Below are 57,671 nucleotides of genomic sequence, written 5' to 3'. Positions count from 1 at the left end.
CCTTCATCAAATCAATACAATGAATCGTGTATAGTGTTCACTCGCGGATTAAATCAAACCACCGGAGAGACTGTCTATAGCCTGCGATTTTTCACACACCATAAAAGAAGTTAACTATTTAATTTCCAATGTCTTTTGCATACATTTGTTTTACTTAATTTGTTCTTAATTAAAATTAAATCAATACAATTGCATCATGAAAAAATAAAATTCATTTTACCCAGAAATAAAAACACCCGCTAATAGCGGGTGTTTAGGTATAATTTATTACTGAATTAATTACTACCAAACATCTCTTTAATCCAACCGGCTACTCCATCGCCGTCCTTCTTCTCCTGCTGCGGCGGTTGCTGCTGTTGAGGCTGCTGTTGCTGCGGCTGCTGAGAAGATTGATCGAACGGATTACCCGACTGCTGCAGCATCTCACCTTGCTGACACAATGAATCCGGATCGGTGGTCCATACAGGAAGCGTGCGCATCCCGCCGCTACAAACGAAGTTACCGTCGTAGTCTACGCCCATATCCACCACATCCTCCGGCGGCGTCAACACCAGCGGTGTTGGCGTCTGGTTGGCCAGATAACGCTGATAAATCGACATCGCGCCGCTGGCACCGTACAGCTTGGTTGGCTGGTTATTATCGCGGCCCACCCAAGTGATGGTCACCTGGCTGCCGTCGATCCCAGCAAACCAGGTATCCACGTTGTTGTTGGTGGTCCCGGTTTTCCCTGCCAGATGCAGACCCGGATACTTCGCGCCAAGCTGGCGACCTGTACCACGCTGAACCACCTGCTGCATAGTCCACAGCGTCATATACGCTGCTTGCGCCGGAACGGCACGCTCGGCCTGTGGGAAACTCTGGTACAGTACGGTTCCATCTTCGGCAATAACCGAACGCAGCGCCGACAGCGGCGCGCGGTTCCCGCCGCTGGCGATAGTCTGGAATGCCTGCGCCACTTCAATTGGCGTCAGGTTCAACGCCCCCAGCAGCATGGCGGGAACCGGGTTAAGCTGATCTTTCGGCGCCCCCAGCTTCAACCAGGTATCGGTTACAGCAGGCAGGCCCAGCGCCATCCCCAGATTTACCGTTGGCACGTTCATTGAACGCGTTAACGCATCCACCAGCATCACTCTACCGCTTTCGCTATAGCGACGGTCATCGTTCTGCGGTGACCACACCTGGCCGTTCGGCTGACGCAGTGCAATCGGCGCGTCGGCAATCCAGGTATTCAGGCGGTACAGTTTCGGCTGGCTGAGCGCGGTCAGATAGGTCGCAGGCTTGGCCAGAGAACCAATCGAACGACGCGCCTGCATCGCACGGTTATAGCCCGCAAACTGCGGTTCTGCTCCGCCGACCATGGCGCGAACTTCGCCGCTAAAGCGGTCAACAACCACAATCGCGGTTTCCAGATCGCTCAGCTTACGCTGTTTCTTCAGTACCGGAATGCCTTCCACCGCCGCTTTTTCTGCGGCGTCCTGCGCCACGGAATCAAAGGTGGTGAAAATCTTCACGCCGGAGAGATCTTTAACTTTATCGCCCAGCTTCGCCTGGAGCTCCTGACGCACCATCTGCATAAAGGCAGGCTGCGGGGAGATCACCCCACCACGCGGCTGTACGCCTAACGGACGCGCACTCAGCATGTCATACAGATCCTGGTCGATAATCTGCTGCTGTTGCAGAAGACGCAGAACCAGGTTACGACGCTCCAGCGCCAGTTTCGGGTTACGCCACGGGTTGTAGATCGACGCCCCTTTAACCATCCCCACCAGCAGCGCCTGCTGGTCGAGGCTCAGCTCTTCTACCGGACGACCGAAATAATAGAGGCTCGCCAGCGGGAAGCCGCGAATCTCGTTATCACCGCTTTGGCCGAGATAGACTTCGTTCATGTACAGCTCAAGAATGCGGTCTTTGCTGTAACGCGCATCCATGATCAGCGCCATATAGGCTTCGTTGGCCTTACGCCAGTAGGAACGTTCGCTGGACAGGAACAGGTTTTTCACCAGCTGCTGAGTCAGCGTACTGGCCCCCTGTACCGTACGACCCGCCGTCAGGTTCGCCAGCACCGCACGGCCAATGGAATAAAGGCTGATACCGTCATGCTCATAGAAGTGACGGTCTTCGGTCGCCAGCAGTGTGTCCACCAGCAGATCCGGGAAGCCGCTACGCGGAACAAACAGGCGCTGCTCACCGTTAGGTGAAGAGAGCATGGTGATCAGACGCGGATCGAGACGGAAGAAACCGAACTGGCGGTTGTTATCCATATTCTCGATGGTGTCCAGATGATCGCCGTCAAAGGTCAGACGCGCACGCACCTGCCCTTCTTTACTGTCCGGGAAGTCAAATGGACGACGAATCATCTCGATGCTCTTCGCCTGCACGGTAAATTCGCCCGGACGCGTCATCTTCGTCACCTGACGATACTGCGTGGCCTCCAGCAGCTTCACCATCTCGTTTTTGCCGATAGGCATTTCTGGCTCAAGGTTAACCATACGGCCATAAACTGCCGCAGGAAGCTGCCAGACTTTACCATCAATACGGCTACGGATTTTTTGGTCCAGATAAACGCCGTAAATGGCGATCAGCACCAAAAAGACAATCGACAGTTTTACCAGCAGCCAGAACCAGCCGCGCTTACCACGAGGCTTACGCCCTTTGCCTTTACCCTTACGCGGCATCGGTTCTTCATCCTCATAGTCATCATCATCATAATCGTCGTCATACTCTTCATCTCTGAGTTGACGACGGCTCACCTTTTGTTTCACCGGACGCGAGGGTTTCCCTTTACGTCCAATTGGCTCGCGGTCATTCCCCGCCATGCTTTTTCTCCGCAACATTCAGGCGCAAGGGCCCGATTCTCTGTTCTTCCGTCCTGCGACAGAAGAAGAAATCTCTCAATTATTACCGCTCTTTCGCCGGATGCGGCATAACGCCTTATCCGGCCTACAGTTACATTACGAATACTTTTTGGTGCGCCGCGTTGGCGCGGTATTCGCCGGATCGTCCGGCCAGACATGTTTGGGATAACGCCCTTTCATCTCTTTTTGCACCTCACGGTACGATCCCTGCCAGAACGCGCTCAGATCGCTCGTCACCTGTAGCGGTCTTTGGGCCGGAGACAGCAGCTCCAGCACCAGCGGCACGCGCCCCTGGGCAATGGTTGGAGTCTTTGCTTCACCAAACATTTCCTGCATCCGAACCGCCAATACTGGAGGATTATCCTCATGATAGCGAATGGCAATCCGGCTTCCCGTCGGCACAGTGTAATGCGCAGGCAGCTCACTATCCAGACGTTGCAACATTGACCAGTCCAGTAAACCGCGCAACGCCTGTCCCACATTGAGTGCTTTTAATGCGCGTAACGAGTGCACACCGCTCATGTGCGGCAGCAGCCAGGTCTCCAGCGACGCCAACAGAGAATCCTCATCTACCGCGGGCCAGTCGTATTCTGGCAACCAGTTTGCCGCACATTGCAGACGCAGTCGAAACTGCTCGGCTTCCGGCGTCCAGTTGAGCACACTTAGCCCTTTATCGCGAATGCCATTCAACATCGCCTGATGCAACTCCTCTTCCGAGGGTTTGGCCAATGGCTGTACTTTTACCGTGAGCTGACCAATGCGCGACCGACGCAATGCCTTTAACGTTCCCTGGGTTTCATCCCATTCGATGGTGTCGGACTGTTGCAGCAGCTCAGGACATGCCTGCATCAGCGACTCGATATCCAGCAGCAGAGCCAGCAAAATACGCGCGTCTGGCGAAGCGCTGCCCTGCAACAAAAGTGGCGCTATCAGCCATTCATGGCGTCCTGAAGCATCATCGGCATCCAGCATAGCGCCCATGCCATTCGCCAGTTGATAGCGCCCTTCCTGCCCGCGTCGACGCGCTATCCGATCGGCAAACGCCCGCGCCAGCAATGAGGGGAGCAGCGTGCTGTCGGGCTGCCCGCTGCTAACGTTAAGCCGTTTCAGCAACTGTTGACTGCGCTGCTGCCAGGCGGGCTGATTTCGTGCAAACGCCACGGTCAGATCGGTACTTCCACCGCGCGGCGGCTCTTCCAGAATCGCGGCCAGTTTTGCCGCCGTAGCCGCTTCGGTATTATTTTTGGCACCGACCAGCATCGCCGCTAAACGAGGATCGTTACCCAATGCCGCCATTTTCTGCCCGCGGGCACTGAGCCTGTCGCCCTCAAGCGCGCCCAGCATCTGCAACAGCCGTTTTGCCGCCTGCAGGTTGATGGCGGGCGGCATATCCAGCCAGTTCAGTTGTTCAGGTTCGGTACATCCCCATTGCAGCAACTCCATCAGTAGCCCGGACAGATCGCTCTGCAATATCTCCGCTTCCCCCTGCGCTGCCGCTCTTTCTGCCTGCTCTTTGGCAAGCAGATGCAGGCAAATACCGGGCTCCAGACGACCCGCACGTCCCGCGCGCTGAGTCATCGAAGCCTGGCTGATGCGCTGGGTAATCAGTCGCGTCAGACCGGTACGCACGTCATAGCGCGCCACGCGTTCTTGGGCGCAGTCCACCACCAGTCGGATGCCTTCGATCGTCAAGCTGGTTTCAGCAATATTGGTGGCCAGCACCACTTTGCGTTTGCCTTGCGGCGCGGGCACAATCGCCTGACGCTGCTCGGAAAGCGTTAACGCGCCGTACAGTGGACACAGCACAACATCGCTGCCTACACGCGTAGCCAGCTGCTCCTGTACACGCAGGATTTCGCCCACACCCGGTAAAAATAGCAGCAGTGACCCGCTTTCATGGCGCAATAGCTCCGCCGTCGCTATCGCCACCGCTTCATCAAAACGCAAATGCGCCGCCAACGGCTGATACCGCCGCTCAACGGGAAATGCGCGGCCTTCAGAAACGATCGTCGGCACATCGGGCAACATCTGCTGCAAACGCCCGTTATCCAGAGTGGCGGACATAATCAACAGTTTCAGATCGTCCCGCAGCCCTTGCTGCACATCCAGCAATAGCGCCAGCGCCAGATCAGCCTGTAAACTCCGTTCGTGAAATTCGTCGAGGATCACCAGCCCGACGCCTGTCAGTTCAGGATCGCGTTGGATCATCCGCGTCAGGACGCCCTCTGTTACCACTTCCAGCCGGGTCTGCGGCCCTACGCAACTTTGTGCGCGCATGCGATAGCCCACAGTTTCACCAGGCTTTTCGTTCAGCAATTCCGCTAATCGTTGCGCCACATTGCGCGCTGCCAGGCGGCGCGGCTCCAGCAAAATAATCCGCCCCGTGATACCGCGATGCTCAAGAAGTCGCAACGGCAGCCAGGTCGATTTCCCGGCACCGGTCGGCGCCGTCAGCAGAACCTGCGGCGAGGCATCAAGGGCGGTAAGCAGTTCAGGCACTACGGCAGCAACGGGCAACAACGTCACAAATGGCTCCAGAGGGTTAACATTCTTCGCGCTGCATTGTAGCATCGCGTTAATTCATAACCGAGTATCCATCATGTCTGAGCCAAAAAGGCTGTTCTTTGCGATTGAATTGCCAGCCGGGGTTCGGGAGCAGCTAATCCACTGGCGGGCCGCGCAGTTCCCCCCTGAAGCGGGTCGCCCCGTCGCGGCTGATAATCTGCATCTGACGCTGGCCTTTTTAGGCGACGTCAGCGCTGAGAAGCAACAGGCGCTGTCGCAGCTCGCGGGGCGTATTCGCCAGCCAGGTTTCACGCTCAAATTCGATGATGCCGGGCAATGGCTGCGCTCCAGGGTCGTGTGGCTGGGTATGCGTCAGCCGCCGCGCGGGTTGCTGCAACTGGCGAATATGCTACGGGCGCAGGCAGCGCGTAGCGGGTGCTATCAAAGCCCGCAGCCGTTTCACCCGCATATCACGCTGCTGCGCGATGCCGGTCACGCGGTTCCAATCCCTCCACCGGGCTTTGGCTGGTCATTTCCGGTAACGGAGTTCGCACTTTACTCCTCCTCATTTTCACGAGGACGCACGCGTTATACGCCGCTGCAACGCTGGACGCTGACTGAATAATTAAAGGGACTGCTTATGCAATTTTCTCCACCTTTACAACCTGCAACGCTCATTCAGCGCTATAAACGCTTTTTAGCGGATGTGATCACACCCGATGGCACAGCGTTAACGCTACACTGCCCAAATACCGGTGCGATGACCGGATGCGCAATGCCAGGTGACACCGTTTGGTATTCGACATCAGAAAATACTAAACGCAAATATCCACATACCTGGGAATTAACGCAAACCCAATCCGGTGAATTTATTTGTGTTAACACGCTGTGGGCCAACAGATTAACGAAAGAGGCGATTCAGCAGGCGTTAATTTCGGAAGTTTCAGGCTACAGTACTTTGAAAAGTGAAGTAAAATACGGCGCCGAAGGGAGCCGCATCGACTTTTTGTTACAGGCAGATTCCCGACCTGACTGCTATATTGAAGTGAAATCAGTCACGTTGGCGGAAAAAGAGCAGGGTTATTTTCCCGATGCCATCACTGAACGAGGTCAGAAGCATCTTCGGGAATTGATGAGCGTAGCGGCTGAAGGCAAGCGGGCAGTGATATTTTTCGCCGTGCTACATTCAGCCATTACACGGTTTTCACCCGCGCGCCATATCGATGCAAAATATGCGCAATTATTAGTTGAAGCACAGCTTAAGGGGGTTGAAATTCTGGTTTATAAAGCGGAACTTTCTGCCCACGGTATGACTCTTAAAGAGCCGTTGCCCATTACCTTGTAATGGTGTAAATATCTGGTCAATTAGTATTCTGGGCGCGTGGGCAAATACGCTTTTCCTCACAGGGTTGTCAAGTGTTACGTTTAGATAATTGCTATCCGGAAAAGCATCTGCTATTTATAGCGACCTGATTTTTCCCCCGAACATGGGGATCGATAGTGCGTGTTAAGGAGAAGCAACATGCAAGAAGGGCAAAACCGTAAAACATCGTCCCTGAGTATTCTCGCCATCGCTGGGGTGGAGCCGTACCAGGAGAAACCGGGCGAAGAGTATATGAACGAAGCCCAGCTGTCGCACTTCAGGCGTATTCTTGAGGCATGGCGCAATCAACTTAGGGATGAAGTCGATCGCACCGTAACTCATATGCAAGACGAAGCGGCTAACTTCCCTGATCCGGTGGACCGCGCCGCACAGGAAGAAGAATTCAGCCTTGAGCTGCGTAACCGTGACCGTGAGCGCAAACTGATCAAAAAGATCGAGAAGACGCTGAAGAAAGTAGAAGACGAAGATTTCGGCTACTGCGAATCATGCGGCGTAGAAATTGGTATTCGCCGTCTGGAAGCGCGTCCGACAGCCGATCTGTGCATCGACTGTAAAACGCTGGCAGAAATCCGCGAAAAACAAATGGCAGGTTAATTCCGGTCATTTTTACCACGTTTACTACAGGCGGGAGCTTCTCCCGCCTTATTATTTGTTAGTCCGCAAAATGAGCGATTCACACTATATAGGCCGCTTCGCCCCTTCCCCTTCTGGCGAACTGCATTTCGGTTCACTAATTGCCGCCCTCGGGAGTTACCTGCAGGCCCGCGCACAGCGCGGAATCTGGCGAGTGCGCATTGAAGATATTGACCCCCCTCGTGAAGTTCCCGGTGCTGCAGATACGATTCTGCGTCAGCTGGAACATTACGGACTGCACTGGGATGGCGATATTTTATGGCAATCCCAACGTCATGATGCCTACCGCGAGGCGCTCGCCTGGTTACATCAACAGGATCTGAGCTATTACTGCACCTGTACGCGGGCGCGTATTCAAAGCGTCGGCGGTATTTATGACGGCCACTGCCGTGAGTTACGCCTCGGACCAGAGCAGGCGGCAGTCCGCATAAAGCAACGTCACCCGGTGATGCAGTTTACTGACCAACTGCGCGGTGAAATTCAGGCAGATCCACAGCTTGCAGGCGAAGATTTTATCATTCACCGTCGCGACGGGCTCTTTGCCTATAACCTCGCCGTGGTGGTTGATGACCACTTTCAGGGCGTAACAGAGATTGTACGCGGTGCCGATCTTATCGAACCCACGGTGCGGCAAATCTCTTTGTATCAGCAGTTTGGCTGGCAAGCGCCTGACTATATTCATCTTCCGCTGGCGCTCAACGAACAAGGCGCTAAACTTTCAAAACAAAATCATGCACCTGCGCTGCCGCAAGGCGATCCGCGTCCGGTGATTATTGCCGCGCTGCGCTTTCTCGGCCAGCGTGCCGATATCCCGTGGCAGGATATGCAGGTTGATCAGATCCTGGAGTTTGCCGTTGAGAATTGGCGTCTGACAGCGGTGCCTGAATCGGCGATCTTAAATCCGGCATTCTCAAATGCATCATGCTGAGCTATGATTAGCCGCTATTTTTACACAGCAACACTTGTTCTGATTGAAGTTTGACACTACCGAGGTGCACTATTTTTACCCGAGTCGCTAATTTTTGCCGCAAGGTGCTAAGCCGCGAGGAGCGCGAGGCTGAGCTCGCCGTCGCCCGTCCACATATGACGGTAATTCCGCGTGAGCAGCACTCTATCTCCCGCAAAGATATCAGTGAAAATGCCCTGAAGGTAATGTACAGGCTCAATAAGGCCGGATACGAGGCATGGCTGGTTGGCGGTGGTGTACGCGATCTTTTGCTGGGCAAAAAACCGAAAGATTTTGATGTCACCACTAACGCAACGCCGGATCAGGTGCGCAAACTGTTTCGTAACTGTCGCCTGGTCGGTCGCCGTTTCCGTCTGGCCCATGTCATGTTCGGCCCTGAAATTATCGAAGTGGCGACGTTCCGCGGCCATCATGAAGGCAGCGAATCCGATCGCACAACATCGCAGCGCGGGCAAAACGGTATGCTGCTGCGTGACAACATCTTCGGCTCCATCGAAGAAGATGCACAGCGTCGCGATTTCACGATTAACAGCCTGTATTACAGCGTGGCCGATTTCACCGTACGTGATTACGTTGGGGGAATGCAGGATCTCGAAGAGGGCATCATTCGCCTGATCGGTAATCCGGAAACGCGCTATCGCGAAGATCCTGTGCGCATGCTGCGCGCCGTACGCTTTGCCGCCAAGCTCGACATGCGTATCAGCCCGGAAACCGCAGAGCCGATCCCACGTCTGGCTACCTTGCTTAACGATATTCCTCCTGCACGCCTGTTTGAAGAAGCGCTCAAGCTGTTACAGGCGGGCTATGGGTACGAAACCTATAAAAAACTGCGTGAGTACAGCCTGTTCCAACCGCTGTTCCCAACCATTACGCGCTACTTCACCGAAGACGGTGACAGCCCGATGGAACGCATCATTGCCCAGGTACTGAAGAATACCGATAACCGCATTCACAATGATATGCGCGTTAACCCGGCGTTCTTGTTTGCTGCCATGTTCTGGTATCCGTTACTGGAAGCCGCACAGAAAATTGCGCAAGAAAGCGGTCTGGCCTATTACGACGCTTTCGCGCTGGCAATGAACGACGTGCTGGACGAAGCCTGCCGCTCGCTGGCGATCCCGAAACGTTTGACCTCACTGACCCGCGATATCTGGCAGTTGCAGTTACGTATGTCCCGTCGCCAGGGCAAACGCGCCTGGAAGCTGATGGAGCATCCAAAGTTCCGCGCAGCTTACGACCTGTTAGCGCTGCGTGCTGAAGTCGAACACAACGCGGAATTGCAGCGACTGGCGAAATGGTGGGGTGAATTCCAGGTTTCTGCGCCGCCAGAACAAAAAGGCATGCTGAACGAGCTGGATGAAGAGCCAGACACACGTCGTCGCCATCGTCGCCCGCGTAAACGCGCGCCACGCCGTGAAGGCTCCGCATGACCTATCACGTATACCCAACAAATTTCGAGTCGTATCAAGGTGGTGACACAGATGCAGCTTGAAAAACGACGGGTATATATCGCCCTCGGCAGTAATTTAGCCTCCCCTCTGGAGCAGGTTAATGCTGCCGTGAAAGCGATCGGGGAAATCCCTGACAGCCGAATCGTGGCTGTCTCCTCATTTTACCGTACGCCACCATTAGGCCCACAGGATCAACCCGATTACCTGAACGCCGCCGTCGCACTGGAAACCACCCTTGCGCCGGAAGAATTACTCAATCACACCCAACGCATTGAGTTACAGCAGGGCCGGGTGCGCAAAGCCGAACGCTGGGGACCACGAACGCTGGACCTCGACATTATGCTGTTTGGCGATGAAGTGATTAACACCGAACGTCTGACCGTACCGCACTACGACATGAAAAACCGTGGTTTTATGCTGTGGCCGCTCGCTGAAATCGCGCCGGATCTTATCTTTCCAGACGATAAACAACCACTTGCGTTTTTCATCCAGCAAACCACTCCTCGTCCGGCGCAATGGTAACCGCGTTATATAATAAATTAATTATGAAAAGTCTCACTCAAATTAATTAAACTACATTTTCCTTTCAGTAAATCTAATTAACACATACTACTCAGACATCATCCATGCAAAACAATTATTATTAAAGACCAGTAGTTGTTTGTTCCTTGCGCTTTATCACACAAACCTATATCCCATAAAAATATATTTCAAAAAACAAAGAAAGCCCTCCTACAATAATTTTAAAATAAAATGATTTTATAAAAACCATAGACCCAAGTTATTTTACAAAACATTACTAACCGCTAGAATATGCCCCTGCTATTTAATATAGCAAAGTAGTAATTATCTAATATTTCAAATCCTGTAAGGATACAGTAATGAAAAAAGCAATTTTGGCAGTAGCTATGGTTATGGCAATGGGCTCAACTTCGGCAATGGCAGCGGATGCAGAAGGCGGTCAGCTTAATTTTCACGGTTTAGTCAGTGCTACAACCTGTACTAAAGTCGTTTCCACAAGCCGTGGTGATGAATCTACCGATGGCAACATCTATCTGGAAACCGCAACCCCGACGGATATCACCACTGAAGTCGCTGATGCTACCTACGGCGCAAAAGCAGAACCTTTCTCCATCGTTCTGAACTGTAAAGATGCATCCGAAGTGACCACCGGAACTAAGGCCAGTCTGTCAATGGTCTCTTCTTTTGGTAACACCAAAGGCACGCTGGATAACGACACCAACCTGACTGCCGCCGGTATGGCTGCTGCGAAGAACGTAAACATCGCGATTCACGATGCAGACACCAAAACGCTGATGAAAGTTGACGGTGCAGACGTTCACGAAGCCACCTTCGATGCCAGCCAGGTCGCCACCTATCACTTTGTGGCTTCCTACGTTAAAGCAAACGGCATTGATACAGTAACCCCAGGTCACGTTACCACTAACGCAATGTATACCTTTACTTATCAGTAAGCATTAACGCTTTACTGATGAAATAAGTATACAAAAAAGCGCGTTAATAGCATTAACCGGAATTATTACACCGTTTGTCATTAACACAGCTTGTAATAACGAGGTGAGAATTACGATTACTATCGCACCTCGTTTCTTAAATTAAGAACACCAAATCATCCACTGGCAAGGAATGCTCATGTTGAATTTTAAGAAAACGCTTACCACATTGGTACTAGCAGGAAGCTTATTGAGTAATACCAGTCATGCCGATATTATCATTTCCGGCACGCGCATCATTTATGATGAAAATAAAAAAGATGTCAGTATCCGCCTGGAAAATAAAGGTACCCGACCGCTGCTGGTGCAAAACTGGATTGATCTCGGGAATGATAATGCCGATCCAGGCAGTATTAAGGCCCCATTCGTCTCCACTCCTCCCGTTTCACGTATAGAACCAAAGCACGGTCAATCCGTGAAAGTAATGTTTACCCAAACCACAGCATTGCCAAAAGACCGTGAAAGCGTGTTCTGGTTTAACGTGCTGGAAGTACCGCCAAAAGCAGACGCCAACAAAGAAGAAAACAAAAGTTTGCTGCAGTTAGCTTTCCGCACTCGTATCAAACTGTTTTACCGCCCTGCCGGTTTACAGGGTTCGCCTGCAGAAGCTACCAAACAGTTGAAGTGGCAGATGGGGAATGAACAAGGTCATACGACGCTAAAGGTTAATAACCCAACACCTTACTACGTTTCATTTAATGATGCTGTCGTTACGGTTGGCGGGAAGCGCTATACCGTTGATGCCACCATGGTTGCGCCTTTGAGCAATGCCTCTTTTAACGTCAAAGGTCTACAAAATACCGTATCAGGCAAACTGGACTACCACGCCATTAACGATTACGGCGGCATGATCGAAGGCTCTGTTTCACTGTAATCGATTAATCAAAACGCAGGATGCAAAAGACGGTGCAAAACTTTCCTTATACCGAATCGATGCCGAAAAAAACGCTACTGGCGATGTGCTGTGCACTGCTTTACAGCCAGCCCGGTTTTGCCGCAGAAAGCGTCGAGTACGACAGCTCATTTTTAATGGGAAGTAGCGCGGCTAGTATCGATATCAGTAAATATTCCGACGGCAACCCTACGCCAGCGGGAACCTACAGTGTGAAAGTTTTCGTCAACGAGAAATCAGTAGCAAGCCTGACCCTACCCTTTGTTGATGTCGGTAAAAATAGCGCACAAGCCTGCCTGACATCGAAGAATCTGGCACAGCTGCACATTAAGCAGCCTGAGATCGGCAACGAACACGCTATTCTGAAAAAAGGCGATGAAGATGGGGATGACTGCTTAAACCTACCTGCACTTATCGAGCAGTCAAACGTAAGCTTTGATATGGGTGAGCAGCGCCTGGATATCTCCGTTCCTCAGGCGTGGCTCATTAAAGGTTATTCTGGATATGTCGAACCCTCCTTGTGGGAAAGCGGCATCCCGGCAGCCCTGTTTTCCTATACCCTTAACGGCTACCACAGCACCAACCACGATACTGACAGCGATAGCTTGTATGCTGCATTTAATACGGGCATCAATCTCGGTGCATGGCGTCTTCGTGCCAGTGGTAACTACAACTGGGCGAAGGACGGCGGCAGCAATTTCGAATACCAGAACCGTTATCTGCAACGCGACCTCCCGGCACTACGCTCACAGCTGATTGTCGGCGAAGCCTATACCACTGGCGAAACCTTTGACTCGGTGAACATCCGCGGGGCACGTCTGTATAGCGACACGCGTATGCTGCCTTCACAGTTGGCTAACTATGCGCCTATTATCCGCGGCGTCGCCAACACTAACGCCAAAGTGACCGTGACTCAGGGCAGTTATAAGATTTATGAAGCGACCGTTCCGCCGGGACCTTTCGAGATCAACGATATCAGCCCTTCCGGCTACGGTAGCGACCTGATCGTCACCATCGAAGAAGCTGATGGCAGTAAACGTACTTTCTCCCAGCCGTTTTCTTCGGTCATGCAGATGCAGCGCCCGGGCGTCGGACGCTGGGACGTGAGCGTCGGGGAAGTCAATAACGACGAACTTCATGACAAACCAAACCTGGCGCAGGGCTCATACTACTACGGTCTGAACAACTTTCTGACGGCCTACACCGGTATTCAGGCAACGGACAACGACTATTTCGCTGGACTCCTCGGTCTGGGTCTGAATACGCCCTTTGGCGCACTGGCGGTTGACGTTACCCATTCACGCGCAGATATCCCTGACGACAATACCTATCAAGGCCAAAGCTATCGCTTGACCTGGAACAAACTGATTGAGGCGACCGATACGTCGTTCAACGTCGCGGCCTATCGCTACTCGACGCGAGACTACCTGGGCCTGAATGACGCGCTAGAGCTAATCGACGATGCCAAATTCAAAGGTACTGACGCTGAACGCAATACCATGAATAACTTCTCGCGTATGAAGAATCAGGTCACCGTCAGCATGAACCAACCTTTGCAGTCCGCTGAGGTTGATTACGGTTCATTTTATCTGTCAGCCACCTGGACCGACTACTGGGCAAGCAACGAGAGCCGCAGCGATTACAGCCTGGGTTATGGCAAAGGATTTTCCTGGGGCAGCATGAGTATCAACCTGCAGCGCACCTGGGATGAAGAAGGCGATAAGGATGATTCGCTTTATATCAACTTCAATATTCCGCTGGAGAACCTGCTGGGTGGTGAACGTCGCCGCTCAGGATTCAGCAACTTGAGCACCCAGATGCGTACCGATTTTAACGGTGGGCACCAGCTCAGCATGAACAGTAGCGGCAGCAGCGAAGACAATAAGCTGAACTACAGCGTGAATACAGGCTACACCATGCAAAAAGAGGGGAAAAACATCTCCGATATTGGTGGATATACCAGCTATCAGTCCCCATGGGGAGATCTTTCAGCATCCGCCTCGGCGAATAACGACAGTAATCGTCAGTATTCGCTCTCCACTGACGGCGGTTTTGTGTTGCACAGCGGTGGTTTAACGTTTACCAACGACAACTTTGGCAACAGCGATGCCATTGTGCTGGTGAAAGCGCCTGGCGCTAAAGGCGCTCGGATTAACGGTGGAAGCAGCACAATTGATCGCTGGGGTTATGGCGCAACGAACTCATTGACGGCCTACCGGGAAAACCAGGTCAATCTCGACATCGACACGATGGATAACGACGTCGAGCTGAAGAGCACCAGCACCACACTGGTACCACGCGATGGTGCGGTCGTTTTCGCCAGTTTCGAAACCGATGAAGGGCGTTCAGCCATTCTCAATATGACGCGCAGCGATCACCAGACGATTCCATTCGGCGCCGAAGTTTATGAGAACAATGTACAGATCGGCAATATGGGCCAGGGCGGCCAGGCTTTTGTCCGCGGTATTAGCGATAACGGCGAACTTACGGTGCGCTGGTTTGAAAATAACCAACCCGCAACCTGTACGGCAACCTTCCTGTTGCCAGCAACGCAACAAACGGTCGGCACCAGCCAGACCCTACTGTTAGACAACATTACGTGTCGTGTCATTAACCACAATACAAATGGAATCCCCAATGAAAAGGAATAAGCGCTTTTTAGCTGCCTCCGTACTCGCGATGATATTTCCGCTAGCCAGTCACGCAGAATCTATCAACGTCGACTTTACTGCTACGGTAATAGCATCAACCTGTAACATTAAATTAACAGCACTCAATGGTTCGAGTGTTACAGACAATGGTGGGGATAAATACACTTTAACAATCCCTAATGTCGGCCTGGATAAAATTGAAAATGCAACGACTGCTGCGCAAGCCGATTTTAAATTAGTCGCGACGGAATGCAGTGCTGGCCTTAATAGTATTGTGACCAAAATAACGGGGACGACTATTTCCGGTAAGTTAATTAAAAACACGCTCACCGATACGACCTCTGCAGAAAATCTTGGCATGGGATTTAAACTTGTTAATACAGAGGATTCAGAGTTTATTACTCCAGATGGTTCAAGTAGTGTGACATGGGACGCCAATAATATTGCAAATGGCTTAGACATGACCGTTGCATTACGTGAAATCACGCAAGGACAAGGGACTCCTGGTGACTTTGAATCCTCAGCAACTTTTAGCTTTACCTATAATTAACAAGGACGAATAGCATGAGCCTAAAACTAACTAACACACTCTTGTTTAGCACACTATTAACAATAGGTACAGTGCATGCTGCTGAAACCAGCAGCCTTGAGCTAAAAGTAAAAACGACCGTCACATTGGGAACATGTTCTGCTCAGGTTATGGATGGTGATATTGCTACCAACACCATCGCTCTGGGAGATGTAACTTCATCGCAAGTTATAGCAAAAACATATACCAAACCGTTTAAAATTCGATTCAGTAATTGTGCTGGTTTGCCAGAGAGTAAAGCAACTATCAAATTTGACCGCAAGTCTGGAACCTCCTGCGCAGGTAGTAACGGGCCAGGGTTTCGAAATATTGGAGGAACATCATCCAGTATAGGACTTGAGCTATGGACAACAGAACAACCATCTGGTGCAGATAGCGTGCAATTGCTTTGTAACACACCCAACGCACAGGTAGTTGATGTATCTACAGCGAAAGGAAATACGAACTTCGACTATAAACTAAGCGCTCGATTGTTTGATGTTAGTGGTTCGGGTAAAATAGGTGCTGGTACATTCACATCGCCAACGACTTTGACAATTACATACCAATAATAGTTGATATAAATAGAACAACTATTTACTAAAAAATATATTGGGGTAAATATGTCATTGCATAGAAATTTCTATTTATCTTTATACTTAGGGCTGACAGCAGCCCTTTTTTCGCTATCCTGTCACCCCAGTATAGAGTTAGATCTTACAGCTAACATTATTAACAATACGTGTAATATTGAGGTTAGTGACGGCGGTACTGTTACTTTTCGTACAGTAGGGCTCGGTTATTTTGTACCTGGCATAACCTCTGAATCTGATTACGAAGGTGGTGAAATATTTTCCATCAAACTGTTGAGCTGTCCTGTCAGTGATAACGAAATAACCAAGGTGACGTTTGAGTTCACGCCGCAAAGCGGGCAGTTTGCCATCGGCAATCAACAGGTGTTTGCCAACGAGCTCACCAAGAGCGCAGGTGGGGCAGAAAACGTCGGCGTGGTGATATTTACCACGGACGTCCCGCGTAAGAATGTGTTGAATACTGATGGTACATCGCGAGCAACCTTTAGTGCAACGTCCTACAGCGATACCAGCTGGACCTTTTATTCCAGAATGCAAAAAATCCTTGATAGCGGCACGGTGACGCCAGGTCAATTAAGTAGCCATGTACTTGTCAATGTCACCTACCAATAAAATTCGGAACGACCATTAATAGGGAAATTAGCCATGAAGAAAAACATAGTCCTTTTAATATCATCTCTATTTTTATGGTTAGGAGCCAGCAACGCTTATGCCTGGTCTGTCTATATTGGGCAAGCGACCTCGTATCAAGGAGGTGCAGAATATGCAGATGTACAAGACTACTCAGCTCCATTCTCATGGAACCTGCTCCCTTCAGTTGCCGCCCATACAGAATCAGGCTTACGCGAACTTGCCGTTTCTGGTGCGACAGAATTTGATCCCAAGCATGGACTTAATTGTAACTATAACCACGATGTTCATAGTGTAAATCTTTATCATGGTTTTCAGAGTGCGGGTATTAAAAATAATAGCGGCAATCCATTATGGAAAACAAATACTACGGGTTTGTATCTTGGTATGGAAATTACCAAGATTAACTTTGGCACCGCCTATTATCCAGGGAGTTCATTTTGGGTTGACTGGAACGGCGGTGGTACGGATTATAAGTCCTTTGATCTGAATTTCATTAGTACCTCTTATGCAGATTTCTCCACTTTCTGTGATTCAATCGCATGGAAGAAAGGTTATTTTGAAATGGGGGGAATTGTTCTGTGGATTAAATTCCATCTTTATGCTGATGATACATTTAAGCCAACCACATCAGCAGTTAACGTTACCTTTCCAACAAGTACCGGTTACAACTTCCGATTTAAGCTTTCAGACACCAGTATCGGTGGTGGCAACCACTACCTTGATTACGTCATCAGTCCAGGTTCAATAACGATTCACTACCCAACATGTACTGCCACTGCCGTTACAGGTGAAGGTGTTTCAGGATCTACCGTGCCTTTTGGCAGTCGCAACGCAGAAGAACTGAAAGGCGATGGTGTGACAAAAGACTTTTCAATAAAATTAAGTAACTGTACCTACATTAAAAATGTCGAAATGAAGTTAGGATCAACAATAACAGGCAGCAGTGACAACGCATTATTGGGTAATACTTTAACATCTGGTGCCGCCAGCGGTATTGGCGTGACGGTTGCCGGCGAGAAGAACCCAGCAAGCATCAGCGACTGGATGACGATCATGCCAAACAACTCCAGCTCCGTTTATAAGTTTACGAATATGGAAGACTATACCTATAGCAATATCGGTAACCCCGATCAGATTCTGAATTTCAGAGCAACGCTGAAACAAGACGGTAGCAACACCATCAAACCCGGCGAGTTCAAAGCGACGGGCAGCTTCACTATCGACTATCCCTAAGCGCGTTAATCCGGCGGCTTTCGCTGCCGGGAATACACACAAAGGGCTAACGCTTTTCTGCTTCATTCCCCTACAATGCGGCCATTATATTCATCAATATTATGGCCGGAGAGGTTATGAGCAAACCCACCACTATCGCTGTGTTGCAGAAATGCAAACAAGAGAAAAAGCGCTTCGCGACTATCACCGCCTACGACTACAGCTTCGCTAAGCTGTTTGCCGATGAAGGCATCAACGTGATGCTGGTCGGTGATTCGCTGGGCATGACGGTACAGGGGCACGACTCCACCCTGCCCGTCACCGTTGAAGACATTGCTTACCACACCCGAGCCGTGCGTCGCGGCGCACCGAATTGTCTGCTGCTCTCCGACCTACCGTTTATGGCTTATGCCACTCCGGAGCAGGCGTTTGAAAACGCAGCGGTAGTCATGCGCGCGGGCGCTAATATGGTCAAAATCGAAGGCGGCGCCTGGCTTACGGATACGGTGAAAATGCTCACCGAACGCGCGGTGCCGGTTTGCGGCCATCTGGGATTAACACCCCAGTCGGTGAATATCTTTGGCGGCTATAAAATTCAGGGCCGCGGCGACGCCGGGCAGGTACTGCTGGATGATGCGCTGGCCTTAGAAGCCGCTGGCGCTCAGTTGCTGGTGCTGGAGTGCGTGCCGGTTGAGCTGGCGAAGCGCGTCACTGAAGCGCTGTCGATCCCGGTGATTGGTATCGGTGCCGGCAACGTCACCGACGGACAAATCCTCGTCATGCATGATGCCTTTGGCATTACTGGTGGCCATATCCCGAAATTTGCGAAGAATTTCCTCAATGAAGCAGGCGACATGCGCGCCGCAGTGCGGCAGTATATGGCTGAAGTGGAGTCCGGCGTTTATCCGGGTGAAGAGCACAGCTTCCACTAATTTTCTGACCGTGCCGGATGACGACGCTACGCGTCTTATCCGGCCTACGGTACCTCAGGCAACTCAAGGAGTCTTGTCGTGTTAATCATTGAAACCTTGCCGCTGCTACGCCAGCATATTCGTCGTCTGCGTCAGGAAGGCAAACGCGTCGCACTGGTTCCCACCATGGGCAACCTGCACGACGGCCATATGAAACTGGTCGATGAAGCAAAAGCGCGGGCTGATGTGGTGTTCGTCAGCATTTTCGTTAACCCGATGCAGTTTGACCGACCGGATGATCTGGTGCGCTATCCGCGCACCCTGCAGGAAGATTGCGAAAAGCTGAACAAGCGTAAAGTCGATTATGTCTTTGCTCCGGCCGTTGAAGAGATCTACCCGCAGGGTCTGGAAGGCCAGACTTTCGTTGATGTTCCCGGCCTCTCTACCATGCTGGAAGGCGCCAGCCGCCCAGGCCACTTCCGTGGTGTTTCCACTATCGTCAGCAAGTTGTTTAACCTGATCCAACCCGATATCGCCTGCTTTGGTGAAAAAGATTTCCAACAGCTGGCGCTGATCCGCAAAATGGTAGCGGACATGGGTTATGACATTGAGATCGTTGGCGTACCGATTATTCGCGCCAAAGACGGTCTGGCCCTCAGCTCACGTAACGGTTATCTAACGGCAGAACAGCGTAAAATTGCGCCAGGCCTGCACAACGTGATGAACGGTATCGCTGAAAAGCTGATTGCGGGTAATCGTGAGCTGCAAGAAATTATTACCATTGCCGAACAAGAACTGAATGAAAAAGGCTTCCGCGCCGACGATATTCAAATTCGTGATGCCGACACGCTGCTGGAGTTGACTGAAACCAGTAAACGCGCGGTGATTCTGGCCGCAGCATGGCTGGGTCAGGCTCGTCTGATCGATAATCAAAGCGTTACATTAGCCCAGTAGACAGGGGTTAAAAATCGGGCAATACTGCCTGAAGATTTCTCAAAGCAGGCCAGTCGCGCCTGCTTAGCCAAGGTAAACGACAGGGTATAGAAGTTATGATTCGCACCATGCTGCAAGGCAAGCTCCACCGCGTAAAAGTCACGCAGGCGGACCTGCACTACGAAGGCTCCTGCGCCATCGACCAGGATTTCCTCGATGCCTCAGGTATTCTGGAAAACGAAGCTATTGATATCTGGAACGTGACCAATGGTAAACGTTTCTCAACCTATGCCATTGCGGCTGAACGCGGCTCCAGAATCATCTCGGTGAACGGTGCAGCGGCGCACTGTGCTGAAGTTGGCGACATTGTGATTATCGCCAGCTTCGTCACCATGTCTGACGAAGAAGCCCGTACATGGCGTCCGAAAGTGGCCTATTTTGAAGGCGACAACGAAATGAAACGTACTGCAAAAGCCATTCCGGTACAGGTCGCCTGACAGCCCTTACCCCTGCGGCTGATTGACTATCAGCCGCGACATTGTTTCCAGCGAATCCGTCCGCTGAATATACAGCCGCTTTAGCAACATCGGGTTATCGCCAGGCTTCACCTTCCCTTTCACCGTCGTCACCGCCAAATGAAAACCGGCATCATGCGCCGCTTTCACCGCCGTCGCGTTATAGCCGCCAAACGGGTAGGAAAGATAGAGCACATGCGGATTAAACTGCCCGAGCGCCCGACGGGAGTGTTCAAAATCAAACAGAATATTGTGATAGTTACGGCTGAGTAAAATAGGTCGTCGCTGGCCATCCACCCGATGCAAGAAATGGGTGTGCGACTGGAAGTCGAAAACATCTTTAATCCCTTCCAGCTCGGAAATACTCATAAACTGCAGCGATTTCGGATCCCACTTCTGTGGGTGGCGCTTGATACGTGAGCTAATGATAAACGCCGTCGCCTTAAAGCCATACTGCTTGAGGACGGGATGCGCATAGCGGCTAACGGACTTCAGGCCATCATCAAACGTAATAACGACCGAACGCGCCGGAAGGTTTGCGCGATTATTGAGGTAGTCTTCTAACTGATACATCGTCAGCGTGGTATAGCCCATATCTCGCAGCCAGGTCATCTGGTTACTGAACGCGCGCACTGATGTGGTGGTGGAGGTATGACGAAAACGCGTGTTCTCTTCATCGCGCAGAATATGATGGTAAGTCAGAATCGGGATACCGTTATCCTGCTGAGCATCCAGCGCGCTAATGTAGGCCAGTCTGCCGCCAATGCGGATCTGGTACCAGGTCTGGTTGAGACGGTCTTTAAGCTTGCTGATAACCGGATATCGCAGATTATCCGCCAGCACGCCAAACGGAGCGCTACCGACATCCGGAGCGTTATACACCGGCGTATCTTTCCAGGTAATCAGGTTCTGGTTACTCAACGGTTTATTTAAGTCACCCAGGCCGTCTTCCACACGCTGATGCCCCTGCACAGGTTCCAGGTGCCCTTTGTCGATGTAGCCTTTGCCAAAACCGAAGTTGAAGGTGTAGTAATCCTTTGCATCCGGTTCAACGGCAATAATCTGTCCCGCGCGTAAATTACCGACAGTCTCCGTCTTATTGCCAATATGCGCCCAGATCACCGCATCTTCCGTGGTTTGCATATAGCGAGCGGGCAAGGCCGCACCTACGCCACCAGAAAACAGGAGCAACAGAACAAACAGAACGCGCATAACCATATGATTTAACCGAGGCGAGAAACCTCGGTTATTGTAGCAAAAGCATCATCAATACCAATGATTAATACTCATACAAATCATGCTTCAACACGAAGGGGGGATTTTTTTGTTGTTGATGCCAGAGGCTGGAGACTTCGGGGCCGCCAAGCGCGACGATGCAATCGCGAAACGCAGAACTGCTCAGCGATTCCCGTGACGAAATCATTCGCTCAAGCAATGGATAGCTGATACCTGAAATCACTTCGCACTGGGGATGTTTATGACTCATTAACGAGGCTACACGGTATGGCGCAGCCCCGGCCATATCCGTCAGGAATACTACCCCTTCACCTGAATCTGTAGCATGCAGGGCATGGCACATCATGCGGCTTAACATATTCGAGCTGAGCCCACGCCAGAAACTTACCGCCTGACATTGCTCCAACGGACCGTACTTTTTCTCCAGACGATGCAGCATATCCTGTGCCTTATCGTCATGACAGGTAATTACCCAACCTAACATTGCCTACCTCCTTAGCAGGCAAGTAGTTTATCAGGGTGATAAATCGGTAATGGTGATAAGCATCAAAAGTCTTCCTCTCCCGAGTCAGGAGAGGAAGAAAGAATTAGCTACGCAGGCCGCGTCCACGCTGAATCAGGTACCAGCACAGCAAGTAAAACGCCGCAATGAACACCACCAGCACGCCAAACGTGGTGACCAGCGGAACATCATGAATACCCAGGAAGCCGTAGCGGAAGCCGCTAATCATGTAGACAATTGGGTTCAGATGCGACAGTCCCTGCCAGAACGGCGGCAGCAGCGTTAACGAATAGAACACGCCACCCAGATAGGTCAGCGGCGTCAGCACGAAGGTGGGGATCAGGCTGATATCGTCAAAGGTTTTAGCAAAGACTGCGTTCAGCAAACCGGCCAGCGAGAACAGTACCGCCGTTAACACCAGCGTGAGCGCCACAAAGACCCAGGAATGCACCTGGAACGGCACGAAGAACAGTGAAATAGCCGTCACCAGAATGCCTACGCACAGGCCACGCGCCACGCCGCCGCCGACAAAACCGGCGATAATCACGTGTGTCGGCACCGGGGCGACCAGCAGCTCTTCGATATTGCGTTGAAACTTGGCGCTAAAGAACGACGAGGCCACGTTGGCATACGAGTTGGTGATCACTGCCATCATAATCAGCCCCGGTACAATAAACTGCATGTAGCTAAAGCCATGCATTTCGCCGATACGCGAGCCGATCAGGTTACCAAAGATAATAAAATAGAGCGTCATGGTGATGACGGGAGGCACCAAAGTCTGGACCCAGATACGCATAAAGCGGTGGATCTCTTTCGCCCAGATGCTTTTCAGCGCAACCCAGTAAAGCTGCATCATGCGCGATCTCCTTGTTTTTCATGCACCAGAGAAACAAACAGTTCTTCCAGTCGGTTCGCTTTGTTACGCATACTCAATACCTGAATGCCCTGTGCGCTCAGCTGAGAGAAGACGCTGTTGACCCCTTGTTCACGCAGAACCTCCACTTCCAGCGTGGAAGTGTCGACCAGTCGGTACTGATAACCTTCCAGTTTCGGCAGCGGACTTTTTGGTGCCAGATCGAGGATAAAGGTCTCGGATTTCAGCTTGGAGAGCAGACTCTTCATCGAGGTGTTTTCCACCAGCTCGCCGTGCTGAATAATGCCGATATTACGACACAGCATTTCCGCTTCTTCGAGATAGTGAGTGGTCAGAATAATGGTGGTGCCTTTGTCGTTTAAATCCTTTAAAAAGCCCCACATTGAACGACGCAGCTCAATGTCGACGCCCGCCGTTGGTTCATCCAGAATGAGTAATTTCGGCTCGTGCATCAGCGCACGGGCAATCATCAGACGACGTTTCATCCCACCAGACAGCATGCGCGCGCGCTCGTTACGTTTTTCCCATAAATCGAGCTGCTTTAAATATAGTTCGCTGCGTTTGACCGCTTCTTTATGCTCAACACCGTAGTAACCCGCCTGGTTGACCACGATCTGCTGCACGGTTTCAAACGGGTTAAAGTTAAACTCCTGCGGCACCAGACCAAGCTGACGTTTAGCGTTAACCGTATCTTTATCGAGATCGTATCCGAAGACGCTTACCCGTCCGGAAGTTTTATTCACCAGCGAACTGATAATGCCGATGGTGGTGGATTTACCTGCGCCGTTAGGGCCTAAAAGCGCATAAAAATCACCCGCTTCGACTTGCAAATCTATGCCGCGCAGCGCCTGAACGCCACCGGGATAGGTTTTTTTAAGTTGTTGAAGTTCCAGAGCAATGGTCATGTTTTTATACTTACCTTACGTTCTGACATTTTATATATAGTTTAAATAATGATGGAGTTACCCTATATTAGCCCATCGAATTTATCTGGCTTCGGGTCGTGCTACTCCATGAAAGACATAGATACACTCATCAGCAACAATGCACTATGGTCAAAGATGCTGATAGAAGAAGATCCCGGATTTTTTGAAACGCTGACACATGCCCAGAATCCGCGTTTTCTATGGATTGGATGTTCCGATAGCCGCGTTCCCGCTGAACGATTAACCGGTCTTGAACCGGGCGAATTATTTGTTCACCGCAATGTTGCCAATCTGGTTATTCACACCGACCTGAACTGTCTCTCAGTGGTTCAGTATGCGGTGGATGTGCTGGAAGTGGAACATATTATTATATGCGGCCACTATGGATGCGGCGGCGTCCAGGCGGCGATTGAAAATAAAGAACAGGGGCTGATTGATAACTGGTTACTGCACATCCGCGATATCTGGTTCAAACACAGCTCACTGCTGGGCGAAATGCCGCAGGAACGTCGTATGGACACCCTGTGCGAACTGAATGTCATGGAACAGGTCTATAACCTGGGCCACTCAACCATTATGCGTTCAGCCTGGAAGCGCGGTCAGAAAGTGACCATTCACGGCTGGGCTTACGGTATTCATGATGGCCTGCTGCGCGATCTCGACGTCACCGCCACCAGCCGCGAAACGCTGGAACAGCGCTATCGCCAGGGGTTGTCTAACCTGAGTCAGAAACACAGTAACCATAAATAATGTGACATTGCCGGGAGGCGGCGACGCCTTACCCGGCCTACAAACCTGCGCCATCAGGCGCTCCAGCCAGTTACTCGTCCAGCAGCACCACTTTGCCAACATACGGCAGATGGCGATAACGCTGGGCATAGTCAATGCCGTAACCGACCACAAACTCATCAGGAATTGAGAAGCCGATAAACTCGACCGGAACATTCACTTCACGACGAGAAGGTTTGTCCAGCAGCGTACAAATAGCCAGGGATTTCGGCTCGCGCAGGCTCAGAATTTCACGCACTTTGGACAGCGTATTGCCGGAGTCGATGATGTCTTCGACAATCAGCACGTCCTTGCCACGAATGTCTTCATCCAGGTCTTTCAGAATTTTAACATCACGCGTGGTAGACATTCCGCTGCCATAGCTGGATGCCGTCATGAAATCGACTTCGTGAGAGACATGCACTTCACGGCACAGATCCGCCATAAACATAAATGAGCCACGTAACAGACCAACCAGCACCATATCGCTGCCGCTGTCCTTGTAACGTTCGTTAATCTGACGCCCCAGTTCAGCAATACGCGCTTTGATCTCCGCTTCCGGGATCATGACTTCAACAGTATGTTTCATATATCTAACCATATGATTTAAAAACAAATCACTTAATGCTTACTTTAAATAAGCCAGCATCTAAGCGCAAGGCACGCAGTATACCAGCAAAAGCATTCATACGCGGCATCTGTTGATAAAGTTCATAATGTGACAATGGTCACGCGTTTTAGCTCCTATAATTAACTGCTATTAAAGAAATAACACATGTGATGGTATTTTTTATGGCAAATAACAACGTACGTTCTCAACGGCTTATCGTGACCCTGAGCGCCGTATTCGCGGCACTTTGTGGACTGTATCTCCTGATTGGCGGAGGTTGGCTCGTCGCCATTGGCGGCTCTTGGTATTACCCGATCGCGGGCCTCGCCATGCTCGGTGTGGCGCTTCTTTTATGGCGCAGTAAACGCTCTGCCCTTTGGCTGTATGCCGCCCTGCTTCTCGCCACCATGCTTTGGGGCGTATGGGAGGTCGGATTTGATTTCTGGGCGCTGACGCCGCGTAGCGACATCCTGGTTTTCTTTGGTATCTGGCTTATCCTGCCTTTCGTCTGGCGTCGCCTTATTATCCCTTCCAGTGGCGCAGTAGCGGGGCTGGTGGTGGCCCTGCTGATTAGCGGCGGTATCCTGACCTGGGCTGGCTTCAACGACCCACAAGAGGTTCACGGAATGTTGAGTGCTGATGCCACCGTGGCCGAGGCTATCTCTCCGGTTGCCGATGAAGACTGGCCTGCTTACGGTCGCAATCAGGAAGGTCAACGCTACTCTCCGTTGAAACAAATCAACGCAGACAACGTTCATCAGTTGAAAGAAGCCTGGGTATTTCGTACCGGGGATTTAAAACAACCCAACGATCCCGGTGAAATCACCAATGAAGTCACGCCCATAAAAGTAGGCGATACCCTTTATCTGTGTACCGCCCACCAGCGACTTTTTGCCCTGGACGCAGCCAGCGGTAAAGAGAAGTGGCATTTCGATCCTCAACTTAATACCAATACCAGCTTCCAGCACGTAACATGTCGCGGCGTTTCCTATCATGAAGCCAGACCGGATACGGCTTCAGCAGAGGTGATGGCCGACTGTCCGCGCCGTATCCTTTTGCCGGTCAATGATGGACGACTGTTTGCATTGAATGCCGAGACCGGCAAGCCATGTAAAACCTTCGCCAATAAAGGCATTTTGAATCTGCAGACCAATATGCCGGATACCACGCCGGGTCTGTATGAGCCGACATCACCGCCCATCATCACTGATAAAACCATTGTGATTGCCGGATCGGTGACTGATAACTTCTCCACCCGCGAAACCTCCGGCGTTATCCGTGGCTTCGATGTGAATACCGGTAAGCTGCTGTGGGCGTTCGACCCAGGCGCCAAAGATCCTAATTTCATTCCTTCAGATGAACATACCTTCACCTTTAACTCGCCGAACTCCTGGGCGCCTGCGGCCTACGACGCGAAGCTGGATCTGGTATATCTGCCCATGGGTGTCACCACGCCGGATATTTGGGGCGGTAACCGCACACCGGAGCAGGAACGTTATGCCAGCTCCATCCTGGCGTTAAATGCCACTACCGGGAAATTGGCCTGGAGCTATCAGACCGTTCACCACGATCTGTGGGATATGGACTTACCGGCGCAGCCAACTCTGGCGGATATCAACGTCAACGGAGAGAAAGTTCCGGTCATTTACGCCCCGGCAAAAACCGGTAATATCTTTGTGCTCGACCGCCGTAATGGTGAACTGGTGGTGCCAGCCCCGGAAAAACCGGTGCCGCAAGGTGCAGCCAAAGGTGATTATGTCAGCAAAACCCAGCCGTTCTCCGACCTCAGCTTCCGTCCGCATAAAGATCTCAGTGGCGCGGATATGTGGGGCGCAACCATGTTTGACCAGTTGGTGTGCCGCGTAATGTTTCATCAGTTGCGCTATGAGGGCATTTTTACCCCACCTTCAGAGCAGGGCACACTGGTGTTCCCGGGTAATCTCGGCATGTTCGAATGGGGCGGCATCTCTGTTGATCCTAACCGTCAGGTCGCCATTGCCAACCCAATGGCGCTGCCGTTTGTTTCGAAGCTGATCCCACGCGGTCCCGGCAACCCAATGGAACCGCCAAAAGACGCCAAAGGTACAGGCACGGAGTCCGGTATTCAGCCGCAATACGGCGTACCGTTCGGCGTAACGCTTAATCCGTTCCTTTCACCATTTGGCCTACCGTGTAAGCAGCCAGCATGGGGTTATATCTCCGCGGTGGACCTGAAAACCAATCACGTGGTGTGGAAAAAACGTATAGGTACACCGCAGGACAGCATGCCGTTCCCAATGCCGGTTCCGGTGCCGTTCAATATGGGGATGCCGATGCTGGGCGGACCTATCTCAACCGCGGGGAACGTGCTGTTTATCGCCGCGACTGCAGATAACTATCTGCGTGCGTACAACATGAGTAACGGTGAAAAACTGTGGCAGGGCCGTCTGCCGGCCGGTGGCCAGGCAACGCCGATGACCTATGAAGTGAACGGTAAGCAGTATGTGGTAATTTCCGCTGGGGGCCACGGCTCATTTGGCACGAAGATGGGCGATTATATCGTGGCATACGCGTTGCCGGACGACGCGAAGTAAAATGGTTAACGCCCGCGATTCAGCGGGCGTTTTTTTATTCAAACTTCAGTGACAGTAGCGACGCTTTTGCGGCTTCCTGATACTGAGCCACCAGATCTTTGGTCATATTGAAGGAGACCTGCACCGCTTTCTCATTTTGCGAGGTAATCAGCAGCATATTGAGAATTTCAGTATCCGGCGCTTGAGAACGGAAGGTAATCAGCCACGCTTTATGCCCATCAACCGTGACAGGTTCGGCCTGCGGATTGAAGTTGGTCAGCATCTTCAGCGTCGCATCCTTTGCCATATCCAACTGAGCGGCAGGCAATGCGTTGCGCCCGGCGGTAATACCTAAAGACGCTTTACCGCGTTCGTCACCGTAAATCACCTGTGGACGGTTTTCAGAAGGGTATTTGATTTTTGCCATTTCGTCCGGCATCGGCGTGAGCGTCTGAGGAATTTCAAGGCTTAAATTCAGTTTTGAAATCTGTTGGCGTTCCATCTTCATCGCAGCTTGTGCCGAAACCGCCAGAAGCATAATAAAAGATGCCGTCAGTACTTTACGCAAAAGGGTCATGCATACCTCGTGATAAGTGATTAACCTCATCAGTATATGCATGCTTCTACTGGACGATAGGGTAATAATCCGTTTTTGGAATAAACATTTAGCGGATAGCGCCACCGCTATCCGCCGCTGTTTATACGGTGAAGCCGAGCATCATCCCGGTATCTTCATGCTCTAACAGATGGCAATGCGCCATATAGGCATGCTCTTTTGGCGCGTCGTGGTCAAACTTCACTAACACCTCGCTCACGCCGCCTTCTACCCGCACAGTGTCCTTCCATCCCGCGCGGTGTGCGGCAGGCGCTTTGCCATTCTCAGACAGAATGCGGAACTGCGTGCCGTGAATGTGGAACGGATGCAGCATCATGTCGCCCTGGCCGGAAATCACCCAGCGTTCGTGCTGACCTTTCGCCGCGGCAAACATCGGTTTATTCATATCAAATGCCTGGCCATTAATCCGGTTGGCATTATGGAAATCGAATGTTCCATGCTTCATGTTGCCCATGTCGCCATGCTGCATATTCCCCATCTCACCGTGGTTCATATTGCCATGATTCATATTCCCGTGACCCATATTGTCATTGTTCATATGGCCCATCATTTTCCCATGATCCATACCCGCCATTGCCTGAGCGCCGTACTTCTTCATCAGCATTTGCATGCCCATCATGTCGAGCATCGGATCCATAGACAATTGCAGTTTGCGCACCGTCAGCCCCTCAAGCGATGGCAGTGCGGGCATAGACGTCAGCGTATCCGGCAGCGTGCCGGAAGCGGTAATCAGCAACGGTTGAACGCGCATCACCGGGTGCGGCTTATCGAATGGCGCAATCGCCATCCCCATCTGGCTGACTGGCAGAGTGACCAGATCAAAAGCTTTGCCGTCACTGACATCCACCAGCACTTCAAAGCGCTCGCCCATCAGCATAGGAAGCTCGGTCACTTTTACCGGTTCCGCCAACAGTCCACCGTCGCTGGCAATGACGTACAAAGGACGATTGTCGCTGGCCGCAATGTTCAGTGAGCGTGCGTTACAACCATTCAACAGACGCAAGCGCAGCCAGCCGCGCGGTGCCGCATGCTGAGGATAAATCGCCCCGTTGGCCAGCAGCGTATCGCCAAACCAGCCGACGGCGGCGGTCATGATGTCCAGTTGATAATCAACCTGCCCATCAGCAGAGAACTGTTTATCCTGAATAATCACCGGCACATCATCAATGCCCCACTGCTTAGGCAGCATCAGCTTGCGAATCTCTTCATCTTCAATTAGCACCAGTCCGGCCAGTCCCATAGCTACCTGACGGCCGGTCTTTCCATGCTGATGCGGGTGGAACCAGCAGGTCGCCGCCCGTTGATCCGGCGTGAAGGTCACTGAACGTTTCCCGCCCGCCGGGATAATGCCTTGCGGTCCACCGTCGACTTCACCGGGGATTTCCAGACCGTGCCAGTGCAACGTCGTCTCTTCGGCAAGCTGGTTATGGATATCCACGGTCACCGACTGCCCTTTGTTCAGCTTGACCGCAGGTCCGAGTAAATTGCCGTTATATCCCCAGGTCGTCGCTGTTTTACCAGCAAAGCTCGATTTTCCGGCTTGCACCACCAATTGCATACGGTTTGAGGCATCCGCGGTTAACAGGTCAGGAATGGGCAATGCAGGGCGGTCTGCGGCAAATACGCTCCGGCTCCACAGAGGTAACGCTGACGCGACGCCCAGCGCCACGGAGTACTTTAAAAAGTCACGACGTTGCATAATCACTTCCTTATATTCAGCAGCTTAAGCAGGCTATCTTTTAAGCATAAGCCTTCCCCTTACGGGAAGGTCAAGTGAACGGCTAATAATAAAGGTCGTCGCTTCGCTCGCAGTATGCTAACGTTTAAATTCCGTGATGCAGTGGTAGAAGCAATGAAGACGTTTTTCAGAACAGTTTTGTTCGGCACCCTGATGGCCGTATGCGCAAATAGCTACGCGCTCAGCGAGTCCGAAGCCGAAGATATGGCCGATTTAACGGCAGTTTTTGTTTTTCTGAAAAATGACTGTGGATACCAGAATTTGCCTAATGGGCAGATTCGTCGCGCACTGGTCTTTTTTGCCCAGCAAAACCAGTGGGACCTGAGTAATTACGACACCTTCAATATGAAAGCGCTGGGTGAAGACAGCTACCGCGATCTCAGCGGTATCGGCATCCCAACAGCAAAGAAATGCAAAGCGCTGGCGCGTGACTCTCTGAGCCTGCTGGCCTACGTTAAATAATCTCCGGCGCAATCAGGGTTGAGAGTGCAGTTACTCTGGCTGTACCAGCGTCAGGGCAACGGATTGCGCTTTTAATTCAGCCTGCGCGTTTGGCGGTAGATTCACATCGGTAACAACATCGGTAAAGCAACTAAGCGGCGCGACGTTAAATAACGAATGTGCGCCGTACTTACTGCTATCCGCCAGCAATACCTTCCGTTGGGCATTCGCAATAATTTCCTGCTTTAATCCCGCTTTGTCTTCCGTTGGCGTGGTTACACCCTTTTCCATACTCCAGGTGTTACAGCTCATAAAAGCAATATCAGGATAGACGCTGCGCAACATTTTCCGGCCAAACTCACCAATACAGGACTGGCTGCTGTCATCGATGCGTCCACCGACGATCGTCACCTCTATCTGACGGAATTCTGACAAAAACAGGGCAATATGCAGATCAACGGTAATCACTCGCAGCGGCAAATGCGTCAGACATTTTGCCAGCTCCAGCATTGTGGTACCGGCATCAAGCACCACGGCATCGCCCGCACGCACCATTGAGGCGGCAAAACGCGCAATCGCCCGTTTCTCAGCAGGCGATCGCAGTTGCTTTTCGTTTGTGGTTGGCTGCGCCGCTTCAAAGCGTCGTAACGCAACACCGCCGTGGCTGCGGCTGATCACACCCTGTTCATCCAGCTTGATGAGATCGCGCCTGATCGTTGCTGGAGAGGCGTCAACCGCGTCAACCAACTGTTCCACGGTAACCAGCGTATGATTTTTCAAATACGCCACAATCTTATCCAGACGGTGTTGCCCTTTCATAACAGTAAATTACGCCAGTTGCATTGCCAGTTTGATCGATACGGCCATGCTCTCAGATTTTGCTTTTCCCGTCCAGGCGATATCAAATGCCGTACCGTGATCGGCAGAGGTACGAATAAACGGTAAACCTGCTGTGATATTTACACCATCATAGAAACCCAGCAATTTCAGCGGGATATGCCCCTGATCGTGGTACATCGCCACCACCATGTCATACTGACCTTCATAAGCCTGTAAAAACACGGTATCCGGCGGGCACGGACCGTAAACATCCATCCCCTTCGCTTTCATATTCTCAATCGCGGGTCCGACAATACGAATTTCCTCATCGCCAAACAGGCCATTCTCTCCGGCATGTGGATTCACCCCCGCAACGGCAATACGCGGGTGTGCAAAGCCTACGCGCTTCAGGAAGGTATCCGCGATACCAATCACCGTTTCGACACGTTGCCCATTGAGCGTATCAAGGAATTTGCGCAGTGCGATATGCGTCGAAACATGGATAACTTTCAGCTTATCGGTGTACAGCACCATCGCATAGTCGCGGCTTTCGGTTAGCGTTGCCAGCAGTTCGGTATGTCCAGGATAATTGTGTCCACCGAGATGCAGCGCTTCTTTGTTCAACGGCGCGGTCGCGATGGCATGTACATCCCCCTTCATCGCCAGTTCAGTCGCCCGCTTCACACAGCGATAGGCCAGATCGCCCGCCTGCGCCTGCACTGTACCAGGGACCAGTTCGTCAGGTTTCGCCAGCGGTTCATCAATCACATGAATCGTATCTGGCGTGAATCTGGCATCGGCGACCTGTTCAATAGCGCGAAATGTTACTCCGTCAGCCAGCCCCTGAGCCTGTAACCGCTGCAGCGTTTTTAGGCACCCAACCACCACCAGCGGTGCACCATTAAGTTCATCTTCGCGTAGCGCTTTAACAATAATTTCCGGACCAATCCCCGCCGGGTCTCCCATCGTAATCGCAATTGTTTTAGTTACCACGGTACATCTCCTCAATAAAATACAGCGCATCGCAAAGGGTCGTATCAGAACCGAATCCACCCGCTTTGGTAATAACCGGCAAGTCGTCAATCTCGCTATTCACAAACGTTCCGCACGGAATACAGGGGGCGACTTCACTGTGGATGCGATACCCTTCTGCACCCAACGCACTGGCGACCGCCGTGGCAATATCGCCTCCGGTCAGGAACAATCCGCCGATACGTGCTTGTTCAATAATGCGCAGCGTTATCTCCCCTAGACGCTGACTCAGAAGTTCTCCCAACTGCTGGCGACTCATCCCCACGTTGAAACACAGCGTGTCGATCATGTCCCGGTCTTCTGCACATCGACTGGTGCGTAAGATCGTGTGCTGCTGCTGGCTCAGTTGCGCGCAAGCCTGTTCAATAACAGAGTCCATTTCCGGTGCAAATGACGATGCAACCAACCGCGCAGCATCGATATCAACGACTTTTGCCCGACCCTGACACACCGCTTTTTCCACCTGACGTCGCGTTGCCTCACTCATTGAGCCAGCCACAACCAACACCGGTAATTCCTGCTTTTCTTGCATAAACGTTGCGGCCGGTAGCGCATTGGCCAGCCCTGCCGCCCCTACGAGCAGCGGCATCTGTTTTTGCTCACAAACCGCCTGCGCAATGAGCGCGAGATCTCGCTCTTCCACGGCATCCACCACCACCATACATTCGCCGGCTTTTGCAAAAGCGCTCAGCAACGCACTCAAGCTTCCCCGACGCACATCCACCAGCGACACCTCATGTACAGGGACATCGCTTTGCAGTGCGACCAGTTCAGCAATACGCGAAGAGTGAATAGGCGTTTTTGGATCGCTGGCGAATTCCGTTTCCAGCAGCGGCACACCATGGACCAGGCACAAGCCATCCTGCGTAGTGCGCCCGGCAGCAGGAATTGCCGCCGCAATCACGGCCAGCGTCCGACCGGCTGTACGCATGGCTACAGTGACTTCAGCCCCCACATTGCCACGAAATGTCGAGTCTATTTTTTTGTATACCAGCGGTGTTGCTTCGCCCTCACACCATGGCGCTAACGCTTGTTGTACAGCCGCGGCGGCCTGCGTTGCCGGCATCGCCCGGCTTTCCGTATTGATGACCAGAACATCGGCGCGGCGCGACGGTTTCTGCGCTGGGGTCAGCATTACTTCGGTACGCGCCCCTTTTTTCGCCAACTGTACGCCGGTATCGTTAGAGCCCGTAAAGTCATCGGCGATAACGATCATTTTCATGCTTTCTTCTCCTGCACGGTCTGACGAGACTGCCTTTTCGCGACCCACGACGTAAGAATTGGCGTCAGAATGGCGGTTGTAATGACCGACGCAGCAATCAGCGGCGCTGCCGCAGCGGCAACCTCTGCCAGCGAGGGATCGGCGTGTGCTATGGCCAGTGGCGTCGCGACGGCGTTCCCCGCCGTACTGGATGCCGCAGCACCAGCAATACCACTCCCGCCTACCAGACGATCGGCTCGAATGTTAAAGAAACCGCCCACAAAGGTGGTCAGTACGCCCAGCAGAATGCCCGCCAGACCGCCTTGCAGCAGCATTTCCAGGTTAATACCGGCTCCAAGTGCAAATGCAAAGAAAGGAATGAGCAGTGGACCGCCTTTGGTCAGGAAGTCACGCATATTGGCATCGAGATTACCGAGGATCATGCCAACCACCAGCGGAACAAGAACCGCCACCAGCGCCATGATAGGAATATTTGCCATACCCGCCGCGCCCAGCGCGATCATGGTAAAGAAAGGCCCGTCATTCAGAGACAAAATGGAGATCGCACCGACATCACGTTCATTGCCAAACTCGCCAACCAGCGCCGCGTAAAGCCCGCCATTGGAGTTACTCATTGCCGCAATAATGGCAACACCGCTTAAGCCAAAGATGCCCTCCGCGCCAAACAGGTGTTCAACCCCGAGACCAATTGCAATCGCGACCAGTAACTTGGTCAGCGTAATCGTGCCGCCTTGTAGCAAAGCTTGCGGCGCCGCCTTTACGCTAATTCCCGCCCCCATACAGAGCAGGAACGCGCCAATCAAGGGAGCCGCGCCATTTTTAAATAAAGCCGTGGTGAATCCACCGATCTGCAACGCCTGCGGGGCAAAAGTGTTGATAATGGCACCGATAACCAACGGCACAACCATCATGCCGCCGGGTACGCGTTCTATTGCCTTCTTGATGTTCATGGTCTTCCCGCCTGTTGTTATCTTGTGATTAAATAAAATCACAACGATTATATTCAATCAAAATCAGATCACAAACGCGGCAGATCACAGTTTTTGAATGATTAATAAAAATCAAATAATCATTCGGATGAAAAAAAAGCCGGGTTTGTCTCACCCGGCTTCATTGATATCTGAAATATCTCAGGATTGATGCACAAATTCGCGGTATGCCGCCACAACCTGAAGAAAGTCCTCTACACCACAGAGCGAAAAACTTTCTTCGTCGTAGTAGCTCATCCCCTCTTCCATCTCATCGCCAGAGAACTCCAGCTGATTAGCGCGAACCATCACTTCTTCGCCATCCAGCCAGAGCGTGTATTCATGCCCTGCTCGCTGCCAGGAGCGCTCACTGCCCTTAACCGCACGCGCTGCCTGTTCCACTTCATCAAGTAAGGCCAGGTTTTCTTTCACTTCCTCATTAAACCAGTGCCCCACCACCTCGTGGCCCATGGACATACGCACTTTTACCACCCCGGTAATATCGCGCAGAAATTCGTAATCCATAATGTCTTCCTCTACTCCCGGCAATGCGCCAATACCGCATTGCGCCTTGCTGTAATTATCGCAGCAGCGCGGCAGAAAAAAAGCGTAGTGGGTATAAGGAATAGAAATAAAAATGCCCGGAGAAGCAGACTTCTCCGGGCATTGATGCGTTTTTACACAAAATGCTTTAGGGCATTACACCGCGGTCTGGAAAATCACACCATCGGCTTTCTCGGTGTACTGAGACAGCTGGTCGAAGTTCAGATAACGGTAAGTATCTACGGCCGTTTTATCTACCTGCGCCACATAGGTCTGGTACTCTTCCGCCGTCGGCAGTTTGCCGATCAGCGCCGCAACCGCCGCCAGCTCCGCAGAAGCCAGGTAGACGTTCGCTCCGGTACCTAAACGGTTCGGGAAGTTACGGGTAGAGGTCGACACCACCGTTGCGCCGTCGGCTACACGCGCCTGGTTACCCATGCACAGAGAGCAGCCTGGAATTTCGATACGCGCACCGCTCTTACCGAACACGCTGTAATAACCTTCTTCGGTCAGCTGTGCCGCATCCATACGGGTTGGCGGAGCCACCCACAGACGCGTTGGCAGTTGGCCTTTGTGCGCATCCAGCAGCTTACCAGCGGCACGGAAGTGGCCGATATTAGTCATGCAGGAACCGATGAACACTTCGTCGATCTTCTCGCCCTGTACGTCAGACAGCAGACGCGCATCGTCCGGATCGTTCGGTGCACACAGGATTGGCTCTTTGATATCCGCCAGATCGATGTCGATCACTGCCGCGTATTCTGCGTCAGCGTCGGCTTCCAGCAACTGCGGATCCGCCAGCCATTTTTCCATGCCCTGCACACGACGTTCCAGCGTACGGCGATCGCCGTAACCTTCTGCGATCATCCACTTCAGCAGAACGATGTTAGAGCTCAGATACTCAACGATCGGCTCTTTGTTCAGCTTGATGGTACAACCGGCAGCAGAACGTTCAGCGGAGGCGTCGGTCAATTCGAACGCCTGCTCTACTTTGAGATCCGGCAGACCTTCGATTTCAAGAATTCGGCCAGAGAAGATGTTCTTCTTACCTTTCTTCTCAACGGTCAGCAGACCCTGTTTGATCGCGTACAGCGGGATGGCGTGTACCAGATCGCGCAGGGTGATACCCGGTTGCATTTTGCCTTTGAAACGCACCAGAACGGATTCCGGCATATCCAGCGGCATCACGCCGGTCGCCGCAGCAAACGCCACCAGACCAGAACCTGCTGGGAAGGAGATCCCGATAGGGAAACGGGTATGGGAGTCACCACCGGTACCTACGGTATCCGGCAGCAGCATGCGGTTCAGCCAGGAGTGAATAACGCCGTCGCCCGGACGCAGCGACACACCGCCGCGGTTCATGATGAAGTCTGGCAGCGTGTGATGCGTGTTCACGTCAACCGGCTTCGGATACGCCGCAGTGTGGCAGAAGGACTGCATCACCAGGTCAGACGAGAAGCCCAGGCACGCCAGGTCTTTCAGTTCGTCACGGGTCATAGGGCCAGTGGTATCCTGAGAACCGACGGAGGTCATCTTCGGTTCGCAGTACGCGCCCGGACGGATGCCTTTCACGCCGCAGGCGCGGCCAACCATTTTCTGTGCCAGGGAGAAGCCACGGCTGCTTTCCGCCACGTCTTTCGCCTGACGGAATACGTCGCTGTGCGGCAGGCCCAGCGCTTCGCGCGCCTTGGTGGTCAGGCCACGACCGATGATCAGCGGGATACGGCCACCGGCGCGTACTTCGTCGATCAGGACTTCGGTTTTCAGCTCAAAGCTTGCCAGCAGCTCGCCGGTTTCGTGGTTGCGTACTTCGCCTTTGAACGGGTAAACATCAATCACGTCGCCCATGTTCATGTTCGACACGTCCACTTCAATCGGCAGTGCGCCCGCATCTTCCATGGTGTTGAAGAAGATAGGTGCAATTTTGCCGCCGAGGCACAGGCCGCCGCCGCGCTTGTTCGGCACATGAGGAATGTCGTCACCCATGAACCACAGCACGGAGTTGGTTGCGGATTTACGCGAAGAACCGGTACCGACAACATCACCCACATAAGCCAGCGGGTAACCTTTTTTCTGCAATTCTTCGATCTGTTTGATCGGGCCAACCACGCCAGGCTGATCCGGTTCGATACCTTCACGGGCGTTTTTCAGCATCGCCAGAGCGTGCAGAGGGATATCCGGGCGAGACCATGCATCCGGTGCCGGAGAAAGGTCATCGGTGTTGGTTTCACCCGTCACTTTAAAGACGGTAACGGTGATTTTTTCAGCCAGAGCTGGACGGTTCAGGAACCATTCGGCATCAGCCCAGGATTGCATTACCTGCTTCGCATATTCGTTGCCCGCTTTGGCTTTTTCTTCTACATCGTAGAAGTTATCGAACATCAGCAGCGTTGAAGAGAGCGCTTTGGCGGCAATCGGCGCCAGTTTTGCATCGTCCAGCGCGTCGATCAGCGGATGAATGTTGTAGCCACCCTGCATGGTGCCCAGCAGTTCAATGGCTTTTTCTGGGGTAACCAGCGGGGAGGTGGTGTCGCCTTTTGCGACAGCGGCGAGAAAACCAGCTTTAACATAAGCGGCTTCATCTACGCCAGGAGGAACGCGGTTGATCAACAGGTCTAACAGGAATTCTTCTTCGCCCACAGGCGGGGTCTTCAGCAGCTCGACAAGTGCAGCCATTTGGGTTGCGTCTAAAGGTTTTGGCACAATCCCCTGGGCAGCACGCTCAGCTACGTGCTTACGGTATTCTTCTAGCACGACGATATCTCCTCGCTCTCATTGTCATAATGCGGCGCTTTTGTAGATGGGCGATTCTCTTCACGCTCCTGTGAGACAGTAGTTAGTAGGGTAAATGCCCGGTACCGCATAAGGCACAATAACAGGATTTTCATTAAGTGTTAATCCGTTTACAAAAAAGCAACATAAAAAATTGGCTGAATCGTTAAGAATGGTATAGCGACAAGGTGAGGCGAAATTAAGTCAGCTTAAAATCGCCCATAAACGGTTAATTTTCAAGCGCGATCGGCTGAATATTCCAGCGATTTTTCCGCCATCACATATAATTGTGTAATAAATACTCACACTCTTTTTCCGGACGTATCTGGTGAATCAACCATAAAAGTCAAAACTGTCTAACACGGGTGAATAATACTCGCGGCAACAGGAACGCCTCACGGCACAGCGCTCGTCTCGTTGGAGTCATTTTATGAAGTTGCCCCTTAAGCCACATCTGCTTGTCCTTTTGTGCAGTGCCGGGCTGTTTGCCGCCTCTGGCGTGATGTTTGTTAAAAGTCGCACAACGGAGCCTGCTGCTCCGGCCCCCGTTGCGCAGCAGCCGTCAACACCGGCCCCAGCTCCCGTAGCGGCCCCCGCCCCGGTAGAGCAAACTGCACCCGCCGTGGCACCAACCTACTCAGCAGCACAAATCGATCAGTGGGTTGCACCTATCGCGCTCTATCCAGACTCGCTGCTGTCGCAAATTTTGATGGCCTCAACCTATCCGGCTAACGTCATCCAGGCCGCACAGTGGTCAAAAGACAATCCCAAAATGCAGGGCGATGCCGCCATTCAGGCCGTTGCCAGCCAGCCCTGGGATCCCAGCGTGAAATCGCTGGTCGCTTTTCCTCAGTTGATGTCACTGATGGGTGAAAATCCGCCGTGGGTACAAAGCCTGGGTGATGCTTTCCTCGCACAGCCGAAGGACGTCATGGATTCCGTTCAACGTCTGCGTGTACTGGCGCAACAAACCGGCGCGCTGCAATCAACACCGCAACAGACCGTCACCACCGTGACCAAAGCGGCACCAGCGAAAACCGCCACCAGCACGTCAACAACCAGCACTACCACCACGACAAGCCCTACTGTCATCAAGATTGAATCCGCCGATCCGCAGGTGGTGTACGTTCCAACCTATAACCCGAACACGGTTTACGGTACCTGGCCGAATACCGCCTATCCGCCAACCTATCTGCCACCAACGCCCGGTGAGCAATTTGGTAACAGCTTCGTCAATGGTTTAGGCTTCAGCCTTGGTGTCGCCACAACCTATGCCATCTTCAGCAACATCGACTGGGATGACGACGACGACCACCATCATAATGATGACTGGGATAACCATGGCGGCTATAACCGCAACGGTGATAACAACATCAACATTAACGTTGATAACTTCAATAAAATCAGTGGTCAGCGCCTGACAGATGCCAACCGTACCTGGCAGCATAACCCGGCCTACCGTGAGGGTGTGCCTTACCCAAATAGCCAGCTCAATAACCGCTTCCACTCCACTAACACGGCAACCGGGTTAAGTTCGACCCAGCAAAGACCGGTCAACCGTGATAGCCAGCGTCAGGCAGCCCTGAGCCAGATGGAAAAATCGACGGGGAAAACATTCCCGCAAACGGCGCGTACGGGCACGAGAGACGCCCAGCGTCAGGCATCGAATCAACAACTGAAGCAAATTTCCCAACGTAATAACTACCGCGGTTACGATACCAAACCGCAAACCGCGAAGCGGACGAGTACTCAGCAGCGGGAGAATCGCCAGGCAGTCGCCCAGCGACAGGAGAAACGGGTCACGCAACCGGCGCAGCAACGCAATGTACAACAGCGCAATCTTCAACAGCGAACCAGCCAGCCACGCGCCAATGCGCTGAGCGGTAACGACAGTCGCTCCGCCAACTGGCAGGCACAGCAACAGCGAGGTGCCCAGAGCCGGCAGTTCGCCCGTAATCAGCCATCGCGCCAGCCTTCTGGCGGGCGTGCTGAACACCGTGAATTCCGTCATCGTTAAGGGAACCGACATGAAAAATAAACTACTCAGTGGAATGGTGTTGTTCATGGTTTCGGCCACCGCGATGGCACAACAATCCTTCAGCACACCAGACCAGGCAACAGATGCACTGGCAAACGCTATCAGTGAGCAAAATGAAAGTGCAATGAGCAACCTGCTCGGGGAAAACTGGCGTGATTTTCTGCCGCCAGAAGGCGTCGATCCTGATGCGGTTGATCGCTTCCTGCGTGACTGGAAGGTACGCCATAGCACTGTCATCGACGGCAATACGGCGCATCTTGTGGTTGGGGACAGCGACTGGCAACTGCCAATCCCCGTCGTCAAAAACGCTTCAGGCTGGCAATTTGATATCAAGGAAGCGGCCGAAGAGATCCTGACCCGTGAGATTGGACGCAACGAACTTGCTGCCATCGAGGCGTTGCACGCCTACGTGGATGCTCAGCAGAGCTATTTTGCGATGAACCAGAAATACGCGCAAAAGATTGTCAGTTCTGAAGGGAAAAAGGATGGTCTGTACTGGCCTGTTTCGCCGGGCGAAGCGCCAAGCCCGCTTGGCCCAGCCTTCAGTCCACAGGAGCCGGGCATGGGCTATCACGGCTATCGGTTCCGGATCCTTCCCGATAAAACCAGCGGTTTTGCCATGGTAGCCTGGCCCGTTAGCTACGATCACACCGGCGTGATGAGTTTTATCATTAACGGTGAAGACAAAGTTTACCAGGCCGATCTCGGTGTTGAATCACAGCAGAAAGCGCAAGCGTTAACCACATTCCATCCGGATAAAAACTGGCAACCTGTAGCGCCCTGATACCGAGTCGGAAGGTTAGTAGGCCGGGTAAGGCATAGCCGCCCCCCGGCAACCCCAACAAATTAAATGCAGCAACTTTATCCGTTGTCACTTTAGCTTTGCTGCACATAGAGATTTGCAGGTCAGTAACCATGGTGTAGTTCACCTCTTCCACCATCGCATCCGCAGCCATGCCGATCAGCCCCGCCGCGATACCACCACCCAGCGTCGCACCAGAGGTGTTGCTGTTATAAGCGGTGGTTATCGCACCACAACCAGCCAGCGTCATTGCCCACACGCTCACGTCAGCGTGGATTTGTCTGACGTGAGCTCGGAGAGTTAATTCTGATGCGGCATTAATTCAGGATAACCTTTAAACGCCGGCTTAGTGCTGATAAGTGCTATTTCGTCAGCTCGAATGCTGCCAGAGTTTGTTGCCCATACACCTTCCTGTGTCTGGTTAATCTGCTGATGCTGCGCATTCAAATTTTGTCCCATTGCCGCAATATGTGTGCTTTCGGTACCACCGCTGTTGGTAGCCCATGGAATGACGGCATCCTGCGCCAGCGCCATGCCGGAAATAAACACGGTAGTTATTACTGCTGCTTTTAAAAAACGTTTCATCATTTCCCCTCCCAATTTATTATCACGCTATTAGTTTATAGGGTTATTAATTTCATCTAATGACAAGATAAGGTGATTTATTTCTTGTGAAACAGTATGTTGATTTGGAATGCTGATTTCATGCGGTTCGGGAGTTTGATGCAGTACGGTAAAAAACATTTTCTGGCAATTCGGCTAGTTACCTTAATCTTTGCCAGATCTTGACACTATTATGTAACAAATACATAAAAAAAGCGGCCATTCAGCCGCTTTTTATCATTTCGGAAAAATTACTTTTTCTTCGCTTTCGGGTTTGGCAGGTCGGTAATGCTACCTTCAAAGATTTCTGCCGCCAGGCCAACGGACTCGTGCAGAGTCGGGTGCGCGTGGATGGTCAGCGCGATATCTTCAGCGTCACAACCCATTTCGATCGCCAGACCGATTTCGCCCAGCAGCTCGCCGCCGTTGGTACCGACAATCGCACCACCGATAACACGGTGAGATTCTTTGTCGAAAATCAGTTTGGTCATACCGTCTGCGCAATCGGAAGCGATAGCACGGCCAGAAGCAGCCCACGGGAAGGTGGCGGTTTCGTAGCTGATACCTTTTTCTTTCGCTTCTTTCTCAGTCAGACCAACCCATGCAACTTCTGGTTCAGTGTATGCAATGGATGGGATAACTTTCGGATCGAAGTAGTGTTTCTTACCGGCGATAACTTCAGCGGCAACGTGACCTTCATGAACACCTTTGTGTGCCAGCATCGGCTGACCGACGATATCGCCGATAGCAAAGATGTGCGGCACGTTGGTGCGCAGCTGTTTGTCAACGCGGATGAAGCCACGGTCGTCAACTTCCACGCCAGCTTTGCCCGCGTCGAGGTTTTTACCGTTCGGTACACGACCGATAGCTACCAGCACAGCATCGTAACGCTGAGCTTCGGCAGGGGCTTTTTTGCCTTCCATGGAAACGTAGATACCGTCTTCTTTCGCTTCAACGGCGGTCACTTTGGTTTCCAGCATCAGGTTGAATTTCTTGCTGATACGCTTGGTGAAGACTTTAACCACGTCTTTGTCGGCAGCCGGGATAACCTGGTCGAACATTTCAACCACGTCGATCTCTGAACCCAGCGCATGGTACACGGTACCCATTTCCAGACCGATGATACCGCCGCCCATTACCAGCAGGCGCTTAGGAACAGTTTTCAGTTCCAGCGCATCGGTGGAATCCCACACGCGCGGATCTTCATGCGGAATAAACGGCAGTTCGATCGGACGGGAACCCGCCGCGATGATTGCGTTGTCGAAGTTGATCACGGTTTTGCCGTTTTCGCCTTCAACTTCCAGGGTGTTTGCCCCGGTAAATTTACCCAGACCGTTAACCACTTTCACTTTACGGCCTTTGGCCATACCCGCCAGACCGCCGGTCAGCTGAGTGATAACTTTTTCTTTCCAGGTACGAATCTTGTCGATATCGGTTTTCGGCTCGCCAAAAACGATACCGTGTTCAGCCAGCGCTTTGGCTTCTTCGATAACTTTTGCTACGTGCAGCAGCGCTTTAGAAGGGATACAGCCGACGTTCAGACAAACACCGCCAAGGGTGCTGTAACGTTCTACGATGACGGTCTCCAGACCTAAATCTGCGCAACGGAAGGCAGCAGAGTAACCTGCAGGGCCTGCCCCAAGTACCACGACCTGAGTTTTGATTTCAGTGCTCATCATGACCTCTTAATTTATACCCGTCGTCCAGCGGGTCGTTCTATCCGCCCGTATTTTACAAAATTGTTAACAATTTTGAAACAAAAAACGGCAACCGATTTGTCTTTCGCACAATAACCTCACTGACTTCATGAGATTACCAGAAAAAAGCCGGCCGTCGGGCCGGCTTTTTCGCTTACATCACCAGGCGGCGAATGTCAGACAGCATGTTGTTGATGATGGTGATAAAGCGCGCACCATCCGCACCGTCAATTACACGGTGGTCGAAGGAGAGCGAAATCGGCATCATCAGACGCGGCATAAACTCTTTACCGTTCCACACTGGCTCCATAGAGGACTTGGAGACACCGAGGATAGCCACTTCCGGCGCGTTCACAATCGGCGCGAAGTGGGTAGTACCCAGGCCACCGATGCTGGAGATGGTGAAGCAACCGCCCTGCATTTCGCCAGCGGTCAGCTTGCCATCACGCGCTTTCTTGGAGATCACGGTCAGTTCACGAGACAGCTCGGTAATGCTCTTCTTGTTCACGTCTTTGAAGACCGGAACAACCAGACCATTCGGAGTATCAACCGCTACACCGATGTTGATGTATTTCTTCAGGGTCAGGCGCTGACCGTCTTCAGACAGGGAGCTGTTGAAGCGCGGCATCTGTTCCAGAGCTGCGGCAACGGCTTTCATGATGAAGACTACTGGGGTGAATTTCACGTCCAGTTTACGTTTTTCAGCTTCGGCGTTCTGCTGTTTACGGAACGCTTCCAGATCGGTGATATCGGTCTTATCGAAGTGAGTAACGTGCGGGATCATCACCCAGTTACGGCTCAGGTTAGCACCAGAGATTTTCTGGATACGGCCCAGTTCCACTTCTTCGATTTCACCAAACTTGCTGAAGTCCACTTTCGGCCAAGGCAGCATGCCCGGGATACCGCCACCTGCTGCTGCAGTCGGAGCCGCTTCAGCACGCTTGATAGCGTCTTTCACGTAAGCCTGAACGTCTTCACGCAGGATACGACCTTTACGGCCAGAACCTTTCACTTTCGCCAGGTTCACACCGAATTCGCGCGCCAGGCGACGAATCAGCGGCGTTGCATGAACGTAAGCGTCGTTTTCAGCAAACTCAGATTTGCCTTCCGCTTTTGCGGCCGGAGCTGCGGCTTGCGCAGGCGCTGGTGCAGCGGCCGGAGCCGGAGCAGCTGCTTGTGCAGGAGCGGCTGCAGGTGCTGCGCCTTCGACTTCGAAGACCATAATCAGAGAACCGGTTTTAACTTTGTCGCCGGTGCTGATTTTGATTTCTTTCACGGTACCCGCGAACGGTGCCGGAACTTCCATCGACGCTTTATCGCCTTCAACGGTGATCAGTGACTGCTCAGCGGCAATTTTATCGCCCACTTTAACCATCACTTCAGTGACTTCAACTTCGTCACCACCGATATCCGGTACGTTAACTTCTTTCGAGCCGGAAGCAGCCGGAGCCGCCGCTGCTGCTGGAGCAGCAGCCTGAGCCGGTGCAGCAGCAGGCGCTGCGCCCGCCACTTCGAAGACCATAATCAGGGAACCGGTAGACACTTTGTCACCCGTGTTGATTTTGATCTCTTTAACGGTACCGGCGAACGGCGCCGGAACTTCCATAGAGGCTTTGTCACCTTCAACGGTGATCAGAGACTGTTCAGCCGCAACGGTGTCGCCCACTTTAACCATGATCTCGGTAACTTCTACTTCGTCGCCGCCGATGTCAGGTACGTGTACGTCTTTCGCCGCAGAGGCAGCAGGTGCTGCTGCCGGAGCTGCTTCTTTCTTCTCTTCTGCCTGAGCAGGTGCAGCTGCTGCTGCACCGTCGGCGGAATCGAAAATCATGATCAGTTTGCCGGTCTCAGTTTTGTCGCCAACAGAGACTTTGATCTCTTTAACGATACCCGCCTGAGGGGACGGAACTTCCATAGAGGCTTTGTCGCCTTCTACGGTGATCAGCGACTGTTCAGCTTCAACTTTGTCGCCTACTTTGACCAGGATCTCGGTGATTTCAACTTCATCAGCCCCGATGTCCGGTACATTGATTTCGATAGCCATTATTCTTTTACCTCTTACGCCAGACGCGGGTTAACTTTATCTGCATCGATGTTGAATTTGATGATTGCATCTGCAACCACTTTCTTATCGATTTCGCCACGTTTAGCCAGTTCGCCCAGGGCCGCTACAACCACGTAGGAAGCATCAACTTCGAAGTGGTGACGCAGGTTTTCACGGCTGTCAGAGCGACCGAAACCGTCAGTACCCAGTACGCGATAATCATCAGCCGGTACATAAGTACGAACCTGTTCGGCAAACAGTTTCATATAGTCAGTAGATGCTACTGCCGGAGCGTCGTTCATCACCTGAGCGATGTACGGAACGCGCGGAGTTTCCATCGGGTGCAGCATGTTCCAGCGCTCACAATCCTGGCCATCACGCGCCAGTTCAGTGAAGGAAGTTACGCTGTAAACGTCAGAGCCTACACCGTAGTCGTTCGCCAGAATCTGTGCTGCTTCACGCACGTGACGCAGGATAGAACCGGAGCCCAGCAGCTGAACTTTACCTTTCTTACCTTCGAGGGTTTCGAGTTTGTAGATACCTTTACGGATACCTTCCTCGGCACCTGCTGGCATTGCCGGCATGTGGTAGTTTTCGTTCAGCGTGGTGATGTAGTAGTAAACGTTCTCTTGTTTCTCACCGTACATACGCTCCAGACCATCGTGCATGATGACCGCAACTTCGTACGCGTAAGACGGATCGTAAGAGATACAGTTCGGGATAGTCAGAGACTGAATATGGCTGTGACCATCTTCGTGCTGCAGACCTTCGCCGTTCAGCGTAGTACGACCAGAAGTACCCCCTACCAGGAAGCCGCGAGCCTGTTGGTCGCCAGCCTGCCAGCACAGGTCGCCGATACGCTGGAACCCGAACATGGAGTAGTAGATGTAGAACGGGATCATCGGCAGATCGTTGGTGCTGTAAGAAGTCGCAGCAGCCAGCCAGGATGCGCCTGCACCCAGTTCGTTGATACCTTCCTGCAGGATCTGACCTTTCTCGTCTTCTTTATAGTAAGCAACCTGCTCACGGTCCTGCGGGGTGTACTGCTGACCGTTCGGGCTGTAGATACCAATCTGACGGAACAGACCTTCCATACCGAAAGTACGCGCTTCGTCAGCGATGATCGGAACCAGACGATCTTTGATCGACTTGTTCTTCAGCATCACGTTCAGGGCACGAACGAAAGCGATAGTGGTGGAGATTTCTTTGTTCTGCTCTTCCAGCAGCGCACCGAAGTCTTCCAGAGCTGGCAGTTCCAGCTTCTCGGTGAAGTTCGGCTGACGAGCAGGCAGGTAGCCGTGCAGTTTCTGACGCTGAGCGTGCAGATAAGTGTGCTCTTCAGAACCTTCCGGGAAGGTGATGTAAGACAGGTTTTCAACCTGCTCGTCGGTCACAGGAACGTTGAAACGGTCGCGGATATAACGCACGCCGTCCATGTTCATTTTCTTAACCTGGTGAGCGATGTTTTTACCTTCAGCAGTGTCACCCATGCCGTAACCTTTGATGGTATGGGCCAGGATTACAGTTGCTCTGCCTTTGGTTTCCTGCGCTTTTTTCAGTGCAGCGTAGACTTTCTTCGGATCGTGACCACCACGGTTCAGAGCCCAAATCTGCTCGTCAGTCCAGTCAGCAACCAGTGCTGCGGTTTCCGGGTATTTACCGAAGAAGTGCTCACGTACGTATGCGCCATCTTTGGATTTGAAGGTCTGGTAGTCGCCGTCAACGGTTTCGTTCATCAGCTGGATCAGTTTACCGCTGGTGTCTTTACGCAGCAGCTCATCCCAACGACCGCCCCACATGACTTTGATAACGTTCCAGCCAGCGCCCGCGAAGATGCCTTCCAGTTCGTTAACAATCTTGCCGTTACCGGTTACCGGGCCGTCAAGACGCTGCAGGTTACAGTTGATAACAAAGACCAGGTTGTCCAGTTTTTCACGGGTCGCGATGGTGATCGCACCTTTAGATTCTGGCTCATCCATCTCGCCGTCGCCCAGGAAGGCGTAAACGGTCTGTTTAGAGGTATCTTTCAGGCCACGGTGTTCCAGATATTTCAGGAATTTAGCCTGGTAGATAGCACCGATTGGGCCCAGACCCATAGATACGGTCGGGAACTGCCAGAATTCTGGCATCAGTTTCGGGTGCGGGTAGGAAGACAGGCCTTTGCCATGTACTTCCTGACGGAAGTTGTTCATCTGCTCTTCAGTCAGACGACCTTCCAGGAATGCGCGTGCGTAGATGCCCGGAGAGATGTGACCCTGGAAGTACACCAGATCGCCGCCATCTTGCTCGTTGCGTGCGCGGAAGAAGTGGTTGAAGCAAACATCATATACCGTTGCGGAGGACTGGAAGGATGCCATGTGGCCACCCAGCTCGAGGTCCTTTTTAGACGCGCGCAGTACGGTCATGATGGCGTTCCAGCGGATAGCAGAACGAATACGACGTTCCAGCTCCAGATTGCCCGGGTATTCCGGTTCATCTTCAACGGCAATAGTGTTTACATAATTGCTGGCCCCTGCACCTGCCGCTACTTTCACGCCGCCTTTGCGAGCTTCTGAAAGCAGTTGGTCGATCAGATACTGAGCACGCTCAACACCTTCTTCACGGATGACCGATTCGATCGCCTGTAGCCAGTCGCGAGTTTCGATCGGATCCACGTCATTTGGGAAACGTTCTGACATGGGGGTATTCCTTATCTATCTAATACGTTGAGTTATCTGGAACCTGTCCCATTACGTTCTCGCCAGAGAGCGTAATAAGACAGGTTCTGCGTTTAGTTGCCGCGCACTTTATATGGCGCTTGATTTACAACATCTTCTGGTTAACGTTCTGCCAGAAAAATCACTAATTCTTTCGTTGCTCCAGACGGCGTAAGGCGCGTTCACGACGGCTTTCCTCACGGCTTCTGTCCAGCAGGATCTCTTCGATAAACGCCAGGTGACGGTGGGACGCTTCACGCGCCTCTTCCGGCTTCCCGGCAATAATTGCTTCAAAAATACGGGTACGGTGACTGCTAACCAGTGGCAGCATTTCACGACGCGCATACAGCAATTCGAAGTTTTGCCGAACGTTCTGGGCCAGCATCGGCTCCATACACCTTAGCAAATGGAGCAGCACCACATTGTGTGCCGCTTCGGTGACAGCAATTTGATACTGGAGTACCGCATCAGATTCGCCGTCAAGATCGCCGGACTGTTGAGCAAGCTCGATCGCATGGTGAAGTTCACGGATACGCGTTTTGTCTTCATCCGTGCTGCGCAGTGCAGCGTAATAAGCCGCAATACCTTCCAACGCATGGCGCGTTTCAAGCAGGTCAAACTGGGATTCAGGATGGTCGGAGAGCAGCTCTACCAGTGGGTCGCTAAAGCTCTGCCACAGGCTGCTCTGAACAAAAGTGCCACCGCCCTGACGACGAAGCAGTAAGCCCTTCGCTTCAAGGCGTTGGATCGCCTCGCGTAAGGAGGGGCGGGAGACGTCGAACTGTTTTGCCAGCTCGCGTTCCGGTGGGAGTTTTTCTCCGGGGCGAAGTGTCCCCTCAAGAATTAAAAACTCCAGCTGCTGCTCAATCACATCGGAGAGTTTTGGTTGGCGGATTTTGCTGTAGGCCATGATTTCCTGTCTTAAGCCATTTGCCCGGAGTCAATTGGTCTTACCAATTTCATGTTCTTGACGCTAAAGTAACAAAGTATTCACCTTCTGTCCATACAGGTTTTGATTGAAATCAGTAAAGGAGGCATATTTTAACAACATTACAGAAATAACGTTTCAAACATGTAACTATGCACAAATGTTAAATTTACCCACCTCGTGGTAGTTTTAACGGAATTGAAACGAAAAATTATCTCATCTGAACCGATTCACCTGCTTATTTATCGACATATCAACCACTATTAATGAATAGAAATTCAAAATGGAAATTTTGTGGTAGATAAACTCGCATTTACAAATGGTTTCTTTTTATTCAACTCGTCATCTTCCCCGCATAAAGCAGGTGCATTCGCGCTCACATATCATTATTCTGATCAAGACAAAAGTATTAAGGCAACATTTTATCAAAAGCATCTGTAAACAAATTAATACAACAAACGGAATTGCAAACTTACACACGCATTGCTGCGTAGTTCAAAAAATAAGTACTCGAAATATGAAGAGTAAAACCACACACGAGGTTTCATGATGGAAAGTCAACAGCATGGCGATCAGCTCAAGCGCGGCCTTAAGAACCGCCATATACAGCTAATCGCGCTGGGTGGCGCGATTGGTACCGGGTTATTCCTCGGTAGCGCATCCGTTATCCAGTCTGCAGGACCGGGTATTATTCTGGGTTACGCTATTGCCGGCTTTATCGCCTTTTTGATTATGCGTCAGTTAGGTGAAATGGTGGTTGAAGAGCCCGTTGCAGGCTCATTTAGTCACTTTGCTTATAAATACTGGGGCGGTTTCGCGGGGTTCTCTTCCGGCTGGAACTATTGGGTGCTGTACGTGCTGGTTGCCATGGCAGAGCTAACTGCCGTGGGTAAATACATCCAGTTCTGGTACCCGGAGATCCCAACATGGGTGTCTGCGGCTGCCTTCTTTGTGCTGATCAACGCCATCAACCTGACCAACGTGAAAGTGTTTGGTGAGATGGAGTTCTGGTTCGCCATTATTAAAGTCATTGCCGTCGTAGCGATGATCCTGTTCGGCGGCTGGTTACTGTTTAGCGGTAACGGCGGCCCGCAGGCCAGCGTCAGCAACCTGTGGGACCAGGGAGGCTTCCTGCCGCATGGCTTCACCGGTCTGGTGATGATGATGGCTATTATTATGTTCTCTTTCGGTGGGCTGGAGCTGGTCGGGATCACCGCAGCAGAAGCGGATAACCCGGAGCAAAGCATTCCCAAAGCGACCAACCAGGTTATCTACCGTATCCTGATTTTCTATGTGGGTTCGCTGGCGGTTCTGCTTTCCCTGATGCCGTGGACACGTGTCACGGCGGATACCAGCCCGTTTGTCCTTATTTTCCACGAACTGGGCGACACCTTTGTTGCTAATGCCCTGAACATCGTAGTGCTGACTGCCGCCCTTTCTGTCTATAACAGCTGCGTATACTGCAACAGCCGTATGCTGTTCGGTCTGGCACAGCAGGGCAATGCGCCGAAAGCGCTGATGAACGTCGACAAACGCGGTGTACCGGTGAACACCATTCTGGTTTCCGCACTGGTGACGGCTCTGTGTGTGCTGATCAACTACCTGGCACCGGAATCCGCCTTTGGCCTGCTGATGGCGCTGGTGGTTTCCGCACTGGTGATCAACTGGGCAATGATTAGCCTGGCACACATGAAGTTCCGCAAAGCCAAACAGCAGCAGGGTGTTACCACCCGCTTCCCGGCGCTGCTCTATCCGCTGGGTAACTGGGTGTGCCTGATTTTCATGGCTGCAGTACTGGTGATTATGCTGATGACGCCGGGTATGGCGATCTCGGTGTACTTAATCCCTGTATGGATTGCCATTCTTGGCATCGGCTACCTGTGTAAACAAAAAACGGCCGGCGCGGTTAAAGCGCATTAATCCCCCCCTCCCCCCACCTGCGTCAGGTGGGGGTTGTTACCTGCCTCACACTTTCCCACTCACGACTGTTTAGTCCATATCAGCGGCGTTATCCTGCAACGCAAAAACACCGGTGCCGGACAATAATTCTCTCCATATCTCATTAATGGAGTGCAGTTGATGGAAACCAGTAAGCTCACGGTGAAAGAAAAGATCGGCTATGGAATGGGCGACGCCGGATGCAACATCATCTTTGGCGCCATCATGTTGTTTGTTAACTATTTTTACACAGACATTTTTGGTCTGGCACCTGCACTGGTCGGCGTATTACTGCTCTCAGTACGCGTTATCGACGCCGTTACCGACCCTATAATGGGCGCGATGGCCGACCGCACCCGTAGTAAATATGGTCGATTTCGTCCATGGCTTTTATGGATGGCTTTCCCGTACGCGTTATTCAGCGTACTGATGTTTACCACTCCAGAGTGGACCTATAACAGCAAAGTTATCTATGCGTTCGTTACCTACTTCCTGCTATCTATTACTTATACAGCGATCAACATTCCCTACTGCTCGCTCGGCAGCGTCATCACCAACGATCCGAAGGAACGCGTCGCCTGCCAGTCATATCGCTTTGTGTTGGTAGGCATTGCAACCCTGCTGCTGTCCCTCACCTTGCTGCCAATGGCCGACTGGTTCGGCGGGGAAGACAAAGCCAAAGGGTATCAGATGGCGATGGCGGTTCTGGCTTTCATCGGCATGTGTATGTTCCTGTTTTGCTTCGCTACGGTCCGTGAACGCGTGCGCCCTGCTGTCCAGACCAATGACGATTTAAAAGCCGATCTGAAAGACGTGTGGAAGAACGATCAGTGGGTAAAAATTCTGCTGTTAACACTGTGCAACGTCTGTCCGGGCTTTATTCGCATGGCTGCCACCATGTACTACGTGACATGGGTTATGCAGCAAAGCACGCAGTTCGCAACGCTGTTTATCAGTCTTGGTGTGGTCGGCATGATGATCGGCAGTATGTTGGCGAAGGTATTAACCGATCGCTGGTGCAAACTGAAAGTCTTCTTCTGGACCAATATTATCCTGGCGATTTTCTCTGCCGCGTTTTACTTCTTCGATCCGAAAGCCACCATGATGATTATGGTGCTCTACTTCCTGCTCAACATCCTGCACCAAATTCCTTCTCCGCTGCACTGGTCGCTGATGGCGGATGTCGATGACTATGGCGAGTGGAAAACCGGTAAACGCATCACCGGAATCAGCTTCTCCGGTAACCTGTTCTTCCTGAAACTGGGCCTGGCGATTGCCGGAGCGATGGTCGGCTTCCTGCTCTCCTGGTACGGTTACGACGCTGGGGCGAAAGCGCAAAGCGACTCTGCCATTAACGGTATTATGCTGCTGTTTACCATCATACCGGGCGTAGGCTACCTGATTACCGCAGGCGTGGTTCGTCTGCTTAAAGTTGACCGCGAGTTTATGCAGCAAATCCAGACAGATTTAGAAAAGCGCCGCGCCAACTACCGTGAACTGAATGAATACCACGATATAAAAACGACTGAAACCGTAAGGAAAGCCTAATGAATCAGTGGCCAAATCCCTTTATTGAACAGCGTGCCGATCCGTTTATCTTACGTGACGGTAGCCACTATTATTTCATTGCGTCAGTACCCGAATATGACCGACTGGAGATACGCCGGGCCGACTCGCTGGAGGGGTTGCGCACCGCCGCCCCGGTTGTCGTCTGGCGCAAACCAGAAAGCGGCCCCATGAGCCAACTCATCTGGGCACCCGAAATCCATCATCTGGCAGGCAAGTGGTACATCTATTTTGCTGCCACCCACACACAGTCGCTCGACAAGCTGGGGATGTTCCAGCATCGCATGTTTGCGCTCGAATGTGCCGACGCCGATCCGTTGACCGGGCAGTGGACGGAGAAAGGTCAGATTAAAACGCAGTTTGATACCTTTGCGCTTGATGCCACCACCTTTAACCATCAGGGAAAACAGTGGTACCTCTGGGCGCAGAAGTCGCCCGATATCGCCGGAAACTCCAATATCTATCTCGCTGAGCTGGAAAATCCATGGACGATTAAAGGCGAGCCGGTCATGCTAAGTCATCCTGAGTATGACTGGGAATGCCGGGGTTTTTGGGTCAATGAAGGTCCTGCCGTCATGGTTCATGGCGATAAGCTGTTTATCAGCTATTCCGCCAGCGCCACCGATGAGAACTACTGTATGGGATTATTGTGGATTGACCTCAACGCCGATCCGCTCAAACCGCAGAACTGGCACAAATCACCGCGCCCGGTCTTTACCACCAGTTATGAAAACCACCAGTTTGGGCCAGGACACAACAGCTTTACACAAACGCCGGAAGGTGAAGATGTGCTGGTGTATCACGCGAGAAACTACACCGAAATCGAGGGCGATCCGCTGTACGACCCAAACCGCCACACTCGTCTGAAGCTCGTGCGTTGGGACGAAAACGGCATGCCAGATTTTGGCATCCCGCCTGCTGATACGAACTAAACCGCTGCACTGCCCGGTGGCGCTAATGCTTACCGGGCCTACACGTTTTTTCATTGTAGGCCGGATAAGCATTAGCGCCATCCGGCACAACGCTATACTAATGCCCCATAAATGGTGAGCACCGCAATAACCACCACCACCACAAACGAGGTTTTCTTCGCCAGCGAAACGGCGGCTTTTGGCGTTTCGACTTTATCGGTGTGCGGTTCACGCGCCAGCGAGAACTGCGCCAGACGCGTAAGCACCTGATATTGCGACGTGTGCAGATCCGCAAGCGAGGCAAGCCAGGCCGGCAGCGCCTTCTCGCCATGTCCCAACAGCGCATAGACCACGCCCGCCAGACGCACCGGGATCCAATCCAGCACATGCAGGATCGCATCAATACCTGATTGCAGACGCTGGTGCGGTGTCTGATAGCGCGCCAGCCAGGACTGCCAGGCACGTAAAAAAGCATAACCAACCAGCGTCACAGGTCCCCATGGACCACCGACAATCAGCCAAAATAACGGCGCCAGATAAAAGCGGAAGTTGTTCCATAACAACGCGTTCTGCAGTTCGCGCAAGAATTCACGCTCATCGCAGTCCGGCGGAACCCCATGGATAAGCGTCAGCTCGCTGGCCATAGCATCACGGGCGTGAGCATCATCGCGAGCAGCCGCGTTCAGGTAAGCGTGATAGTGAAGGCGCGCCTTGCCAGCACCGATGCACAGCAAGCCAATTAAGATCCACGCCACCAGCAACGGAACATTAAACAACAGCCCATGAAGTGCGCGCAGTAGCAGAAACGTCACTCCCATCGCAATCAGAGTCATGCCTACCGTACGCATCATCGAAAAATGCTTAATCCGGCGGAAAAAAGCTTCAATCCGGTGATCAAGCTGCCAGTGCTCACCCAGCTTAAACAGGCGTTCAACAATCAACACCAATAATGTTGTAAACAGCGTCATGTCATCTCCTTGTGCGACGAGGGGGTGACCAGGGCGCGGAACCTTGCCCAGTCAAAGGACGACCCGGGATCGGTCTTACGCTCGGGCGCAATATTGCAATGTCCTGTCATGTTGTTAGCAATGGCCGGATAACGCGTAATCAGAGTATTCGTCACGGCAGCCAGTTGCTGATACTGCGCATCGGTATAGGCCAGTGTATCCGTCCCTTCCAACTCAATACCAATTGAAAAATCATTACAGCGCTCTCGCCCTTGATAGCTCGACACACCCGCATGCCAGGCGCGTTTATCAAAAGGCACATATTGCACGATTTCACCGTCACGGCGAATCAAACAATGGGCCGAAACACGCAGATGGGCGATCCCGGCAAAATAAGGATGGGCGTTGGGATCAATCGTGCCCGTAAACAGCGCGTCTATCCACGGGCCGCCAAACTCGCCGGGCGGCAGGCTGATATTATGCACCACCAGCAGAGAAGGGTTTTCGTCATCCGGGCGGCAATCGTAATGCGGAGAGGGAACGCGTCGCGCCTCTGCCAGCCAGCCCTCGTCTAACAACATGCAGAATCTCCTTATTGGTGGTGCTCATATCAGGTTCAGGGTAGCATGTTTCCACCTTATGATTCGTTAGCAATTTGGAGTTTTATCATGCCGCCTCGCCGCTATAACCCTGACTACCGACGTGACGCGCTGTTGGAACGCATAAATCTGGATATCCCTGCCGCTGTAGCTCAGGCGCTGCGTGAAGATTTAGGCGGAGAAGTTGATGCCAATAACGATATCACCGCACAGCTTTTACCCGAAGACATGCGCTCCCATGCCACCGTAATCACCCGCGAAGATGGCGTTTTTTGTGGAAAACGTTGGGTGGAAGAGGTCTTTATTCAGCTGGCTGGCGATGATGTCAACATCACCTGGCATGTCGAAGATGGCGACAGCATAAAGGCCAATCAGCCGCTGTTTGAACTGGACGGCCCTTCCCGCGTTTTACTGACCGGTGAACGTACTGCGCTGAATTTTGTGCAGACGCTTTCAGGTGTAGCGAGTGAAGTGCGTAAATACGTCGACCTGTTAGCTGGAACCAAGACCCAACTGCTGGATACGCGCAAAACCCTGCCGGGACTGCGTACCGCGCTAAAATACGCCGTATTGTGCGGCGGCGGCGCGAATCATCGTTTGGGGCTGTCCGACGCCTTCCTGATTAAAGAAAACCACATTATTGCTTCCGGCTCGGTACGTCAGGCCGTCGAAAAAGCCTTCTGGTTGCACCCGGATGTGCCGGTTGAAGTCGAAGTAGAAAGCCTGGATGAACTGGACGACGCGCTGAAAGCCGGGGCCGATATCATCATGCTCGATAACTTCGAAACTGACCAAATGCGCGAAGCGGTAAAACGCACCAACGGCCAGGCGCGTCTGGAAGTGTCGGGCAACGTCACCCATGAAACGCTGCGCGAATTTGCCGAAACCGGTGTGGACTTTATCTCCGTTGGCGCGCTGACCAAACATGTTCGCGCACTCGATCTCTCCATGCGATTTCGCTAATTGCTGATTGTATTGCCCGATGACGCTTCGCTTATCGGGCCTACTACACAGGTTTATTCCGTAAGCCGAATACGGCATTTACACCACCACCCGGCAGTTTCTTCGAGTCTCTTCGCAAATACATTGTCTGACTCTGTAATTTCGTAAAAATCCTCTGAACCCGCTTTCCCGTTTTGTTTTTTGTCTCTCGCCGTCCTCCCGTCGGTTTGCCAAAGTAGCGCCAGCAAACTCAAGGAGCGAACGATGAACAAGCAACGAGGCTTTACGCTTATCGAACTCATGGTGGTGATTGGCATTATTGCCATCCTTAGCGCCATCGGCATTCCGGCATATCAAAACTATCTGCGCAAAGCCGCGCTGACGGACATGCTGCAAACCTTTGTCCCCTATCGCACGGCGGTTGAGCTCTGTGCACTGGAGCATGGCGGAACAAATACCTGCGATGCCGGAACGAATGGTATTCCCTCTCCAACAACTACCCGTTACGTCTCAGCCATGAGCGTTGAAAAGGGAGTTGTCAGTCTTAGTGGGCAGGAAAGCCTGAACGGGCTAAGCATCACCATGACGCCAGGTTGGGACAATGCCAACGGCATTACCGGCTGGAACCGAAACTGCGTCATCCAGAACGACAGCGCATTGCAGCAGGCCTGTGAAGACGTTTTCCGCTTCGATACCCACTAAGGAACAGAGATGAATACCACCCAACTTACGGCACTATGCCAACGTTATCAGGCAATATTACTGGATGCAGACAATGAAGTGGTGCATATCGCCGTCGTAGACGCCCCATCACACGAGCTGCTGGATGCGCTGCATTTTGCCACCACCCGACGCATCGACATTGTCTGCTGGACACGTCAGCAAATGGAAGGCCACACGCATACACCGCAGAAAATGCTCCCGGCAGTGGTCACGAAAAGCAGCGCCAGCGCAGCAGACTTGCTGAATCAGACGTTTCATTCCGCTCTGACGCAACGGGCTTCTGATATTCATTTTGAACCCGAAGAAAATCACTATCGAATCAGATTACGCGTAGATGGCGTGCTTCACGCTTTACCGGAAGTCACGACCGAGATGGGCATTGCCATCACCGCAAGGTTAAAAGTATTAGGCAGCCTGGATATCGCCGAGCATCGGCTTCCACAAGACGGACAATTTACCGTTGAGATTTCAGGAGAGCCGGTCTCGTTTCGCATCGCCACCCTGCCCTGTCGCTACGGCGAAAAAGTCGTGTTACGGCTACTTCATCAGGTCGATCAGTCACTGGAGATCGCGGCGCTGGGAATGCAAGACGCGCAGCTGGCCGCATTTTCGCAAGCCTTGCAGCAGCCTCAGGGGCTGATTCTGGTTACCGGGCCTACCGGAAGCGGCAAAACGGTCACGCTGTACAGTGCGCTGCAAACCCGAAACACCCCGGATGTGAATCTTTGTAGCGTGGAAGATCCAGTAGAGATCCCGATCGCAGGTCTCAACCAGACGCAAATTCACCCACGCGCCGGCCTGACTTTTCAGGGAGTCTTACGTGCTCTGCTGCGCCAGGATCCCGACATTATCATGGTGGGTGAAATCCGCGATGGCGAAACGGCCGAAATAGCCCTTAAAGCCGCACAAACAGGTCATCTGGTTCTTTCTACGCTGCATACCAATTCCACCGGTGAAACGCTGGTGCGCCTGCAACAAATGGGTGTCGCACGCTGGATGATCGCCTCCGCGCTGACGCTCGTTATTGCACAGCGGTTGGTCAGAAAGTTGTGCCCCCATTGCCGACAACGTCAGAGTACGCCTATCACGCTCCCGAAATCTGTCTGGCCTACACCACTACCGAATTGGCAGGCCCCTGGCTGCAAACATTGTTATCACGGATTTTATGGCCGTACGGCATTGTTTGAAGTCCTCCCGGTTACTCCGGCATTACGTCAGAGTATTGCCAGTGGCACATCCGTAGACGAAGTGGAATCTGATGCTCAGCAATCAGGAATGAGAACGCTTTTCGAGAATGGCTGTCAGGCCGTCGAGCAAGGGTTAACGACATTTGTAGAGCTGATTCGTGTACTGGGCATGCCTCATGTCCGCTAAACAGCTTTGGCGCTGGCAAGGCATTAA

The 57,671-nt window shown here is 52.2% G+C and carries 50 protein-coding genes and 1 pseudogene (1 of these 51 cut by a window edge); 28 read left to right on the top strand and 23 right to left on the bottom strand.

Annotated features, from left to right (window positions below):
- Positions 1–275 precede the first annotated feature (275 nt).
- Both mrcB and hrpB read right to left on the bottom strand, forming a co-directional pair.
- The gene (gene mrcB / locus OGY09_RS11810) at positions 276–2,816 is read right to left on the bottom strand and encodes a bifunctional glycosyl transferase/transpeptidase (RefSeq protein ID WP_032942392.1); all 2,541 of its coding nucleotides are present in this window, start codon (positions 2,814–2,816) and stop codon (positions 276–278) included.
- Between the two features lie 135 nt (positions 2,817–2,951).
- Positions 2,952–5,381, bottom strand: a complete 2,430-nt coding sequence (gene hrpB / locus OGY09_RS11805; RefSeq protein ID WP_032942391.1) for an ATP-dependent helicase HrpB — start codon at positions 5,379–5,381, stop codon at positions 2,952–2,954.
- A gap of 73 nt (positions 5,382–5,454) precedes the next feature.
- On the opposite strand from hrpB, the gene thpR reads away from it, so the two are divergent.
- From thpR to panD, 16 genes are all read left to right on the top strand, one after another.
- Positions 5,455–5,985, top strand: coding sequence for an RNA 2',3'-cyclic phosphodiesterase (gene thpR / locus OGY09_RS11800; RefSeq protein ID WP_032942390.1), 531 nt, complete (start codon positions 5,455–5,457; stop codon positions 5,983–5,985).
- A 15-nt stretch (positions 5,986–6,000) separates the two neighbouring features.
- Positions 6,001–6,705, top strand: coding sequence for a DNA/RNA nuclease SfsA (gene sfsA, locus OGY09_RS11795; RefSeq protein WP_008786246.1), 705 nt, complete (start codon positions 6,001–6,003; stop codon positions 6,703–6,705).
- Between the two features lie 177 nt (positions 6,706–6,882).
- The gene (gene dksA, locus OGY09_RS11790; protein WP_003829221.1) at positions 6,883–7,338 is read left to right on the top strand and encodes an RNA polymerase-binding protein DksA; all 456 of its coding nucleotides are present in this window, start codon (positions 6,883–6,885) and stop codon (positions 7,336–7,338) included.
- A gap of 70 nt (positions 7,339–7,408) precedes the next feature.
- Positions 7,409–8,305 carry a tRNA glutamyl-Q(34) synthetase GluQRS gene (gene gluQRS / locus OGY09_RS11785; RefSeq protein WP_032942389.1) on the top strand — a complete coding sequence of 299 codons (897 nt, stop codon included), beginning with the start codon at positions 7,409–7,411 and terminating at the stop codon, positions 8,303–8,305.
- 71 nt (positions 8,306–8,376) lie between these two features.
- Entirely contained in the window at positions 8,377–9,774 is a 1,398-nt protein-coding gene (pcnB, locus tag OGY09_RS11780; protein WP_204354956.1) for a polynucleotide adenylyltransferase PcnB, read from the top strand.
- A 51-nt stretch (positions 9,775–9,825) separates the two neighbouring features.
- Entirely contained in the window at positions 9,826–10,317 is a 492-nt protein-coding gene (gene folK / locus OGY09_RS11775) for a 2-amino-4-hydroxy-6-hydroxymethyldihydropteridine diphosphokinase (protein ID WP_008786242.1), read from the top strand.
- A 359-nt stretch (positions 10,318–10,676) separates the two neighbouring features.
- Entirely contained in the window at positions 10,677–11,270 is a 594-nt protein-coding gene (locus OGY09_RS11770) for a fimbrial protein (protein WP_032942388.1), read from the top strand.
- 178 nt (positions 11,271–11,448) lie between these two features.
- A complete protein-coding gene (locus OGY09_RS11765; RefSeq protein ID WP_008786240.1) occupies positions 11,449–12,183 on the top strand; it encodes a fimbrial chaperone in 735 nt (244 codons plus the stop codon).
- A 59-nt stretch (positions 12,184–12,242) separates the two neighbouring features.
- On the top strand, positions 12,243–14,852 hold the full coding sequence (locus OGY09_RS11760) for an outer membrane usher protein (protein WP_032944302.1): 2,610 nt from the start codon (positions 12,243–12,245) through the stop codon (positions 14,850–14,852).
- Positions 14,839–15,402, top strand: coding sequence for a fimbrial protein (locus OGY09_RS11755; protein WP_032942387.1), 564 nt, complete (start codon positions 14,839–14,841; stop codon positions 15,400–15,402). The genes OGY09_RS11760 and OGY09_RS11755 overlap by 14 nt, the downstream gene beginning before the upstream one ends.
- A gap of 14 nt (positions 15,403–15,416) precedes the next feature.
- Positions 15,417–15,992, top strand: coding sequence for a fimbrial protein (locus OGY09_RS11750; RefSeq protein WP_008786237.1), 576 nt, complete (start codon positions 15,417–15,419; stop codon positions 15,990–15,992).
- 51 nt (positions 15,993–16,043) lie between these two features.
- Entirely contained in the window at positions 16,044–16,625 is a 582-nt protein-coding gene (locus tag OGY09_RS11745; RefSeq protein WP_008786236.1) for a fimbrial-like protein, read from the top strand.
- A gap of 33 nt (positions 16,626–16,658) precedes the next feature.
- Entirely contained in the window at positions 16,659–17,879 is a 1,221-nt protein-coding gene (locus OGY09_RS11740; RefSeq protein WP_275399081.1) for a fimbrial protein, read from the top strand.
- Between the two features lie 116 nt (positions 17,880–17,995).
- Positions 17,996–18,790: a 3-methyl-2-oxobutanoate hydroxymethyltransferase gene (gene panB, locus OGY09_RS11735; protein WP_008786234.1), complete on the top strand. Its 795-nt coding sequence runs from the start codon at positions 17,996–17,998 to the stop codon at positions 18,788–18,790.
- Positions 18,791–18,868: 78 nt separating this feature from the next.
- Entirely contained in the window at positions 18,869–19,723 is an 855-nt protein-coding gene (gene panC, locus OGY09_RS11730; protein WP_008786233.1) for a pantoate--beta-alanine ligase, read from the top strand.
- Between the two features lie 95 nt (positions 19,724–19,818).
- Entirely contained in the window at positions 19,819–20,199 is a 381-nt protein-coding gene (gene panD, locus OGY09_RS11725; protein ID WP_000621526.1) for an aspartate 1-decarboxylase, read from the top strand.
- Between the two features lie 6 nt (positions 20,200–20,205).
- Here panD and OGY09_RS11720 read toward each other — a convergent pair whose 3' ends face one another.
- The 4 genes from OGY09_RS11720 to OGY09_RS11705 form a co-directional block, all read right to left on the bottom strand.
- Entirely contained in the window at positions 20,206–21,435 is a 1,230-nt protein-coding gene (locus tag OGY09_RS11720) for a polysaccharide deacetylase family protein (protein ID WP_032942386.1), read from the bottom strand.
- A 61-nt stretch (positions 21,436–21,496) separates the two neighbouring features.
- Positions 21,497–21,937: a PTS sugar transporter subunit IIA gene (locus OGY09_RS11715; RefSeq protein WP_032942385.1), complete on the bottom strand. Its 441-nt coding sequence runs from the start codon at positions 21,935–21,937 to the stop codon at positions 21,497–21,499.
- Between the two features lie 103 nt (positions 21,938–22,040).
- The gene (locus tag OGY09_RS11710) at positions 22,041–22,811 is read right to left on the bottom strand and encodes an ABC transporter permease (protein WP_003829467.1); all 771 of its coding nucleotides are present in this window, start codon (positions 22,809–22,811) and stop codon (positions 22,041–22,043) included.
- Positions 22,808–23,734, bottom strand: coding sequence for an ABC transporter ATP-binding protein (locus OGY09_RS11705; protein ID WP_032942384.1), 927 nt, complete (start codon positions 23,732–23,734; stop codon positions 22,808–22,810). The genes OGY09_RS11710 and OGY09_RS11705 overlap by 4 nt, the downstream gene beginning before the upstream one ends.
- A gap of 108 nt (positions 23,735–23,842) precedes the next feature.
- On the opposite strand from OGY09_RS11705, the gene can reads away from it, so the two are divergent.
- Complete coding sequence (gene can, locus OGY09_RS11700) at positions 23,843–24,505, top strand: carbonate dehydratase (RefSeq protein ID WP_008786227.1); 663 nt, start codon at positions 23,843–23,845, stop codon at positions 24,503–24,505.
- Between the two features lie 70 nt (positions 24,506–24,575).
- Here the strand turns inward: can and hpt are convergent, their stop codons facing one another.
- Complete coding sequence (hpt, locus tag OGY09_RS11695) at positions 24,576–25,112, bottom strand: hypoxanthine phosphoribosyltransferase (protein ID WP_003018658.1); 537 nt, start codon at positions 25,110–25,112, stop codon at positions 24,576–24,578.
- 203 nt (positions 25,113–25,315) lie between these two features.
- On the opposite strand from hpt, the gene OGY09_RS11690 reads away from it, so the two are divergent.
- Positions 25,316–27,706 carry a glucose/quinate/shikimate family membrane-bound PQQ-dependent dehydrogenase gene (locus OGY09_RS11690; RefSeq protein WP_032944297.1) on the top strand — a complete coding sequence of 797 codons (2,391 nt, stop codon included), beginning with the start codon at positions 25,316–25,318 and terminating at the stop codon, positions 27,704–27,706.
- A 34-nt stretch (positions 27,707–27,740) separates the two neighbouring features.
- On the opposite strand, the gene OGY09_RS11685 is transcribed toward OGY09_RS11690, so the two are convergent.
- Both OGY09_RS11685 and cueO read right to left on the bottom strand, forming a co-directional pair.
- Positions 27,741–28,262: a hypothetical protein gene (locus OGY09_RS11685; RefSeq protein ID WP_032942383.1), complete on the bottom strand. Its 522-nt coding sequence runs from the start codon at positions 28,260–28,262 to the stop codon at positions 27,741–27,743.
- Between the two features lie 121 nt (positions 28,263–28,383).
- Positions 28,384–30,000 carry a multicopper oxidase CueO gene (gene cueO / locus OGY09_RS11680; RefSeq protein WP_032942382.1) on the bottom strand — a complete coding sequence of 539 codons (1,617 nt, stop codon included), beginning with the start codon at positions 29,998–30,000 and terminating at the stop codon, positions 28,384–28,386.
- A 153-nt stretch (positions 30,001–30,153) separates the two neighbouring features.
- Between cueO and OGY09_RS11675 the strand changes: the two genes are divergently transcribed.
- A complete protein-coding gene (locus OGY09_RS11675; RefSeq protein ID WP_032941691.1) occupies positions 30,154–30,501 on the top strand; it encodes a YacC family pilotin-like protein in 348 nt (115 codons plus the stop codon).
- A 30-nt stretch (positions 30,502–30,531) separates the two neighbouring features.
- On the opposite strand, the gene OGY09_RS11670 is transcribed toward OGY09_RS11675, so the two are convergent.
- The 6 genes from OGY09_RS11670 to acnB all read right to left on the bottom strand — a co-directional run bounded on the left by OGY09_RS11670 (position 30,532) and on the right by acnB (position 37,818).
- Positions 30,532–31,299: a DeoR/GlpR family DNA-binding transcription regulator gene (locus OGY09_RS11670; RefSeq protein WP_032942381.1), complete on the bottom strand. Its 768-nt coding sequence runs from the start codon at positions 31,297–31,299 to the stop codon at positions 30,532–30,534.
- 9 nt (positions 31,300–31,308) lie between these two features.
- Positions 31,309–32,292: a D-threonate 4-phosphate dehydrogenase gene (locus OGY09_RS11665; RefSeq protein WP_008786220.1), complete on the bottom strand. Its 984-nt coding sequence runs from the start codon at positions 32,290–32,292 to the stop codon at positions 31,309–31,311.
- Positions 32,282–33,553 carry a D-threonate kinase gene (gene dtnK / locus OGY09_RS11660; RefSeq protein ID WP_032942380.1) on the bottom strand — a complete coding sequence of 424 codons (1,272 nt, stop codon included), beginning with the start codon at positions 33,551–33,553 and terminating at the stop codon, positions 32,282–32,284. The genes OGY09_RS11665 and dtnK overlap by 11 nt, the downstream gene beginning before the upstream one ends.
- The gene (locus OGY09_RS11655) at positions 33,550–34,503 is read right to left on the bottom strand and encodes a 2-keto-3-deoxygluconate permease 1 (RefSeq protein ID WP_032942379.1); all 954 of its coding nucleotides are present in this window, start codon (positions 34,501–34,503) and stop codon (positions 33,550–33,552) included. Before OGY09_RS11655 ends, dtnK begins: the two co-directional genes overlap by 4 nt.
- Before the next feature lie 180 nt (positions 34,504–34,683).
- A complete protein-coding gene (yacL, locus tag OGY09_RS11650; protein ID WP_020996227.1) occupies positions 34,684–35,046 on the bottom strand; it encodes a protein YacL in 363 nt (120 codons plus the stop codon).
- 174 nt (positions 35,047–35,220) lie between these two features.
- Positions 35,221–37,818 carry a bifunctional aconitate hydratase 2/2-methylisocitrate dehydratase gene (acnB, locus tag OGY09_RS11645; RefSeq protein WP_008786215.1) on the bottom strand — a complete coding sequence of 866 codons (2,598 nt, stop codon included), beginning with the start codon at positions 37,816–37,818 and terminating at the stop codon, positions 35,221–35,223.
- Positions 37,819–38,266: 448 nt separating this feature from the next.
- Here acnB and OGY09_RS11640 point away from each other — a divergent pair, with 448 nt between their 5' ends.
- Together OGY09_RS11640 and OGY09_RS11635 are read left to right on the top strand one after the other, a co-directional pair.
- Positions 38,267–39,853, top strand: coding sequence for a DUF3300 domain-containing protein (locus OGY09_RS11640; RefSeq protein WP_032942378.1), 1,587 nt, complete (start codon positions 38,267–38,269; stop codon positions 39,851–39,853).
- A gap of 10 nt (positions 39,854–39,863) precedes the next feature.
- Complete coding sequence (locus OGY09_RS11635; protein WP_032942377.1) at positions 39,864–40,658, top strand: DUF2950 family protein; 795 nt, start codon at positions 39,864–39,866, stop codon at positions 40,656–40,658.
- Positions 40,659–40,725: 67 nt separating this feature from the next.
- On the opposite strand, the pseudogene traT reads toward OGY09_RS11635, so the two are convergent.
- The 6 genes and pseudogenes from traT to pdhR all read right to left on the bottom strand — a co-directional run.
- A pseudogene (gene traT, locus OGY09_RS11630) lies at positions 40,726–40,917 on the bottom strand (complement resistance protein TraT); the annotation flags it as partial.
- A 59-nt stretch (positions 40,918–40,976) separates the two neighbouring features.
- The gene (locus OGY09_RS11625; RefSeq protein WP_032942376.1) at positions 40,977–41,261 is read right to left on the bottom strand and encodes a hypothetical protein; all 285 of its coding nucleotides are present in this window, start codon (positions 41,259–41,261) and stop codon (positions 40,977–40,979) included.
- A gap of 269 nt (positions 41,262–41,530) precedes the next feature.
- Positions 41,531–42,955, bottom strand: coding sequence for a dihydrolipoyl dehydrogenase (lpdA, locus tag OGY09_RS11620; protein WP_003829486.1), 1,425 nt, complete (start codon positions 42,953–42,955; stop codon positions 41,531–41,533).
- Between the two features lie 175 nt (positions 42,956–43,130).
- Positions 43,131–45,020 carry a pyruvate dehydrogenase complex dihydrolipoyllysine-residue acetyltransferase gene (gene aceF / locus OGY09_RS11615; protein ID WP_032942375.1) on the bottom strand — a complete coding sequence of 630 codons (1,890 nt, stop codon included), beginning with the start codon at positions 45,018–45,020 and terminating at the stop codon, positions 43,131–43,133.
- A 14-nt stretch (positions 45,021–45,034) separates the two neighbouring features.
- Positions 45,035–47,698: a pyruvate dehydrogenase (acetyl-transferring), homodimeric type gene (aceE, locus tag OGY09_RS11610; protein WP_032942374.1), complete on the bottom strand. Its 2,664-nt coding sequence runs from the start codon at positions 47,696–47,698 to the stop codon at positions 45,035–45,037.
- A gap of 163 nt (positions 47,699–47,861) precedes the next feature.
- On the bottom strand, positions 47,862–48,626 hold the full coding sequence (gene pdhR, locus OGY09_RS11605; RefSeq protein WP_003018699.1) for a pyruvate dehydrogenase complex transcriptional repressor PdhR: 765 nt from the start codon (positions 48,624–48,626) through the stop codon (positions 47,862–47,864).
- A 564-nt stretch (positions 48,627–49,190) separates the two neighbouring features.
- Between pdhR and aroP the strand changes: the two genes are divergently transcribed.
- The 3 genes from aroP to OGY09_RS11590 all read left to right on the top strand — a co-directional run bounded on the left by aroP (position 49,191) and on the right by OGY09_RS11590 (position 53,080).
- Complete coding sequence (gene aroP / locus OGY09_RS11600; RefSeq protein WP_008786209.1) at positions 49,191–50,564, top strand: aromatic amino acid transporter AroP; 1,374 nt, start codon at positions 49,191–49,193, stop codon at positions 50,562–50,564.
- A 159-nt stretch (positions 50,565–50,723) separates the two neighbouring features.
- Positions 50,724–52,130 carry a glycoside-pentoside-hexuronide (GPH):cation symporter gene (locus OGY09_RS11595; protein WP_003829494.1) on the top strand — a complete coding sequence of 469 codons (1,407 nt, stop codon included), beginning with the start codon at positions 50,724–50,726 and terminating at the stop codon, positions 52,128–52,130.
- The gene (locus OGY09_RS11590; protein ID WP_032942373.1) at positions 52,130–53,080 is read left to right on the top strand and encodes a glycoside hydrolase family 43 protein; all 951 of its coding nucleotides are present in this window, start codon (positions 52,130–52,132) and stop codon (positions 53,078–53,080) included. The genes OGY09_RS11595 and OGY09_RS11590 overlap by 1 nt, the downstream gene beginning before the upstream one ends.
- A 92-nt stretch (positions 53,081–53,172) precedes the next feature.
- Here the strand turns inward: OGY09_RS11590 and ampE are convergent, their stop codons facing one another.
- Positions 53,173–54,027 carry a beta-lactamase regulator AmpE gene (gene ampE / locus OGY09_RS11585; protein ID WP_032942372.1) on the bottom strand — a complete coding sequence of 285 codons (855 nt, stop codon included), beginning with the start codon at positions 54,025–54,027 and terminating at the stop codon, positions 53,173–53,175.
- A complete protein-coding gene (gene ampD / locus OGY09_RS11580) occupies positions 54,024–54,587 on the bottom strand; it encodes a 1,6-anhydro-N-acetylmuramyl-L-alanine amidase AmpD (protein ID WP_032942371.1) in 564 nt (187 codons plus the stop codon). Before ampD ends, ampE begins: the two co-directional genes overlap by 4 nt.
- 87 nt (positions 54,588–54,674) lie before the next feature.
- Between ampD and nadC the strand changes: the two genes are divergently transcribed.
- From nadC to hofC, 4 genes are all read left to right on the top strand, one after another.
- Entirely contained in the window at positions 54,675–55,568 is an 894-nt protein-coding gene (nadC, locus tag OGY09_RS11575; RefSeq protein ID WP_003837454.1) for a carboxylating nicotinate-nucleotide diphosphorylase, read from the top strand.
- Between the two features lie 243 nt (positions 55,569–55,811).
- Positions 55,812–56,249: a prepilin peptidase-dependent pilin gene (ppdD, locus tag OGY09_RS11570; RefSeq protein WP_032942370.1), complete on the top strand. Its 438-nt coding sequence runs from the start codon at positions 55,812–55,814 to the stop codon at positions 56,247–56,249.
- Positions 56,250–56,258: 9 nt separating this feature from the next.
- A complete protein-coding gene (gspE, locus tag OGY09_RS11565) occupies positions 56,259–57,644 on the top strand; it encodes a type II secretion system protein GspE (protein WP_032942369.1) in 1,386 nt (461 codons plus the stop codon).
- Positions 57,634–57,671, top strand: the beginning of a protein-coding gene (hofC, locus tag OGY09_RS11560; protein ID WP_032942368.1) for a protein transport protein HofC. 1,165 nt of this gene lie beyond the right edge of the window; only the first 38 of its 1,203 coding nucleotides appear in the window; the start codon lies at positions 57,634–57,636; its stop codon lies beyond the right edge, outside the window. Before gspE ends, hofC begins: the two co-directional genes overlap by 11 nt.

This window comes from Citrobacter sp. Cpo071, assembly GCF_030332765.1.
Classification (GTDB): domain Bacteria; phylum Pseudomonadota; class Gammaproteobacteria; order Enterobacterales; family Enterobacteriaceae; genus Citrobacter; species Citrobacter portucalensis.
Note: the sequence above shows the minus strand (reverse complement) of the source record. Positions and strands in the feature narration are given on the sequence as shown.

Bases quoted from the DNA above. Each gene is read 5' to 3' on its own strand.
- OGY09_RS11720 (WP_032942386.1), bottom strand. From the start codon at position 21,435: ATGGTTATGCGCGTTCTGTTTGTTCTGTTGCTCCTGTTTTCTGGTGGC.
- OGY09_RS11685 (WP_032942383.1), bottom strand. From the start codon at position 28,262: ATGACCCTTTTGCGTAAAGTACTGACGGCATCTTTTATTATGCTTCTG.
- dtnK (WP_032942380.1), bottom strand. From the start codon at position 33,553: ATGAAAATGATCGTTATCGCCGATGACTTTACGGGCTCTAACGATACC.
- dksA (WP_003829221.1), top strand. From the start codon at position 6,883: ATGCAAGAAGGGCAAAACCGTAAAACATCGTCCCTGAGTATTCTCGCC.
- OGY09_RS11690 (WP_032944297.1), top strand. From the start codon at position 25,316: ATGGCAAATAACAACGTACGTTCTCAACGGCTTATCGTGACCCTGAGC.
- gluQRS (WP_032942389.1), top strand. From the start codon at position 7,409: ATGAGCGATTCACACTATATAGGCCGCTTCGCCCCTTCCCCTTCTGGC.
- panB (WP_008786234.1), top strand. From the start codon at position 17,996: ATGAGCAAACCCACCACTATCGCTGTGTTGCAGAAATGCAAACAAGAG.
- aceE (WP_032942374.1), bottom strand. From the start codon at position 47,698: ATGTCAGAACGTTTCCCAAATGACGTGGATCCGATCGAAACTCGCGAC.
- OGY09_RS11765 (WP_008786240.1), top strand. From the start codon at position 11,449: ATGTTGAATTTTAAGAAAACGCTTACCACATTGGTACTAGCAGGAAGC.
- OGY09_RS11675 (WP_032941691.1), top strand. From the start codon at position 30,154: ATGAAGACGTTTTTCAGAACAGTTTTGTTCGGCACCCTGATGGCCGTA.
- pdhR (WP_003018699.1), bottom strand. From the start codon at position 48,626: ATGGCCTACAGCAAAATCCGCCAACCAAAACTCTCCGATGTGATTGAG.
- OGY09_RS11740 (WP_275399081.1), top strand. From the start codon at position 16,659: ATGAAGAAAAACATAGTCCTTTTAATATCATCTCTATTTTTATGGTTA.
- sfsA (WP_008786246.1), top strand. From the start codon at position 6,001: ATGCAATTTTCTCCACCTTTACAACCTGCAACGCTCATTCAGCGCTAT.
- OGY09_RS11635 (WP_032942377.1), top strand. From the start codon at position 39,864: ATGAAAAATAAACTACTCAGTGGAATGGTGTTGTTCATGGTTTCGGCC.
- yacL (WP_020996227.1), bottom strand. From the start codon at position 35,046: ATGGATTACGAATTTCTGCGCGATATTACCGGGGTGGTAAAAGTGCGT.
- folK (WP_008786242.1), top strand. From the start codon at position 9,826: ATGCAGCTTGAAAAACGACGGGTATATATCGCCCTCGGCAGTAATTTA.
- OGY09_RS11770 (WP_032942388.1), top strand. From the start codon at position 10,677: ATGAAAAAAGCAATTTTGGCAGTAGCTATGGTTATGGCAATGGGCTCA.
- OGY09_RS11705 (WP_032942384.1), bottom strand. From the start codon at position 23,734: ATGACCATTGCTCTGGAACTTCAACAACTTAAAAAAACCTATCCCGGT.
- OGY09_RS11595 (WP_003829494.1), top strand. From the start codon at position 50,724: ATGGAAACCAGTAAGCTCACGGTGAAAGAAAAGATCGGCTATGGAATG.
- OGY09_RS11590 (WP_032942373.1), top strand. From the start codon at position 52,130: ATGAATCAGTGGCCAAATCCCTTTATTGAACAGCGTGCCGATCCGTTT.
- thpR (WP_032942390.1), top strand. From the start codon at position 5,455: ATGTCTGAGCCAAAAAGGCTGTTCTTTGCGATTGAATTGCCAGCCGGG.
- OGY09_RS11760 (WP_032944302.1), top strand. From the start codon at position 12,243: ATGCCGAAAAAAACGCTACTGGCGATGTGCTGTGCACTGCTTTACAGC.
- hpt (WP_003018658.1), bottom strand. From the start codon at position 25,112: ATGAAACATACTGTTGAAGTCATGATCCCGGAAGCGGAGATCAAAGCG.
- cueO (WP_032942382.1), bottom strand. From the start codon at position 30,000: ATGCAACGTCGTGACTTTTTAAAGTACTCCGTGGCGCTGGGCGTCGCG.
- gspE (WP_032942369.1), top strand. From the start codon at position 56,259: ATGAATACCACCCAACTTACGGCACTATGCCAACGTTATCAGGCAATA.
- ampE (WP_032942372.1), bottom strand. From the start codon at position 54,027: ATGACGCTGTTTACAACATTATTGGTGTTGATTGTTGAACGCCTGTTT.
- OGY09_RS11625 (WP_032942376.1), bottom strand. From the start codon at position 41,261: ATGAAACGTTTTTTAAAAGCAGCAGTAATAACTACCGTGTTTATTTCC.
- nadC (WP_003837454.1), top strand. From the start codon at position 54,675: ATGCCGCCTCGCCGCTATAACCCTGACTACCGACGTGACGCGCTGTTG.
- OGY09_RS11670 (WP_032942381.1), bottom strand. From the start codon at position 31,299: ATGAAAGGGCAACACCGTCTGGATAAGATTGTGGCGTATTTGAAAAAT.
- OGY09_RS11655 (WP_032942379.1), bottom strand. From the start codon at position 34,503: ATGAACATCAAGAAGGCAATAGAACGCGTACCCGGCGGCATGATGGTT.
- ampD (WP_032942371.1), bottom strand. From the start codon at position 54,587: ATGTTGTTAGACGAGGGCTGGCTGGCAGAGGCGCGACGCGTTCCCTCT.
- lpdA (WP_003829486.1), bottom strand. From the start codon at position 42,955: ATGAGCACTGAAATCAAAACTCAGGTCGTGGTACTTGGGGCAGGCCCT.
- OGY09_RS11710 (WP_003829467.1), bottom strand. From the start codon at position 22,811: ATGATGCAGCTTTACTGGGTTGCGCTGAAAAGCATCTGGGCGAAAGAG.
- OGY09_RS11750 (WP_008786237.1), top strand. From the start codon at position 15,417: ATGAGCCTAAAACTAACTAACACACTCTTGTTTAGCACACTATTAACA.
- aceF (WP_032942375.1), bottom strand. From the start codon at position 45,020: ATGGCTATCGAAATCAATGTACCGGACATCGGGGCTGATGAAGTTGAA.
- mrcB (WP_032942392.1), bottom strand. From the start codon at position 2,816: ATGGCGGGGAATGACCGCGAGCCAATTGGACGTAAAGGGAAACCCTCG.
- can (WP_008786227.1), top strand. From the start codon at position 23,843: ATGAAAGACATAGATACACTCATCAGCAACAATGCACTATGGTCAAAG.
- ppdD (WP_032942370.1), top strand. From the start codon at position 55,812: ATGAACAAGCAACGAGGCTTTACGCTTATCGAACTCATGGTGGTGATT.
- OGY09_RS11640 (WP_032942378.1), top strand. From the start codon at position 38,267: ATGAAGTTGCCCCTTAAGCCACATCTGCTTGTCCTTTTGTGCAGTGCC.
- panD (WP_000621526.1), top strand. From the start codon at position 19,819: ATGATTCGCACCATGCTGCAAGGCAAGCTCCACCGCGTAAAAGTCACG.
- OGY09_RS11755 (WP_032942387.1), top strand. From the start codon at position 14,839: ATGAAAAGGAATAAGCGCTTTTTAGCTGCCTCCGTACTCGCGATGATA.
- OGY09_RS11745 (WP_008786236.1), top strand. From the start codon at position 16,044: ATGTCATTGCATAGAAATTTCTATTTATCTTTATACTTAGGGCTGACA.
- OGY09_RS11715 (WP_032942385.1), bottom strand. From the start codon at position 21,937: ATGTTAGGTTGGGTAATTACCTGTCATGACGATAAGGCACAGGATATG.
- aroP (WP_008786209.1), top strand. From the start codon at position 49,191: ATGATGGAAAGTCAACAGCATGGCGATCAGCTCAAGCGCGGCCTTAAG.